Source organism: Variovorax durovernensis, assembly GCF_977011995.1.
In genome coordinates this window covers 2,524,663-2,582,333 of record NZ_CDRNCW010000001.1, presented here as the reverse complement: position 1 = coordinate 2,582,333, position 57,671 = coordinate 2,524,663, and the positions used below count along the sequence as shown (strand labels likewise).

The window sequence follows — 57,671 nt, the reverse complement described above, 5'->3', positions numbered from 1 at the left end:
AAGCGGCCGAACGCGTCCACGCGCTCGTCATGGCCACGCGCCATGACGCGGTGCCCGAGGGCCGCGACGCCGAACTGCTGATCGACATCGACCTCTCGATCCTGGGCGCCGGGCGCGAGCGCTTCGACGAATACGAGCGCCAGGTGCACGCCGAATACGCCTTCGTGCCCGAAGAGGTGCGCCTCCCGCGCCGGCGCGCCATCCTCCAGCGCTTTCTCGACCGCAAGGCCATCTACGCCACGCCGCGCATGCACGCACAGCTCGAGGCGCAGGCACGCATCAACCTGCAGCGTTCGATCGCAGGCTGACCCGCGGCCTCAGGCCGGCACCAGCCGCCACCATTCGGTACGCGGCGGCTCGCCGCCATGCGCCTCTTCGACGGTGCCGAACAGCAGGCCGCCCCTCGCCGCGCCCAGCTTCGACAACGCCAGCAAGCGCTGCGGATCGCGGCACAGCATGAAGCTCGCATCGCCTTGCCATTCGAGGCATCGGCCCACCTCGGCCAGCATCAGCGCGGGCTGGCTCTGCATGAAGGTGAAAGGCATCGGCAGGCCCGTGTCGAGCTGCGAAAGGCCCGCCTGCGTGGCCTCCCATGCGCCGCGCAGGCTGGCCACGCGCAGGCGGGCATCGGCTGGCAGTGCTGCTTCGCCGGCCGCGTCGAGGCATCGGCGCGCGCCATACATCGCAAGCTCCGTCCACAAGCCGACGCGGCGCGGGCGACGACCGATGCGACGCGCCAGCTCATCGCGCCAATCCGCCGGCGGCGGATGCGCGACGAAATGCGCCGCTGTGCGCCATGCCGTCATGCCGAGCAGTCCTTCAGCACGAGCGAGGCATGCCCGCCGCCGAAGCCCACCAGATTGAGCAGGATGTGGCGAAGCCTCTGCGGCGCCTGCGCGCACAGCGAGATGCCGAGCGTCTCGTCGAGCGGATAGTCCACCACCGGCCACGCGCCGCCTTCGATGCAACCCACCAGCAGCGCCAGTTCGGCCGCCCCTGCAGCGCCCAGCGTGTGGCCGAGCACCGACTTGAGCGACACCAGCGGCGGCAGCGGATCGAACACCTGCTTGAGTGCCTCCACCTCGATCGCGTCGTTAACCGGGCTGCCGGCGGCCTGCACCTTGATGAGGTCGATGTCGGCCGGCCGCAGCCCGCTCTGCGCCAGCGCGCCGTGGCACATCGCAAGCACCGCGCTGGCTTCGGTGCCCGAGGGATTGCGCCCGTCGACCACGTTGGCGCCGCCCATGACCTGCCAGCGCGCGGCCCCCGACTGCAGCCGCAGCGCAGCCACCGCCTCGCCGAGCACCAGCCCCTTGCGTCCGGCGCCGAAGGGCTTTGCGCGATCGGGCGCCAGCAGTTGCATCGCGCCGAAGCCTGCGACGGTGAATCGGTTGTCCAGTTCGGCGCCGATCACCAGCGCCTCTTGCGCCTCGCCGCCGCGGATCATGTCGCAGGCCGTCAGCACCGCGTTCAGCGACGAAGTGCAGGCTGTCGAGACCGTGAACACCGGCCCCTGCCAGTCCAGCGCACCAGCAACGATGTCGGCGAAGTCCTGCAGATCGCCGCCGAGCCGCTCGGACTGCGCCGCGTGCTCCATGAACCCGATGTCGAGCGACGACGAAGCCACGTACAGCGGCGCTGTGCGCGCACCCCAGTCGCCGGTCTGCGCGGCCACGTTGCGCACGGTGCGGCGCAGGCGCTCGGTCCAGTCGCCCTCCGCCTGCGGCAGGGCATGCACGGGCCAGCACACGTCATTGGCAACGGCCACGGGCACCGGTGGCACCCCGCCGCGCCGCAACGAAGCCAGTGCCCGTGGCATGTCTTCCCCCAGCGCGCAGGCCAGCCCGACGCCGGCCAGGAAGACCTGGCTCATGCCTTGCCCGCTTGCGCGAGATGCTGCGCCAGATGCGCGATGGACGTGAGCGCCCGGCGCGTCTCCTTGCTGTCGGGCATGCGCACGCCGAAGCGCTGCTGGATCGTCATCGACACCTGCAGCGCATCGAGCGAGTCGAGGTCGAGCCGCGCCTCGGGGCCGAACAGCGGCTCGTCGTCGCCAAGGCCGCCGGGGGGCGCCGTCTTCTCGACGGCTTCGAGCACCATGGCCTTGAGGCTGGCGATGAATTCAGGGGTGACAGTGCCAATGGTGCTCATGGTGCGCGCCTGCGAAACAGAAATACGGCAACGATGAACATCACCGCCGCGAACGCGGCCAGCCGGCCGATCTGCGGCAGCGCGTCGGCCACGCCGCCGCCGCGCAGCAGCACGGTGAGCAGGGCCTCGAGCCCCCAGTTCATCGGCGAGATCTCGACCAGCCGCTGCATGAAGCCCGGCATCACGAACTTGGGCACCATGATGCCGCCGGCAGCCGCCATCAGCACATTGACCATCGGCCCGATGGTGGCCGCCTGCGCATGGCTGCGCACCAGGCAGGCCAGCGCGAGCGACAGGCTCACCGCCGCCAGGCTCACCGCGCCGAGCGACAACAGCAGCGCGCCCCAGTGGATGCCCGCGAGCGACAGCGCGTCGCCGCCGATCAGCGGCATGAACCAGATGCCGGCCGCGAGCATGACCACCGCCTGCAGCGCATTCACGCCAAGGTAGGGCAACGCCTTGGACGCCAGCAGCGTGAAGCGCGACACGCCCAGACTCTGCAGCCTGCCGAGCGCGCCCGAACTGCGCTCCTGCACGAACAGGCTGGACAGCGAGGCGACCACGAAGAACATGCCGAAGACCAGCCATGCGGGCACGTTCTGCTGCACCGAGGTCGGGCGCGGCCCGGCGGTCGAGAAGCGCTCGGCGCGCACCATCGCCTGGATCGAAGCGTCGGGCGCCGGGCCGGCCGTGCCGGGCACCGCCAGCGCGAGCCGAGCCTTGAGCTCGCCCGACGCGCCGACCAACTCGGCACGCAGCGCATTGAAAAGGTTGGCGTCGATGCCGGGCTCGGTCAGCAGGTGGATGCGTGCCTGGGTCGACAACGCGGCCGACTCCAGCTCGTCCGACAGGCCCGGCTCCATCACGATCACGTACTTGAGCGAGCCATTGCGCAGCCGCGCCTGCCAGTCGTCGCCCAGCGGCTGCGGCGTGCCGTGGTTGCGCTGCCAGAGCTGCTTGAGCCACTGCGCGGGCGTGGCGGTGTCGCGCATGTCGACTGCATAAGTCAGCTCGGCGAGCGGCGGGCGGTAGATGTCTTTCAGCGTGAGCGACATCAGCACGATGAAGACCATCGGCATCACGAACAGCGCGGCCAGCCCGTGCATGTCGCGCACGAGGGCGAGCAGTTCTTTCCTGATGAGCGCGAAGAGCATGGGAACGTCGGTCAGTCGCGCAGCGAGCGATGGGTGAGCGCCATGAACAGCTGCTCCAGGTCATGGCGGCCGAACTCGGCATGGCGCACCTCTATGCCCTCTGCTTCAAGCGCGGCCAGCACGGGGCCGGGGCCGATGCCGGCGTCCAGGTGGATGCGCCAGTGCACGCCGCCATCTTCCACGGTGCCGAAGCGCGAGAGCATGCCGGCATCGAGCCCGTCGGCCGCAAGCGTGAGCAGCATCGCGCTCTTCGACAGCAGGTCGTCGAGTGCGCCTTCGCGCAGAACATGGCCCCGGTCGAGGATGACGACGCGATCGGCAATCGCCTCGATCTCTTCCATGTAGTGCGAGGCGTAGATCACCGCCGCGCCTTGCTGCGCGAGGCTCTTGATGGCGTCGAGGATGAAGGCGCGCGACTGCGGATCGACTCCGACGGTGGGCTCGTCGAAGAGCATCAGCTCGGGTTCGGGCAGCAAGGCGATGGCAAGGTTAAGGCGTCGCTTGAGACCGCCGGAGAGTCTTTCAGCACGCACGCCCGAGAACTGTTCGAGTTGCGCGAACTGCGTGCAGGCCGCGATGCGCTCTTTCTTCTTCGCGCCCGACAGGCCACCCGCAGCCGCAAAGCATGCGAGGTTCTCGGCAACGGTCAGCATGGGATAGAACGCGTGCTCCTGTGGCGCAACTGCAATCCGCGTGGGCGTCTTTGCACGCACCTGCTGCAGCGGTTGACCGTCGATCCGGATCTCGCCCGACTGCACGGCCAGCGCGCCCGACAGGTGCGAGATCAGCGTGGTCTTGCCTGCGCCGTTCGGGCCCAGCAGACCGAGCACGCAACCACTCGGCACTGAGAGCGATACGTCTGCCAGTGCGGGTGCGTCGGCATGCGGATACCGGTAGCTGAGGTTCTTCAGCTCGAGCATCGGGTTGCCATCTGCGTGTTGTTCGGGGCGTGTGCACAGGCCATCGGGTACTCCCCTCCGCGAATGTCCCCCGGCCTTCGGCCTCCTCCTTTATTTCGCTGCGGGGAGCACCCGACGCCCTGTGCACGATGGACGCCGCGCTTATGCGAGCCGATCAACCAGTGCTCTGACCGATCACGACGATGGGGTGCCTTGCGCAGCGAAATAAAGGAGGAGGCCGCAGGCCGGGGGACATTCGCGGAGCAAGGTACCCCGTCGGCGTGATCGCGCCCCGAACGACTCGAAACCACGCAAGTACTCATCAAGCGACGGCAGCCTTGAGATCGCGGAAGAAGCTTTCTTCCTGCTGAGCCTGCTCACGCAGCTTCGCAGCCAGCGCGACAGGGTCTACAGCCTCGCGCCCCTTCACCATCCGCGCGGCCTTGAGTGCGAACGCGCGCCAGCCGTCGCCGATGGCGATCAGCCGCTCCGACATCTGCTGCAGCTGCGGCTTGTCGAGCAGGTGCGCGGCCTCCTGCAGGAAGCCCGCATAGATGAAGCGAAAGCCCGCCCCGCCCGTGCCGATTTCTTCCTGCATGCGCACCACGTGGCCGATGAAGTCGACGCTGCGCGGGTCGGTCGGCGACAGGGCCTGCATGCGCTTGGCCAGCGTGCGCATGCCGCGCACGCCGACGATCGGGATCGGGGCGAGCATGTTGCGCACCGTCTTGCGGATGGCCTTGACGACGCTGGCGGCGTCGACCGCCTTTCGGTCGATGGACTGCGGGTAATACATGAGCCCCTTGGGCGCGAGCACGCCCTTGGCAAAGCGCGCGCGGGCCAGATCGCCGCTGGCGCAGCGCACGGGCTCTTCGAACACGGGGTCGCTGATCAGGTAGTCGTCGCCGTCCTTGCCGTACACCAGCAGGTTGTGCGCGTTGAAGTGAAAGCGCATGTTCGGCGGGAAGTACGGCAGCCAGTAGACCGAGGTCTGCAGCCCCACCAGCTGGCCATCGGCCAGCAAGGCGTCGAGCCGCTGCTGGCCGGCCTCGGGGCTGCGGAAGGTCTCGAAGCGAAAGCGCGCGGCCATCGGCGCCAGCAGGCCCTTGATGATGGCCTTGGGCGGCATGCGGTACGAAATGAGCGGCAGCCCCGACAGCTTGATGAACGGCAGGTACGCGAACGACAGCGCGGACGACAGCCCCAGCGCCATGCTCTCGCTCATCGGCGCGCCGTGGTGGCGCATCAGGCTGGAGATGACGCCGCTCTCGCAGTGCGCCGCCTGTTGGTGTTGGAACTTCACGGCAGGCCTTGCAGGGTGGAAACGGGCAGCCCCAGCGCTTCGCTGTAGCGTGCGAGCTGCGCTGCGGACAGCGCGGCGAAATGGCGCGGCTGCAGGTGGCGCCGCACGCGCCATTGCCAGAAGCCGCTGGTCTGCGAAAGCAGCGCCACGTCCATGCGGCGCTCGTACATCCAGTATTCGAGCGGCGAGGCCTGGCCCGCCTTCACGCGCTCCCTTGCGGCCTGCGCCTGTTCCACGAGTACATCGACCGCATGGCTGGTGACGATTTCTTCCGCCTCCCAGCCGCGCGAGGGGGTGGTGACGACACGGCCCTGCGCGTCGCGCGCGTACATCAGCTTGGAATGGCCGTCGAGGGTCGCATTGCCCTCCTGCGGTACCGCGTCGAGGTCCATGGCTACACCGCCTCCATGTAGATGAAGCCGCTGGAGAAGCGGCCGCTTTCCGGCACGAACATCAAGAGCTTCTGGCCGGGCTTGATGCGGCCCGAGCGGAACAGCTCGTCGAGCATGATGTAAGGCGATGCAGAGCCAGTGTTGCCCTTGCTGGCAAGGTTGCTGAACCAGCGCCCGCGCGGAATGTGCAGGCCCAGCGATTCCAGGCACTGGCTTACCGGCTCGACGAAATAGTGCGATGACAGATGCGGCAGGAACCAGTCGATGTCCGCCGACTTGAGCCCGCGCCGCTCGATGATGGCCGCGAGCGGCTCGCCCAGCGTGGCGCGCACGATGTTGTCGTTGAGCAGGCGCACGTCCTGCTTGACCGCGAAGGTCGACTCGCGCTGCCAGTCTTCGGGCGACTTGCGGGCCCAGCCATCGAGGCCGCCTTCGGCGTTCTTCTCGGCGCCTGCGTACATGCACACCGGCAGTTCGTGCGCGGCCGACGACAGATCGATCCAGTCGACGCGCAGCGACAGCGGCCCGCGCGGCTCGCGCTCCAGCAGCACCGCGCCGGCGCCGTCGGAGAGCATCCAGCGCAGGAAGTCTTTCTCGAAAGCCAGCTCGGGCCGGGCCTCGAGCGCTTCGAGCTTGTGCTCCAGCTCCGCCTCGAAGCGCGAACCGCGCATCACGGCCGAGGCCAGCTCCGAGCCGGTGGCCACCGCGCGACGCGCATCGCCCGCGCGCACCGACAGCCACGCATGCTTCAGCGCCGTGGCGCCGGCAAGGCAAATGCCCGCGCAAGCCACCACTTCGAGGCGCGGCCAGCCGAGTTCGCCGTGCACCATCACCGCGTGGTTGGGCATGAGCTGGTCGGGCAGCGAAGTGCCGGTGGCAAGGCAGTCGACCGGCCCCACGTCGTCGCCCAGCGCGCGGATGGCCGAGGCGGTGAGCTGCGCGTTGGTCATTGCCAGTTCGCCGGTGGCGCGGTCGATGGCGTAGTGGCGCGACTGGATGCCGTTGCTGCGCAGAATGAGCCGCCGCGCGCGCGAGGCCTTGCCGCCGATGCGGCCGAGCACGTCTTCGATGTCTTCGTTGCCGACCGGCGAAAAAGGCAGGAAAGCGGCGGTACGGGTCAGGAAGACATCAGTTGTCATAGAGATGGGAGCGGTCCGTGGCGGAGCCCGACGGGCACTCGAATTGGGCCGTCATTCTAGTCAGCCACCCCCGGAACAATGGCCGCAGCAGCGCCTGGAGCGTGAGGCTCACGGGCACTACCGTAATGATCAGTACCAGCAGGAACAGCACGTACAGCAGCAGCAGCGGTTTGCGCTGCCATGCACCGGGGCCGCCGGCCGCCATGATGAGCTTGCCCCACAGGTAGAAACTGCGGGTGCCGGCCTTCTCGCTGACGAGCAGCCGGGCATCGGCGCGCACCGCGCCCAGGCCGGCCAGCAGCGGCTGCGTACCGCGTTCGAGGCCGGCGTGCAGCGCATCGCGCAGCGCGCGGCCGAAGCGGCCGCTTCCGCGGATCTGTTCGGCGCTCAGGCCCGCGTCGGGCATGCCCCAGAAGCCGCGCTTGCGGCCCCAGATCAGCCAGGCCGGCGTGGTGAAGAAGGTGGCGAGCGTGGGGCCGGGGTCGGTCAGCACAACGTTGTCGATCAGGCGCGCGCCCACGTCGTCCAGCATGCCCTTGAGCTTCTCGTGCGCCAGCAACCACATGTTGCGGCACGCAATGACCGTGACCACCGGCTTTCCCTTGAGCAGGCGCGCGGCCACAGGATGCTTCAGGAACGCCGCGACTGGCTGCGAAGGTGCCAGGAACCACACTTGGTAAGGCAGGACGATGAGGTCGAAGTCTTCATCGCCGCTCAGCGACAGCTGCGCCAGCGGCTGCGGCTTCATGTGGGCCGACTCCGGGAAGGCGTCGAAGAAGGTCAGGAAAGGCCAGGGAAAGGGATACGGCTGCAGTGGCCGCAACACTTCCTCGTGCACCTGGATCGACGGATCGGCGCGCAGCGGCGCCACGATCTGCTCCGCCACCTGGTCGAGCTGGCCGGACTGCGAGTAGCGGAGAACCAGGACCCGCTTGAGGTCGTTGTTGCGGGGCGCGGCGACGGGGTCTGGGAGGCTGGAAAGGCTGGAGATCACTGGCGGTGGCTTTCGGGGGCCGTCGAATGTACGCGAAGCAAGCGCCAAAAGCATCTGCCATCAGTCATGTCTACGACTCCCGATGGTTGGGGCGGCCAGCCCCGCCGCCGGACCTCAGCCGCGCCTGGGGTGGGCCTGCAGCCAGAGCGCGACCTGTTCGCGCTGCGCGGCCGTGTAGTGCAGCCCCAGCTTGGATCTGCGCCAGAGCACATCTTCAGCGCTCACGGCCCACTCGTTGTCCTGCAGGAAGCGCAGTTCGCGCTCGAACAGGCCCGGTGCCACTTCGGCGCCCAGGCCGGCGAAGGATTTCGCATCGCCCAGCACGTCGGCAATGCGCGCGCCGTAAGCCCGCGCCAGCCGCCGCGCGAGTTGGCCGTAGAGCCAGGGGTGCTTTGCCTGCACGGCCGACACGAAGCGCTCGAAGTCATCGTCGGGGCGCTTCGCGGCGCCGATCCAGCCCGACAGGTCGCCGCCCGCGAGGAAGGCACCGTCGGTCCAGGCCGGGCGCTGCGTGGTCGACTGGCCCAGCATCTTGCCGACCTCGTCGGCCGCGTCCTCGGCCAGCTTGCGGAAGGTGGTGATCTTGCCGCCCCACACCGACAGCAGCGGCGCGGCGGTGGTGTTCGACTCGAGCATGTAGTCGCGCGTGACGGCGGATGGATCGCCCGATGCGTCGTCCAGCAGCGGGCGCACGCCGGAATAGGTCCATACCACGTCGGCCGGCGCGATGGGCTTCTCGAAGTAGCGGCTGGCCTGGGTGCAGAGGTAGTCGATCTCTTCCTGCGCGATGCGCGCCGCGCCGGGGTCGTCGCCGGTCAGTTCGATGTCGGTGGTGCCGATCAGCGTGAACTCGTCCTGGTAGGGAATGGCGAAGATGATCCGCTTGTCGGGGTTCTGGAAGATGTAGGCATGGTCGTGCTCGAACAGACGCGGCACCACGATGTGGCTGCCCTTGACCAGCCGCAGGCTCTTGGTGGCCAGCACCTCGCCCTTGGCCGACTGCGCCACGCCGCGCAGGAAGGACTCGGCCCACGGCCCCGCCGCGTTGACCACGGCGCGCGCACGCAGCGTGCGCCTGTTGCCGTCGGTGCCTTCCAGGGTGGCGGTCCAGCCGTCGGCGTCGCGCTGGGCGTGCACGCAGCGCGTGCGGGTCAGCACTTCGGCGCCGCGCGCCCGCGCATCAAGTGCGTTGAGCACCACGAGGCGTGCGTCGTCGACCCAGCCGTCGGAATAGATGAAGCCGCGCTTGTACTGGTCCTTCAGCGGCTTGCCCGCCGCATGCCGGCGCAGGTCCACGCTGCGCGAGCCGGGCAGCACCTCGCGCCTGGCGAGGTGGTCGTACATGAACAGGCCGATGCGGATCATCCAGGCCGGGCGCATCGACGGGTCGTGCGGCATCACGAAGCGAAGCGGCCACATGATGTGGGGCGCGCTCTTGAGCAGCACTTCGCGCTCCTGCAGCGCCTTGCGCACCAGCGAGAATTCGTAGTACTCGAGGTAACGCAGGCCGCCGTGGATCAGCTTGGTCGAAGAAGAAGATGTGTGCGAGGCAAGATCGTCTTTTTCGCACAGCACCACGCGCCAGCCGCGGCCGGCCAGGTCGCGTGCGATGCCGCAGCCGTTGATGCCGCCGCCGACAATGAGCACGTCGCAATCGGTGGCGGGCGCAGGCGGATTCGAGGAAAAATCGCTCACAGCAGATGGATCCGTTGGTTCGTGGCTTGGTTCGCTGACGGCGCCATTGTATTTTCGAATTCTTTCAATTTCATTCCTTTGAGCGCGATTTTCCTCGAAATTTCCTTTATCAGGATTCGCTTCCTTTCGTTTTAAATCGACGCGCACTGTAACCTTGCCGCAGTCTTCCTGCCCTTCGCGACGCCCCTGTGAACTCCAATCCCCGACAGATCAATCTCCTGGAAACCGTGCGCACGCGCGGCTCCGTCACCGTCGAAGAACTGGCCGAAATGCTCGGCGTCACGCTGCAGACCGTCCGCCGAGACGTGCAGCGGCTGGCCGACGAAGGATTGCTGACGCGCTTTCACGGCGGCGTGCGGGTGCCGAGCTCCACCACCGAGAACATCGGCTACCAGCAGCGTGAAACCCTGCACGCCGAAGGCAAGGCGCGCATCGCCCGCCGCGTGGCGGAACTGGTGCCCAACGACTGCTCGCTGATCCTGAACATCGGCACCACCACCGAGGCCGTGGCCAAGGCACTGCTGCGCCACACCGGCCTGCGCGTGATCACCAACAACCTGAACGTGGCCACCATCCTGAGCGGCAACAGCTCCTGCGAGGTGATCGTGGCCGGCGGCTCGGTGCGCCCGCGCGACCGCGCCATCGTGGGCGAGGCCACCATCGACTTCATCCGCCAGTTCAAGGTCGACATCGCGCTGATCGGCGTGTCGAGCATCGAGGCCGACGGCTCGCTGCGCGACTTCGACCTGCGCGAGGTGAAGGTGGCGCAGACCATCATCGCGCAGGCGCGCGAGGTGTGGCTGGCGGCCGACGCGAGCAAGTTCAACCGGCCCGCGATGATCCAGCTGGGCACGCTCTCGCAGATCGACCGGCTGTTCACCGACGCAGAACCGCCGCCGCCTTTCACAGACCTGCTGCTCGCGGCGCAGGTCCGGCTGGAAATCGCGGGCGACAACTGAAGAAAAACAAATACGGAGACGAAATGAAGACATACCTGCTGGCCCTGGACCAGGGTACTTCCAGCTCGCGCAGCATCGTGTTCGACCGTGAAGGCCGCATCGTGGCCATTGCACAGAAAGAACTCACGCAGATCTATCCGCAGCCCGGCTGGGTCGAGCACGACCCGATGGAAATCTGGCACAGCCAGCTCGCCACCGCGCGCGAGGTGCTTGCAAAGGCCGGGCTGCAGGCCAGCGACATCCACGCCATCGGCATCACCAACCAGCGCGAGACCACCGTCCTGTGGAACCGCAAGACAGGCCAGCCGGTGCACCATGCCATCGTCTGGCAGGACCGCCGCGCCGAGCCGCTGTGCGCGCAACTGCGCGACGAAGGCATGAGCGACACCATCCGCCAGAAGACCGGCCTGGTGATCGACGCGTATTTCTCCGGTACCAAGCTGCGCTGGCTGCTCGACAACGTGCCCGGCGCGCGCGCGCAGGCAGAGCGCGGCGAACTGGCCTTCGGCACGATCGACAGCTGGCTCATCTGGCAGCTCACCGGCGGCAAGGCGCACGTGACAGACGTGAGCAATGCCTCGCGCACCATGCTCTTCAATGTGCACGACAACGCTTGGGACGCCGAGCTGCTGAAGGCGCTGGACATTCCCCCCGCGCTGATGCCGAGGGTGCAGCCATCGAGCTCGCACTTCGCCGACACAGACACCACGCTGCTGGGCCATACGCTGCCCATCGGCGGCGTGGCCGGCGACCAGCAGAGCGCCCTCTTCGGCCAGGCCTGTTTCGAAGCGGGCATGGCCAAGAACACCTACGGCACCGGCTGCTTCCTGCTGATGCACACCGGCGGCGCGTTCCAGCCTTCGCAGAACGGCCTGCTCGTGACCAGCGCCGCGCAGACCGATGCGACGCCGCAGTACGCGATGGAAGGCAGCGTGTTCGTGGGCGGCGCCGTGGTGCAGTGGCTGCGCGACGGCCTCAAGGCCATCAAGGGCAGCGCCGAAGTGCAGTCGCTGGCCGAGAGCGTGCCCGACGCGGGCGGCGTGATGATGGTGCCGGCCTTCACCGGCCTGGGCGCGCCCTACTGGGACGCGGACGCGCGCGGCACGATCACCGGCCTCACGCGCGGGACCACGGTCGCGCACATCGCGCGCGCCGCGCTGGAAAGCATCGCCTACCAGAGCGCCGCGCTGCTGCAGGCCATGAGCCGCGACGCGGTGGCCGCCGGCGGCAAGCCGGTGGCCGAACTGCGCGTGGACGGCGGCGCCAGCGTGAACGACCTGCTGATGCAGTTCCAGGCCGACCTGTTGGGCATTCCGGTGGTGCGGCCCGAAGTGGTCGAGACCACCGCGCTGGGCGCCGCCTATCTCGCGGGCCTGTCGACCGGCTTCTACAGCGACGCGCGCGAGCTCTCCAAGCTGTGGAAGGTGGAGCGCCGCTTCCTGCCGACCATGGGCCGCGCGCAGGCGGAGGAATCGATGGCGCGCTGGGAACGCGCGGTGCGCCAGGCCACCGCGACCTGAACGGCGGCCCGGCGCACGTCGCCGCTTACCAGCCCCAGGTCAGGCGCTTCTGCACCCAGCCGGTGGCGCCGCCCTCGTGCCGCACCTTGATCCAGTCGCCCCTGCGCTCGATGGTGCGCAGCACGTCGCCGTAGCCGGCCTTCTTCAATACGGGGCTGCGGGTGCTCGGCGCGCGCCGCAGGTTGGCGACCTTCGCCTTCACGACGTGGTGCGGCGTCTTGCTGGTCATGGGCCGGTAGACCCAGGCCTTGTCGTTCTCGAAGTCGCTGACCCTCAGCCAGTCGCCCTTCCTGCCGATCACGCGGAACGGATAGCCCTTGCTCACTGTCCAGTGCGTTTCGTAGCGCTGTCCGGGGCCGGTGCGCATGTTGAGCGTGGGAACGGCGGCACTGACCATCTGCGAGGACGGCGCCGCCGCGAACACGGACGGCACGGCCGCCCATGAGAGGAAGAATGCGAGCATGAGCGCGGGCCATCGACTGAATCTATCCATGGAGCTGGGGTTCCTTTCTATCGAGCGTAGGGAGTGAATGTCCGGCGGTGCCGGGCGAGCCCGTCTGGGCGCCCTTGGCTCAATAAGTTCCGTGGGGATTTCCCCGACGGTCGTCTCCCGCGAACTCCGCGGCCTCATGCCCCCTGCGCAGCCGGGGAGACTGCGGTGCCCGGCGCTCCGGCCGGGGCAGAATCCGCCCCGCCCCACATCTCTGCTCGCGCTGCCAGCGCTGTCCGCTTGACTGCCCTCCCCGCTACCCCATCCCCGCCCCGCCACGGCGCATGGCTTGCCTGCGGCGTGGTCGGTGCCGCGCTGCTGGCGCTGATCGCGCTGGGCCACGACGGCCGGCGCATCGCGCAGCTCGCGGTGCTGGCATTGCCGATGGTGCTGTGGCTCGCATGGCCGCTGCGCAGCGCGCGCATGCGGCGGTTGCGCACGGTGCTGGTCTGGCTCTGGGCCATGGGCTTCGCGCTCGACGCCACGGTGCGGGCCTATCTGCTCGAAACCTACCAGGCCGCACCCGACGGCGCGATGGTGCTGGGCGCGGCGGCCAACACCAACGCCCGCGAGAGCACGGAGTACCTGTGGATGCACTGGCGCTCTGCCGCCGTATGGGGCGCCGTGCTGATCGCGGCAGGCCTGCTGGTGGGCATGTTCGCGCGGCGCGGCGCGGTGGCCTCGACATCAGGTCGCCCCGCACGCTGGATCACGGCGCTGCTGGTGCTGGCGCTGCTCGTGTCCTGCGTGGCCTATGCGAGCAAGCCGTGGCGCCGGCTGCATCCCGCGATCTTCTGGACACAGTGGGTCCAGTCCCTCCGCACGCTGCAGACCGCCTGGGCCGACCAGCAGCAGCAACGCGACCGCCTGATGGCGCAGGCCAAGGCCATCGCGCCCGTCATCACGCAGGCCGGGCCTTCCACCGTCGTGCTGGTCATCACCGACAGCATCAACCGCGACAACATGGGCCTCTACGGCTACGGCCGCCCGACCACGCCGCGCCTGCAGGCGCACAAGTCACAGACCGGCGAACAGATGGCGGTGCTGAAGAACGCATGGTCGGTCGACGCGAGCACCCTCCCCGCGCTGCGCAACATGTTCCGCTTCGGCCTGCCCGACAGCGAGAACCCGCCGCACGTGCTGGCGCTGGCGCGCGCCGCGGGCTACAAGGTCTGGTGGATCAGCAACCACGACGACCTGGCCATCGAGCAGCAGCATGCGCGCTTCGCCGACGTGGTCGACATGGTGAACCGCACGCCGGGCCGCGCCAGCGCCTCGCTGGACGGCGAGATCCTCGACTGCGTGCAGGAAGCACTGGCCGACACCAGCACCGAGCGCAAGCTGATCGTGGTCCACCTGATGGGCGCGCATCCGCACTACAGCCTGCGCTTTCCGGCGAATGCCAACCCCTTCGACGACGACATCGACGCGGTGGAAAACGGCCTGGTGAAAGACGGCCGCTCCTCATGGGTGCGGCGCTTCCGCCAGGAGTACGACGCGGCGCTGCTGTATCACGACTTCGTGGTGTCCGAACTGCTGCAGCAGACGCGCAGCGCGGGCAAGCCGCAGGACTACCGCGCATGGATGTACCTGTCGGACCACGGGCAGGAAGTGGGCCACGTCAGCGACCGCGCGGGCCACAGCCCATCGACCGCTTCGGGCTACCGCATCCCGGCCGTGGTGTGGCGCAACCGGCAGCCGCTGCCGGCTACCGATATGCAGCAGCCGTTCCGCGCGGACTGGACCGGCTGGACCCTGATGGACCTGCTCCACATCCAGTGGAACGGACAGAAGCCGGAACGCGACGTGCTGGCCGGCGCCTACCGCTGGCAGGCGCCGGAGATTCCGGTGGCGGTGGAGTCGTTCTCGCGTTAGCTCGTAAGCTGCACAAGCACTTGACGCATCAGAAGCTCGCGTTGAGATTGAAGCCCAGCGTGACCTTCGCGGTGCGGTAACCCTCCGGCTTGCTGATCGGCGCGCCGACGAAGAAGTCGTAGCTCAGCTTGGTCCACTGGCCGCGCACACCGATGACTGCGCCGGCCAGGCTGCGGCCGAGCAGGTCGACCGTCGAACGGCCGCCGACGTGGCCATAGTCGGCACCGACGTACAGCTCAGCCCCGCTTTGCCCCACGGCCCATCCGATGTCGTTGCGGATGAGCCAGCCGCGCTCGCCCATCAGGCTCGTCTCTCCATCGAAGCCGCGCACCGTGTAGCGCCCGCCGATGGCGAAGCGATCTTGCGGTGTCAACGGCGTGCGGTTCCACTGGGCGCGGATCAGGCCGGAGTAGCGCAGTTTCTGCTCGCCGACTTTGAACGGCGCGTTGAGCGTGACATCGGCCGTGTACAGCTTCAGCCGCGAGGTGCCCTCGCCGAACTCTTCTTCCGGCGCGGTGCGCGAACCGAAGCCGCCGGTGCCGCGCTTGTAGGCCAGCGTGCCTTCGAGCGTCGCCTCGCCGATGTACTCCTTGTGATTGAGGCTGAGTTCCCAGCCGCCGACCACGCGGTGCTGCACCTCGACCTCGGTATCGTCCACGAAGTTGCGCGACTCGCGGCGCCAGCCCTTGACCGCCACCGTTGTCTTGCGACTCTGATCGCGGTAGACGAGACGCGAGAGCTTGACCTCGGCGTTGTTGGACTTGCCGGCATAAACATAGTCCTGGTTCAGTCCGGCCACGCTCTGGCGGTACTGGCTGTTGGAGGCCGTGAGGCCCAGCAGCCAGTAGCCATACGGCAGCGAGTAGTGAACGGTCTGGCTTTCGGTGCCCTTGGCCGGGTCGCCGAAGAGGTGGTTGTTGATGTTGTGGTTGGCGCTGACGTAGAACAGGTCGCTCAGGCCGAAGGGGTTGTCCAGGGACAGGGTTGCACCGGCCTGATAGCGGCCGGTGGCTTCGGTGCCGCTGTCGTCGAGGCTGAGGGTGACGCGCCACTTCTTGGACTGGACATATCTGACGACGAAGTCGCTGTCGCCGGGCTTGGCGTTGGGGGCGGTCGAGGGTTCGATCTGGATGTCGGCTTCGGCGGTGGGGGCGCGCTTGAGGTTCTCCAGTCCTTGCTCAACGTCGCGCAAGTTCAGGAGATCGCCTGGGCGCGCAGGAATAGCTGTGGCCAGCAAGGCGGAACTGCCGAGCAGCGTGGACGAAGGGTCAGGCGTTGTCCGAATGGCGGCGATGCGGCCGGGCACGAGCGACAGGGTCAACGTGCCGGCAGACAGATCCTGCGGCGCAGCCAGCACACGAGTGGTGACCCAGCCCTTGGCGACGACGGCTTGCTGCGCGCGGGCGAGCACGACGTTGACGCCCGCCGTGCCAAGGCAACGGCCAACCGGCGAGTCGTTGCCATCAGGGCCGGACAGATTGGCGACAGCCCATTGGAAGGCTTCGGCCTGCTCACCGACCAGCAGCACGCGGTCGATGCGAAAGCACGGCGACTCGGATTCCGGGATGCGCTGTGCCGGAGCGGAAGGCGCAGCCTGCGGGCGCTGGTCGACGGTGCGCTCGTTCTGCTCGCGCAGGGCGCGCTCGCGCTCCTGCTGGCGTTGCTGTTCGACGAAGGGTTGTGGCGTTGTTGGAGACTGCTGAGCCAGTGCCACCAGCGGTGATACGACAAGGGCTGCGGCAACGGCCATGCGCGTGCGCCGATGCACGCCAACGGGATGGATCATGATCAGCGCTTGAACTCGACCGTGCGGACAGCGGACGGCTTGCCGGAGAAGCCGCTCACGGCGCCATCAGCGCCGAAGAGGATGTCCACCGGCTCATCTTCCTGGGTCGTCCAGTATCGCCAAGAGTTGCCGTTCAGGTCCTTGGTGTCGTCGCGCGAGGGATAGCTCAGCGACATCAGCACCTGAGGCCGCGTCATGCCGACGATGACCTTGGCAGAGTAAACGGCCCTCTGTACATCGGAACTCCAGGTGGCGAGCGTCACCTTGGGATCTGTCGGAACAACGATTTGGCGCATCCAGCGCTGCATGTCTTCCCTGCTGCGCGCAGTGTCATCGCGCAGCGAGACGTAGTCGCCGCCAATCGTGCCGTAGGCGTAGCGGTCGCGCTTCATGGAGTCAATCACCACTGGCTCGCCGGACGGCAAAATGGCACCGCCCAACATGTTGGTGCTGGAAACCCAACCGTACTCGGGGCGCAGGTTGCAGCAGGTGTAGCCGGTGATGGGTGGGGCAAGCTTGGTAGCGCAGCCCGTCAAGATCACGCAGGCGGCGCCTGCAAAGAAAGTTGCAACATGCGCAAGGGGGTGTGACAGCTTCATTCTCTTTTCTCAGCATTGTTTTTTCTTGCTTCTCAAAGCCTACCTCTGGCGGCGTATGCGTTCTCGATCAACGTACAGCACGATGAGGATGGAAACGGCTTTCTCAAGAAATTGCCCAATAGGGTGTTCTCTCATCTCTATATTGATAGAAGTTTGACTCAGGATGCAGCGCCGATTCTTCCCAGCTGTTCATTGGCGACCAATCGAGCGAAGTAAGTTTGTCGCAAAACACCCGCCACTCGGGTGACCAGCGGGCGCTACGGTCGACCCACAGGTCGTGCGGGATGCCGTCGCGATCAGGCCCAAGAAGTTCGGCTCGGCGCAGCAAAGACAAATCAAGCCAGGGATCCGAGGCCAAGCGCTGGACCGTTGCTGGCTCGAACAATTCGGGCAGATACGGACGAACGTAGGGGTAGCCTGTTGATTTCCATCCAGAAGTGACCCACTTGGCCCGGTGATTTCCATCTAAATCTGACCCACGTGATAACCCTAACCTGCTGCTTTTAGCAGCAGGAGCACAGGAGTGATTGACGTGGCGACACTGAGTGTCATCAGGCGTTGGGCACTGCGAGAGCAACTGTCCATCCGAGAGATAGCCCGGCGCACGGGCTTGTCTCGCAACACCATCCGCAAGTACCTTCGCGAGGGCGAGGCGGCGCCCAGCTACGCGAAGCGCATCAGCCCGAGCAAGCTCGACGCGTTCGCCGAGAAGCTCGGCGGCTGGCTCAAGAGCGAGGCGTCTAAGTCACGCAAGCAGCGGCGCACGCTCAAGCAGATGCACGCCGATCTGGTGGCGCTGGGCTACCAGGGCTCCTACAACCGCGTGGCGGCCTTTGCACGAGCGTGGCATGCGCATCTCCACGAGGTCCAGCAGACGACCGGGCGCGGCACCTTCGTGCCTCTGGCCTTCGGTCCCGGCGAGGCATTCCAGTTCGACTGGAGCGAGGACTGGGCCGTCATCGCTGGTGAACGCACCAAGCTGCAGGTGGCGCACTTCAAGCTCAGCCACAGCCGTGCGTTCATCGTGCGCGCCTACCTGTTGCAGACCCACGAGATGCTGTTCGATGCGCACAACCGGGCCTTCGAGGTACTCGGGGGCGTGCCTCGGCGCGGCATCTACGACAACATGAAGACCGCCGTGGACAAGGTACGCCGCGGCAAGGAGCGCGACATCAACGCGCGCTTCAGCGCCATGGTCAGTCACTACCTGTTCGAGGCCGAGTTCTGCAACCCGGCCTCGGGCTGGGAGAAGGGCCAGGTCGAGAAGAACGTGCGTGATGCGCGCCACCGGTTGTGGCAACCTGTGCCGGCGTTCGCCACGCTGGCGCTGCTCAACGACTGGCTGGAGGACCGCTGCAAGGCGCTGTGGGGCGAGATCGTCCACGGCAAGCTGCCAGGGACCGTAGCCGATGTCTGGGCGCAGGAACGGCCACTACTGTTGCAGATCCCCAGACCCTTCGATGGTTTCGTGGAACACACCAAGCGCGTCTCGCCCACCTGCCTGGTGCACTTCGAGCGCAACCGTTACAGCGTTCCGGCCTCCTACGCGAACCGGCCAGTGAGCCTGCGCGTGTACGCCGAACGCCTCGTCGTGGCGGCCGAGGGCCAGATCGTGTGCGAGCACACGCGCATCATTGACCGTCGCCACGACACCGCAGGTCAGACCGTCTACGACTGGAGGCACTACCTGGCAGTGCTGCAACGCAAGCCAGGAGCGCTCAGGAACGGAGCGCCCTTCAGCGAGCTGCCGCAGGGCTTCCGGCGGCTGCAGGCCGCGCTGCTGAAGCAGCCAGGCGGAGACCGCGAGATGGTGGAGATCCTGGCGCTGGTGCTGCACCACGACGAGCAGGCAGTGCTGACCGCGGTCGAACTGGCGCTGGAAGCCGGCGTGGCCAGCAAGACTCATGTGCTGAATGTGCTGCACCGACTGCTCGATGCCAAGCCCATTGCGCCGGCGCCTGTCACGGCACCGCAGGCACTGCGCCTGATGAACGAGCCGAAGGCCGATGTGCTGCGCTACGACACGCTCCGGGGGCGTGCCAGCGCTGCTGGCGGCCTGCGCGGGCCGCTGAACTCCAAGTCGAGTAGCCAGGAGGTGCGCCATGCGACATGACCCTGCCAGCGGCGCCATCGTGATCATGCTGCGCGAACTCAAGATGCACGGCATGGCCCAGGCCGTCGCGGAGCTGGCCGAGCAGGGATCGCCGGCCTTCGAGGCGGCCCAACCGATGCTCTCGCAGTTGCTAAAGGCAGAGACAGCCGAGCGGGAGGTACGCTCGGTGGCCTACCAGTTGAAGCTCGCTCGCTTCCCAGCCTATCGCGATCTCGCTGGCTTCGACTTCGCCAACAGCGAGGTCAACGAGGCGCTGGTGCGTCAGCTACACCGATGCGAGTTCATGGACGATGCGCAGAACGTGGTGCTCGTGGGCGGTCCGGGCACCGGCAAGACCCACATCGCCACGGCGCTGGGCGTGCAGGCCATCGAGCACCAACACCGCCGGGTGCGCTTCTTCTCGACGGTAGAACTGGTCAACGCACTCGAGCAAGAGAAGGCCAGTGGCAATCCCGGCCACATCGCGCACCGACTGATGTACGCGGACATGGTGGTGCTCGATGAACTGGGCTACCTGCCGTTCAGCGCATCAGGTGGCGCGCTGTTGTTCCATCTGCTGTCCAAACTCTACGAACGCACGAGCGTGGTGATCACAACCAACTTGAGCTTCAGCGAGTGGGCCAGCGTCTTCGGCGACGCGAAGATGACGACGGCGTTGCTGGACCGGCTCACGCATCACTGCCATATTCTGGAGACCGGAAACGACAGCTTCCGCTTCAAGCACAGCTCGGCTCAACCCGTTCAAGCAGTCCAACCTAAAAAGGAGAAAGCCAAGAACTTATCCACACCGTGAGCCGGCTGGCTCGCAAAGAGGGTGGGTCAATATTCGATGGAAATCGCGGGTCAGGATTCCATGGAACTCAACAGTGACGCTCAAATTCCCCTTGACCGCCGCGGCAGTCCCACCGCTGTTGTCTAGCGTTCCCTCTACACGCACGGTCGCGGTGCCATTGGCAGCCAATGTTCCGCCCACGTTCGTTGCAGCTCCACCGGCAGTGGCACTCAAGTCGCCCACCGCCGTCACGCTGCCGGCAGCGTTGTTGAGACCGCCCGCCGTGACGGTGGTGTTGCCACCCGCGCCAATCGATCCTTTGTTGCTGTTGTCGAGCAGGCCGCCGACGTTCAGGTCGAGGCTGGAAGCCTCCGCGGCTCGAATGGAGCCGCCTCGATTCAGCAAGCTGCCAGCGGCAATGGCTAGGTTGCCGTTGCTGGCGATTAAACCCGTATTGCTGTTGTCAAGCGCACCGACGACGGCGACGCGCGTGGCATCGCTGCCAGTCTGGATCATCTGGCCGCCACGATTGCTCAGCGAGCCTGCCTCGATGGCGATCTGTTTGGCGCTGGTTTTACCGCCGTCCTGGTTGAAGGCGCTCGACAGCGCGACTGCCAGCGCGCTGTTCGTCGTGATATGGCCGTTTGCCCCATTGAAGCCGCCACCCGAGATGGTCAAGGTGCCAGTGCCCGCATGCTCGATCCTGCCGGCGTTGTTCGTCGCCGCTCCGACCTGCAGAGTCAGGTCCTGGCCGTTGCTGGCGATGCGGCTGCCATCGTTGTTCAGGGTGCCGCTCACGGCGATGGTGGTCGCGCCGGTGCCGGTCTGCACGATCTCGCCTTCGTTGGTGTTGGCAAGATTGGAAGCATTGATCTGCAGTTGACCCGCGTTGATCTGGCCGGCGCCATTGATAAGGCTTTGCGCAGAGTTTCCAGTGGCGGTGATCGCCATCGTGCCGGTTGTGACCACCTTGGCCTTGCTGGTGATGACATTTCCCTGCGTGGCTGTGATGGCGATGTTCGCTGCGCTGGTCTGGCTGGTCGAAAGATCGACGCTCCCGCCTTGCAAGGTGGTGTTGCCCGCCGCGAGACTCGTTCCCACCGCCACGAGCGCGCCACTGGCGGTCACGCGGAGGTCTCCCGTTGCGCCGAGCTTGCCATCGCTCTCGATGCCGGCCCCCATCACACCCGAACTGCCGCCTTGCACACTGCCGGCTGCGACGCTGGTGTTGCGTCTCGCGGTGATGCTGCCATCGTTGGCCAGTTGCCCGTCCACCAACAAGCTGGCGTCATTGCCACCGCGCAGGCTCCCTGCATTGGAGAGGCTGCCTGCCTTGACCGTCAGATCGGTTGCTGCTGCGACATAACCAGAGGCATTGGCCAGCGCGCCGCTCACGTTCAATTGCGCCGCAGCCTGGGTCGACTGGATCGAGCCCTTGTCATTGCTCAGAGAGCCAGCACCGAGCACAAGCGCTTGGTTGGCGACCAGCGTACCCGTCGTATTCTTCACGGCGCCTTGAACTTGGGCCGTGAGCGTGTTCAGCGCGGAAACAGTGCCGCCCGTGTTGTCCAGGCTTGCGGCAGTCAGCGTGGTGTTGCGGTTCGCGGCAACGGTGCCGCCTTGGTTGCTGGTCGCTCCGCTCGTGGTGCTCGACACATTCCCCGCAGCCGTGAGGCGGCCCGCATCGTTGTCGAGGCTGCCCGCCTTAAGCGCGGCGTTGCCGCCGGCGCTCATCTCGCCTTGGCGGTTGTCCACCAGGCCTGATACCGTGACCGTCAGGTCCGACGTCTGGGCCGCGCGAAGAGTGCCGCCCTTGTTGGTCAGGCTGGCAGCGGCGAGGTCGAGGCCGCCATTGCTCGCCAGCGTTGCACCGCTGTTGTCGATGGCCCCTGATGTCACGATGCGGGTGATGCCGGCGCCTGTCTGCACGATCTCGCCGCCGCCGGTGTTGGCGATGTTCGAGACGCTCAGGTTGAGCTGGCCGGCGTTGAGTTGGCCGCCCTCGTTGACCAGCGTCTGGCCGGGCTGGGCATTGGCGGTGATGCTCAAGGTACCTGGCGTGACGACGGAGGCCTTGCTCGTCACGACATTGCCCTGCGTCGCAGTGACCACGACATTGGCGACGCTGGTCTGGCTCCTCGATAGATCGACGCTTGCGCCCTGCAGCGTGGCGGTGCCCGCCGCGAGGTTGGTGCCGTTGGCAGCCAATGCGCCGCTGACGGTCATGCGCAGGTCGCCAGTACCGCCGAGCTTCCCATCGTTCTGCACGCCCGCGCCGAACACGCTGGCCGAGCCCCCTTGCACGCTCCCCGCGGTGATTGTTGTGTTGCGGCCCGCTGTGACATTGCCGTCGTTGGTCAGCGCCGTACCGACCGCGATGTTCGCGTCGTTAGCACCGCGCATGCTGCCGCTGTTGGCGAGCGAACCGGCCTGGACGTTCACGTCGGTGGCCGCATCGATGCTGCCCCCGCTACCGTTGCTCAGCAAGCTGGTCACGCCGAGTTGAACGCTGGACTGCGCCGACTGAATGCTGCCCTGGGTGTTTTGCAGCGAGCCGGCGTTCAGCGTCAGCGCCTGATTGGACGTCAGAGTGCCGCTGTTGTTGATGCTGGCCCCCACGACCTTCGCGCTCATCGCACCCGCGGCCGATAGCGAGCCGCGTGTGTTCTCGAGCATGCCGCCGACCGTGAGGCCGGTATCGGTTGCACTGCTCAACACGCCGTCGGTATTGAGCAGATCACCGGAGGTGGCGATGTTCAAACTGCCCGCATTGAGCTTGCCACCCTTGTTGTCGAACGTACCGACGTTCGCTCCGAAGCTTTGGCTGACATTGAGCGTACCGCCCGCATTGCTGAAGCTCGGCCCCGCGACAGCCATCGTCGCCACATTGAGCGAGCCCCCCGCGTTGTTCACCTGCGGCGTGTTGAGCGTGATCGGACCGCCCGCGTAGATCTTGCCGCCGTCGTTGGAGATGGTGCCGCCTGCAGCGATGAGGCCTGGTGCGGGTGGTGTGTAGGTCGCCGGGGTGGAACTACCCCCGGTGCTGGTGCCGCCTGCGTCCGTTGTCGATGGTGTGGCCGTGCCCCCACCGCTGCTCGGCATCGAGGTGCCTGGAGTTGCTGTTACCCCGCCGTTTGCACCGCTACTCACAGGCTCGGCACCGATCGCGCCGCCATTGGCATTGCTCAGGACCGGCGAAGCAATCGTCAGACCCACCGAACTACCCTGCCGGATCGTGCCTCCACGGTTGGAGATGTCACCAGGCGTGGTCAGTTCAACGCGCTGCCCTTCCAGCGTGCCGATGTTTTCGAGGCGGCCTGCCGCCGTAACGACAAGTCCCCCAGCACCAGCGCCGATGCTGCCAGCGTTACGCACGCCCAGGCCGGCTTCGCTACCGATCAGGACGATCTTGTTGGCGTACATGCCGCCCAAGGCAGCGACGTCGAGCGCAAAGGTCGGCGCAGTGCCAGTACCTGTCGTGGGCGTGGTCTGGCTATGGTCCGCGCTGATCTGATTCGCACCGGTCACCACCTTGAGCTCGCTCGCCCAGATGCTCGCGTTGGCCTGCACAGCGCGCGCAAGAATGGCCGCGTAGTCGGTCTTGCTGGCATCGAGGCCCGCACCGTCGATGGTGACGGTGCCGCCACGAACCAGGAAACTGTCGAGACCGCCGACGGCGTTGAACTGGGGCGTGCCGGTGGTGAGCGTGGCGCGGCTGGCATTGATGAAGCCGCCGCCGTCGACGCTGATGCCCGCCGGGTTCGCGATGATCACTTCCGCGCGCTGGCCGCCCACTTCGATGTAGCCGCGAAGCTGGCTGGGTGTTCCGCCGTTGACCTCGTTGAGGATGATGCGCGCCGGGCCCGTGGCCAGATTGGGATTGCCCTGAACGAACCCACCCAGTTGGGTCTGTACGTTCACCCGGCTGTTGTTCAGGATGGCGCCGTTCGAACCGACGCTGAACTGGTTGTAGACGTTGCGCGAGACGCCCGCGGAGGAAGGGGTCTGGATGTTGACCAGCGGCACGCCATTGGGCGCAGTCAGAACGGTCGGGCGAAGGTTGCCGGGGACGTTCGGGGCTCCGGCGATCTGGCCCTGTGCGGCACCTGCGATCAGTACACCAGCGAGCGCTGCAACACCTGCGGCGGTCGTCGCCCTGCTAGCGCCCTTCCCAGTACTGGTGGCCGTTTCCTGGACCACCATGCGCATCCCTCTGGCCGCGTTGAAGACCACGCGGTGCAAGTGCCGATTCATCGCTCACGCTCCCTCACAGTTGTCATAACTCAGCATCATTTGTGACCAAATGAAAGCTGAGGACCGCGATTATGGGAGAGCAGCGCTCATCTACAAGGTATTAATGCACGCTTTTAAACGCCTGAAAACATCCAATCCAGGCGAGTTAGTCCATATTGTTTACTTTTGACGTTGCTGACTTCGTTGCGTCAACAATTGTCAAAAGCCTGTTCCGAGCGGAGCGGGCGTCATCTCCCTCAAGAGAGATGACGCTTTCACGATTTCAATGCGCCGGAACCAGGAAGTCCTGGCTGATCCGCCCGCCCAGCTCGTTCACGCGGTCGAGGAACTGCGTGAGATACGCGTGCAACCCCGTCGCAAGAATCTCGTCGACCCGCGCGTACTGCAGGTCGGCCAGCAGCTTGCCGGCGCGGCGCTGGGTTTCGGCGCTCTGCTCGTTCTGCACCTTCGCGAGGTTGTTGACCACCTCGACCAGGCTCGCATGCAGCGAGCGCGGCATGTCGGCGCGAAGAATCAGCAACTCGGCCACGCGCTCGGGCTTGATGACATCGCGGTACACCTTGCGGTAGACCTCGAAGGCCGAGACGCTGCGAAGAATCGCGCTCCAGTGATAGAAGTCGTACTCCTGGTCTTCCTCGGTGGCGGCGCCGAAGAACTCGCTGTTGAGCGCGTGGAACTTCACGTCGACCAGTCGCGCGGTGTTGTCGGCGCGTTCGAGGAAGGTGCCCAGGCGCGAGAAGTAGAAGGCCTCGTCCTGCAGCATGGTGCCCAGCGTGACGCCGCGCGACAGGTGCGAGCGGAACTTCACCCACTCGAAGAACTGGCCCGGGTCGCGCTCGAAGTCGCCCGCGCGCAGCATGCGGTTGACTTCGAGCCAGGTGGTGTTCTGGGTTTCCCAGGCTTCGGTGGTGAGCGCGCCGCGCACGGCACGCGCGTTCTCGCGCGCGGCCTTGAGGCAGGACACGATGGACGAGGCATTGCTCTCGTCCTTGACCATGAACTCCATCACTTCCTTGGGCGCGATCTGGTCGTACTTCTGGTTGTACCAGGGCAGCAGCTCGCTGATGGAGAGCACGCCCTGCCAGCCGTACTTGGCGACTTCGGCGGATTGAGGCAGCAGCGAGGTCTGGTAATTGACGTCGAGCATGCGCGCCGTGTTCTCGGCGCGCTCGGTGTAGCGGGACATCCAGTAGAGATGGTCGGCGGTACGTGACAGCATCTTCGTCGTGCTCCTACAGCGATTGGCTTTGCGACTGCGCGGGCGCCGCCTTGGGCTTGGGCGCGCGGTCGGCTTCGAGAATCCAGGTGTCCTTGGTGCCGCCGCCCTGCGACGAGTTGACCACCAGCGAGCCTTCTTTCAGCGCCACGCGCGTGAGGCCGCCGGGCACCATCTGCACCTCGCTGCCCGACAGCACGAAGGGCCGCAGGTCGATGTGGCGCGGCGCGATGCCGGCGTCCACGAAGGTGGGCGAGGTCGACAGGCTCAGCGTGGGCTGGGCGATGTAGCCGTCGGGCTTGGCGAGCACGGCCTTCTTGAAGTCCTCGATCTCGGCCTGCGTGGCGGCCGGGCCGATCAGCATGCCGTAGCCGCCGGCGCCGTGCACCTCCTTGACGACCAGGTCCTTCATGTTGTCGAGCGTGTATTGCAGCTCGTCCTTGTTGCGGCACATGTAGGTGGGCACGTTCTTCAGGATCGGCTTCTCGCCGAGGTAGAACTCCACCATCTTCGGCACGTAGGGGTAGATCGACTTGTCGTCGGCCACGCCCGTACCCACCGCATTGCAGATGACGACGTTGCCTTCGCGGTAGGCGCGCATCAGGCCCGCGCAGCCCAGCGTGGACGTGGGGCGGAACACCTCGGGGTCGAGGAAGTCGTCGTCCACGCGGCGGTAGATGACGTCCACGCGCTTCGGTCCGCGCGTGGTGCGCATGTAGACGAAGTTGTCCTTGACGAACAGGTCCTGCCCCTCGACCAGTTCCACGCCCATCTGCTGCGCGAGGAAGGCGTGCTCGAAGTAGGCGCTGTTGTACATGCCGGGCGTGAGCACCACCACCGTGGGCTCGGCAGTGGCCGGCGGCGCGCTGGCACGAAGCGTTTCGAGCAGCAGGTCGGGGTAGTGCGCGACCGGCGCGATGCGGTTCTGGTTGAACAGCTCCGGGAACAGCCGCATCATCATCTTGCGGTTCTCGAGCATGTAGCTCACGCCGCTGGGCACGCGCAGGTTGTCTTCGAGCACGTAGTACTCGCCGTTGCCGTCGGCATCGGGGGCGCGCACGATGTCGATGCCCGAGATGTTCGAGTAGACGTTGTGCGGCACGTTGACGCCCATCATCTCGGGGCGGAACTGCGCGTTGTTCAGGATCTGCTCGGCCGGGATGATGCCGGCCTTGATGATCTCCTGGTCGTGATAGACGTCATGCAGGAAGCGGTTGAGCGCCGTGACGCGCTGCACCAGTCCCTTTTCCATGCTGTCCCACTCGTTGGCCGGGATGATTCGCGGCAGCAGGTCGAACGGGATGAGCCGCTCGGTGCCGGAACCGTCTTCGTCCTTCGCGCCGTAGACGGCAAAGGTAATACCGACCCGGCGGAAAATCATTTCCGCCTCTTCGCGCCGCGAACGCATCACCTCACCGGGTTGCTTCGCGAGCCATTGGTCGTAGCGCTTGTAATGCTGTCGGATCGCAGCCCCCGCATAGGGCAACTGCTCATACATCTCGTCGAATTTGTGCATGGAACGACCAATCTCCTTGAGCCGTAGCTTAGCAAGTTCGAGGCCAGTAGAACCCCTTATGCGGCGGCCGGAGACGGGTCGAAGCTCTTTTTTCCTGGCTACCGCACCGTGCTTTCGGCCGGCGGCTGCTGCTTCTTGCGCGGCGAAAGGAATTCCTTGATGCGCTCCCCGCTCTCGTCGCTGTAGAGGCTGGCGACGGAAGATTCGCGCTCGGCGTCGAGCTGTTCCCGCCGGCTGCGGCCCCGGGCCGAATACACGAGCTGCTTGATGCGCGCCTGCACCTCGAACGGCCCGCGGGAAAGCTCCTGCGCCCATTCGAGCGCCGTGGAGCAGGCACTGCCGTGCGGCACCACCTTGTTGACCACGCCCCAGTCGTGCAGCCGCTTCGCGCTGCACGGCTTGCCGTCGAGCAGCAATTCCAGGGCGGCCTGCGGCGGCAGGGAACGCACCAGCGAATCGGAGCCGCCGCCGTCGGGCGTGAGTCCCAGGTTGACGTAAGACATGGCGAACCTGGCATCTTCCGCCGCCACGATGAGGTCGCAGGCCAGGCACAGCGAAAAACCGCCCGCCACGGCCGCCCCCTCGACCGCCGCGATGATGGGCTGGGGCGCTTCCTGGATCGCCATGATCCATTCATGAAGCGCCTCCAGGTGGCCGTGCTGCTCGGCCTCGGGCAACTTGCGCTGCCGCGCCAGCCGCCGCAGGTCGCCGCCGCCGCTGAAGTGCTCGCCCTCCCCGCACAGCACGATGGCGCGCACCGTGCGAAAGCCGGAGGTGGCCCGAAGCGCCTTGGCCGCCGCACGGTAGACCGACGGGTTGACCGCGTTGCGCGCGGCCGGGTTGCTGAGGGTCAGCACCAGCACCGGACCCTCGCGGTGCGTCTTGAGCCGCGGGCCGGACGTGGCCGTCGCGCTCGCGCTGGTGATGGTCGGGACGGCGGTCGTCATGGCGCAGGCCGGGAAAACCGGCCCCACCGGAAACTGCTGCGATCGTGCATGGCATCCCCTTTTCGTTGTGTCAGGACCATACAACGCATCGGGCGGCCGTTGGCGCGATCCGACAGAAGAGTGCTTTTTGTCTAATTTGACAATTAATTCACGATTTCGGCGCGCGCGGGCAGGCGATGCCGCCAGTAGTGCGCTTGGCGCTCGCGCTCGCAGGCGACATCGGCGGGCTGCGTGCTGCGCCAGTGGGCGGCGCCGCAGCGGGGGCTATCGACCAGCCGCACTCCGTGTGCCGCGTACCGCGCCGCCACCTCGGGCGCCGGGTGGCCGAAACGGTTGCGATAGCCCGCCTGGACCAATGCAATGCGCGGCTGCACGGCATCGAGGAATGTTTCGCTCGACGAGGTCTTGCTGCCGTGATGGGGCACGAGCAGCACGTCGGCACGCAAATCCGGCGTGCGCGCGATCAGCGCGGACTCCTGCATCCGCTCGACATCGCCCACCAGCAGCGCGGCGGCACGGCCGTTGCCGATGCGCAGCACACAGGACACGGAATTGGGCTTGATGGTGAAGGCCTGGTAGTCGTCCGCCACGGGGTGCAGCACCTCGAAGTCCACACCGTCCCAGCGCCAGCGCTGCCCGGCCTCGCAGCGCTGAGCCGGGTGCGAGGCCTGCAGCGGATGCGCGGCCTCTATCGAACTCCGCAACTCCGCTTGCGGCTGCATCGCGAGCACCGCCTGCGCCCCACCCGTGTGGTCGGTATCGCGATGGCTCAGCAGCAGCATGTCGAGGCGTTCGCCATGAGCGCGCAGCAGCGGCACGAGCACGCGGTGGCCGGCATCGCTTTCGAGGCTGTAGCGCGGGCCGGTGTCGTACAGCAGGCTGTGCGTGGCGGTGCGAACCAGTACCGCGTTGCCCTGCCCGATGTCGGCGGCCAGCAATTCGAACTCTCCCGCGGCGGGACGCGGCGCCTGCCACAGCAGCACCGGCAGCAGGAATGGCAGGCCGAGCGCGCGCAGCGACCACGGCAAGCGCATCGCGAGCAATGCGCCGCCAACCACGCCGCAGGCGGCCATCCACACGGGCGGCGCAGCCATCGACAGCGTGGCGAGCGGCAAGCCGGCGCACCATTGCAGCAGCACCGAAAGCGCATGCACCGCCCACGCAGCCGCGTCCCACAAAGGAGCGATGGCCACGCCCAGCATGGCCAGCGGCGTGACGACCAGCGTGACCCACGGGATCGCGACCGCGTTGGCCAGCAGCCCGACCAGCGACACCTGCTGGAACAGCAGCAGGCTCAGCGGCGCGAGCGCCAGCGTGATGACCCATTGCTCACGAAAGAAACCCAGCAGCCGCGCCGAAGCCCGCGCGCGCGGCTCGCCGGGCACCGACGCATCAGTGGCGAACAGCACGCCCACCGCCACGAAGCTGAGCCAGAAGCCGGCCTGCATCAGCGCCCATGGGTCAAGCGCCACCACCACCGCCGCGGTCAGCAGCCACACATGCGGCCACGGCCAGCGCCGCCCGGTGAGCCGCAGCAGCGCGACCGTCGCGAGCATCCACACCGTGCGCTGCGACGGCACGCCCCAACCGCTGAAAAGCGCGTAGAGCCCGGCCAGCAGCACGCCGCCGACCAGCGCGGCCTGCTGTGCGGGCAGGCCCAGCATCAAACGCGGGCAGCGCCGCCACAGCCAGCCAACGACATGCGCCGCCAGCCAGGCGAACATCGTGACGTGAAGACCGGAGATCGACATGAGGTGCGCCACGCCGGTGGCCCGGAACACATCCCAGTCCGCGCGGTCGATGGCCTGCTGGTCGCCCGTCACCAGCGCCGCGATCACCCCGGCTCGCGCGCGGTCGGGCACCCGCTCGAAAATCGCGTCGCGCACGGCTTCGCGCGCACGCTCGACCGGATGCAGCCAGGTGACGGCGATGCGCTTCGGCGCGGCATCCCGCGCGCCGGTCCGCACATAGCCGCTGGCCTGGATGCCCTGCTCCCACGCCCACAGCTCGCCATCGAAGCCGAAGGGGTTGACGTTGCCATGCGGCGCCTTGAGGCGCACGGCAAGCTGCCATCGCTCGCCGGCATGCAAGGGACCTATCGGGCTGGCGGATGCGGCCTTGCCTCCGGAAGAGCGGCCCCACAGGCCCGTGTTCTCCGCATACCAGCCGAGGGCGATGCGGTCTGGAACCACCAATGGCTCGTCGACAGACGCATCGGCCCAGCGCGCGGATTCCACGTCGAGGCGAAACCGCGTTCCGGCTTCGTTGCGTTGCGGCATCTCCGCGACGACTCCCGTGACCACGAGGTCGCGCCCTTCGAGCGCCGGTGCCAGCGCGCCGTCCGCATGGACCACGGCACGCCAACCCGCCAGCCCCGCCCCGGCCAGGGCTCCGCACAGCAGGGCAAGCACCATGGCCGGCATGCGCCGTTCGATGAAAAAAGGCCGGCGCCATCGCCAGAGACCCGCCACGGCCACCAGCAGCAAAACGGCATAGACCCATGCGGGCCAGAGCGACGGCTGCCTCAACTGCAGGGCCGCGCCCAGCAGCGATCCGCCCAATGCGGCGAAGCCTCGCGACCCGCCCACGGCATTGCCCGACGCGTGAAATCGCGTCATGAAAGAACGTCCGGACACATGATGCAAACCCTCCCCGACTCACGCTCAGTGGCGCGTTAATTGCTAAGCATCTCGGCTAGTATGCGTCTCACCAGAGACATCTTTCCGATGCAATCTGCCAGTACTGCACACAAAAACGCATGTCTATTCACGCCGCTCTCCACCACGTCACCCACTACAAATACGACCGCCTGGTGCAGTTGGGCCCTCAGGTCGTGCGCTTGCGTCCCGCGCCGCATTGCCGCAGCAACGTCATCTCGTATTCGCTGCGGGTCGAACCCGCGGAGCACTTCGTCAACTGGATGCAGGACCCGTTCGCCAACTACCAGGCGCGGCTCGTGTTCCCCGAGAAGACACGCGAGTTCAAGGTCACTGTCGACCTCGTGGTCGAAATGGCGGTCTACAACCCCTTCGACTTCTTCCTGGAGCCTCAGGCGGAGAACTTCCCCTTCAAGTACACGGCCTCGCAGGCCGAGGAACTCGCGCCCTACCTCGTGGCCGACCCGGTCACGCCGCTGCTGGAGGCCTACCTCGACAAGGTCGAGCGCAAGGAACAGCGCACCATCGACTTCCTGGTCGGCATCAACCAGCAGGTGCAGCAAGACGTCAACTACCTGATCCGCATGGAGCCCGGCGTGCAGACGCCGGAAGAAACGCTGGCCAACGGCAGCGGCTCCTGCCGCGACTCGGGCTGGCTGCTGGTGCAGCTGCTGCGCCACTGCGGGCTGGCCGCGCGTTTCGTCTCGGGCTACCTGATCCAGCTCACGCCCGACGTGAAGGCGCTCGACGGCCCGAGCGGCACCACGGTCGACTTCACCGACCTGCACGCCTGGTGCGAGGTGTTCCTGCCGGGCGCCGGATGGATCGGCCTCGACGCCACCTCGGGCCTGCTGGCCGGCGAGGGCCACATTCCGCTGGCCTGCACGCCCACGCCATCGAGCGCGGCGCCCATCGAGGGCGGCGTGGACGAATCGGAGGTCGAGTTCGGCCATGAGATGAAGGTCACGCGCATCTACGAATCGCCGCGCGTCACCAAGCCCTATACCGAAGAGCAATGGGCCGAGGTGCTGACCCTCGGCGACGCGGTCGATGCGCGCCTGAAGGCCGGTGACGTGCGCCTCACCATGGGCGGCGAGCCGACCTACGTGGCCACCAGCGACCGCGACGCGCCCGAGTGGAACACCGACGCCCTCGGCCCCACCAAGCGCGGCTACGCCACCGAGCTCGTGCACAAGCTGCGCGCCGAGTACGGCAAGGGCGGCTTCCTGCATTTCGGCCAGGGCAAGTGGTATCCGGGCGAGCAGCTGCCGCGCTGGGCGCTGTCGATCTTCTGGCGCGCCGACGGCCAGACGCTGTGGCACGACCCCGAGCTGTTCGCCGACGAGCGCTTTCCCACCCACTACACCAGCGAAGACGCACGCCGCTTCACCACCGTGCTGGCGCACAAGCTCGGCCTGACCGAGCGCTACATACAGCCCGGCTACGAAGACATCTACTACTACCTCTGGCGCGAACGCCGCCTGCCGGTGAACGTCGATCCCTTCGACTCGAAGCTCGACGACGAACTCGAACGCGTGCGCCTGCGCCGCGTGTTCACGCAGAAGCTCGACGCGGTGATCGGCTACATGCTGCCCATCGAGCCCGGCAATGCGAACGGCGACGCCCCTGCGCTGGCCGGCCCGGCCTGGAAGACCGGCCCCTGGTTCCTGCGCGACGACCGCCTCTACCTGATTCCCGGCGATTCGCCCATGGGCTACCGCCTGCCGCTCGACTCGCAGCCGTGGGCCAGCAAGGGCGACTACCCCTACCTGATCGAGCGCGACCCGACCGCGCCGCGCGGCGCACTGCCGAGCGCGGCCGATTACCGTGCGCGCTACAGCACAGGCGCAGCCGCTGGTGCCGGGGCCGGTGCCGCCGGCCTCGGTGACGTGCCCTACACCTTCGGCACGCCGCCCGTGGTGCCCGCATCGCTGCGCATGCAAAGCCCCGGCGATGCGGCCAACGGCGATGCAGCGAGCGGCGATACCGCAGCAGCCGAGGACTCCATCAGCGAATCCACCACCACCCGCCAGCCGCTGCGCGGCGAATCCGCCCATTGGGTCACGCGCACCGCGCTGTGCGTCGAAGTGCGCGACCCGCGCCGCGCCAACGGCCCCACGGCCGAGAAGAAGGGCAGCGCCTCGGGCGTGCTCTACGTCTTCATGCCCCCGCTCGCGCGCCTGGAGGACTACCTCGACCTCGTCGCCGCGGTGGAAGCCACCGCGCGCGACCTGGGCATGCGCATCGTGATGGAAGGCTATCCGCCGCCACGCGACCCGCGCCTGAAGATGCTGGCCGTCACGCCCGACCCGGGCGTGATCGAAGTCAACATCCATCCGGCCCACAACTGGAAGGAACTGGTCGCCCACACCGAGTTCCTCTACAACGCCGCGTTCGAAACCCGCCTGTCGGCCGAGAAGTTCATGACCGACGGCCGCCACACCGGCACCGGCGGCGGCAACCACTTCGTGATGGGCGGCGCCACGCCGGCCGACAGCCCCTTCCTGCGCCGGCCCGAGCTGCTGGCCAGCCTGCTGCTGTATTGGCACAACCATCCGTCGCTGAGCTATCTGTTCTCGGGCATGTTCATCGGCCCGACCAGCCAGGCTCCGCGCGTGGACGAAGCCCGCAACGACCAGGTCTACGAACTCGAAATTGCCCTGAAGGAAATCGCCAGGAACCGCGAGATCTACGGCCAGAACATGCCCGCATGGCTGGTCGACCGCACGCTGCGCAACATCCTGATCGACGTGTCGGGCAACACGCACCGCAGCGAGTTCTGCATCGACAAGCTGTATTCGCCCGACTCCAGCACCGGCCGCCTCGGCCTGCTGGAGCTGCGCGCGTTCGAGATGCCGCCGCACGCGCGCATGAGCATCGCGCAGCAGCTGCTCATTCGCGCGCTGGTGGCCCGCTTCTGGGACGAGCCCTACAAGGCCCCCGTCACCCGCTGGGGCACCGAACTGCACGACCGCTTCCTGCTGCCGACCTTCGTCAAGATGGACTTCGACGACGTCATCAGCGAAATGCGCCAGGCCGGCTTCGCCTTCGACCCCGACTGGTTCGCGCCGCATTTCGAGTTCCGCTTCCCGCTGGTGGGCCAGATGCAGGCCATGGGCGTGGAGCTGTCGCTGCGCAACGCGCTGGAGCCCTGGCACGTGATGGGCGAGGAAGGCTCGGCCGGCGGCACGGTGCGCTATGTCGATTCTTCGCTGGAGCGCATCGAGGTGCGCGTGACCGGGCTGAACGAAAGCCGCCACGTCGTCACCGTCAACGGCAAGGTGCTGCCGCTGCAGCCCACGGGCGTGACGGGCGAATTCGTGGCCGGCGTGCGCTACAAGGCATGGAATCCGCCTTCGGCGCTGCACCCCAGCATCAAGGCCCATGCCCCGCTCACCTTCGACCTGGTCGACACCTGGATGAAGCGTTCGCTGGGCGGCTGCCAGTATTTCGTCGCCCATCCGGGTGGCCGCAACTACGACACCTTCCCCGTCAACGCCTACGAGGCCGAGAGCCGCCGCCATTCGCGCTTCACGCGCACCGGCCATACGCCCGGCCTCATGCGCACGCCGCCGGCCACCATCGAGCTGCCGGGCAGCCGCGAGTTCCCGTTCACGCTCGACCTGCGGCGCTGAAGGGGATGCCTACCACACTGCCGAAGCGGCCAGGCCGTGACGGCGGTGTGACAATCCCCCTCCTGTGGAACCCTTGAACGAATCCCTGTTCGGCGCCCAGGCACTGGAATTTCCAGCGGCCCTGGCGTCGGCGCTCGCCCCGGCCGCCCAGCCCGGACACTTCGACGAGCTGCGCGGGCAGGCCACTCCGGTCGCGACCCCGCGCCCGGGGGCGGGCACGAGCACCCCTGCCGCGGCTCCGCAAGCCCCGCTGCTGTACGACGCCACGGCGGAGCAGCGGCTGGCGCCTTCGCAGTCGCAGTCGCAGTCGCAGTCCCAAACGCAGTCCCTGCCCCCGGAGCCTTCCGGCGAGCAACCGCCGCTCACGCCCGCCTGGCACGACTTCTTCGAACAGCTCGGCCCGGGCGGCTTCAACGACCTGCCCCGGCGCGCCGTCAGCCTGGAGCGGCAGATCCGCGACAACGGCGTCACCTACAACGTGTACGCCGACGCCAACGGCCCGCAGCGCCCCTGGTCGCTCGACCTGTTCCCGCTGATCGTCTCGCCCGAGAGCTGGAGCCAGATCGAGGCCGGCGTGCTGCAGCGCGTGCGGGTGCTCGACCGGGTGATGGCCGACGTCTACGGCCCGCAGCAGCTGCTGGCCGAGGGGCTCATTCCCCCGGCGCTGGTGCGCGGCCACCCCGGCTACCTGCGCGCCCTGCACGGCGTGAAGCCGCCGGGCGACACCTGGCTGCACATCGCGGCCTTCGACCTCGCGCGCGGCCCCGACGGCAACTGGTGGGTGGTGTCGCAGCGTACCCAGGCGCCCTCGGGCCTGGGATACCTGCTGGAAAACCGGCTGGCCATCACGCGGCAGTTTCCGCAGGCCTTCGAGGCGCTGCAGGTGCAGCGCCTGGCCGCCACCTACAGCGCCATGATGGAAGGCCTGCAGCGCATGTGCCCGGCCGGTGTGCCGCCGCACATCGCGCTGCTCACGCCCGGCCCGTACAACGAGACCTACTTCGAGCACGCCTACCTCGCGCGCTACCTGGGCATCACGCTGGTCGAGGGCAGCGACCTCACCGTGCGCGACCAGCGGCTCTACCTCAAGACGCTGCAGGGCCTGCGCCCTGTGCACGGCCTCATCAAGCGGCTGGACGACCAGTTCCTCGACCCGCTGGAGCTGCGGCCCGACTCCACGCTCGGCGTGCCCGGCCTGCTGCAGGCCATTCGCGCGGGCAACGTGCTGGTGGCCAACATGCCGGGCTCGGCCTTCCTGGAATCGCCGGCGCTGCTCGGCTTCCTGCCGGGGCTGGCGCGCCGCCTGATCGGCGAGAAGCTCAAGCTGCCCGCGCTGCCCACCTGGTGGTGCGGCGAGCGCGCCGCGCTCGAAGCCGTGCTGCCGCAACTGGCCGACTGCGCCATCAAGCCCACCTACCCCGGTTTCGACGGCCGCGCCAGCTTCGACGCGGTGCTCGGCAGCCAGCTCGGCCGGCGTGAGCTCGACGAATGGGCCGGCCGCATCGTGCGCGAGGGCGACGTCCACACCGTGCAGGGCTACCAGCCGCTGTCGCAGATGCCGACCTGGGCCAACGACATGGGTCCGGGCCACATCGCGCCGCGCGCGGTGATGCTGCGCGTGTTCGCGGTGAGCGACGGCGCGCAGTCGTGGCGCGTGCTGCCCGGCGGCCTGGCCCGGCTCGCGGGGCCCGACGCGCAGATCGCCTCCATGCAGCGCGGCGGCAGCAGCGCCGACGTGTGGGTGCAAACGCATGGCGAAGTCGACCGCACCACGCTGCTGCAGCCGCATGCCACGCCGGCATCGCTGGCACGGCACCGCGCGCCCGTCACCAGCCGCGCCGCCGAGAACATGTTCTGGCTCGGCCGCTACACAGAGCGCGCCGAGAACGCGGTGCGCCTGGCGCGCCTCACGCTCAACCTGCTGGGCGGCGAAGACCAGTCGTCGCGCCCGCTGCTCGATTGGCTGCACCGCGTGGCGCTGCGCAATGCGCTGGTGCCGGCCGAGGCGCCCAGCGCGCCGAAGTCGCGCCGCGTGTTCGAGCGCGCGCTGATCGCCGAGCTGGGCGACGTCGACCGCGGCGGCAGCGTGGGCTTCAGCCTGCGATGCATCCGGCAGGCCGCGGCCGCCGTGCGCGAGCGGCTGTCGCAGGACAACTGGAACCAGATCGTTCGCGCCGAGACCGAATTCCTGCGCCGCGCCGCCGAGCAGGCCGGCGAAGGCAGCTTTGCCTCCAGCGCCGCGCTGCGCGCGCTCGAATCCGCCAGCACCGCGCTGGCCGCCATGACCGGCGCGCAGACCGACCGCATGACCCGCGACGACGCCTGGCGGCTGCTGTCGATCGGCCGCCACATCGAGCGCCTGGGCTTTTTGTCGAACGCGCTGCAGGCCGGCTTCGAGAACGGCGCGGTGCACGAGGTGAGCGGCTTCGAGGCAATGGTGGCGCTGTTCGACAGCACCATCACCTTCCATGCGCGCTACCAGCAGCGCCGCGACGTCGCCACCATGGTCGACCTTCTGGTGCTCGACGCCGAGAACCCGCGCTCGCTCGCCTGGGTCACGCAGACGCTGCGCGGACGCATCGCGCGGCTGGCCGGCAGCGCGCCGGGCAAGCTCACGGCGCTGTCGTACGAGCTGCCCGACCCGGCCGCCTGGACGCTCGAACACCTCTGCGCCGCCGGCCCGGACGCCAACTACCCGGCCCTGGCCGAACTGCTCGCCAACTGCGAGTCGGCCGCGTACCACGTGTCCGACGCGATCGGCACACGCTACTTCACGCTTACATCCGAATCCCTGCGCTCCGTTGGCGCGTGAACTGGCTCTCCCCCATGCTTCGCGCACTTCGTGTCGCTTCGCACTCCCTCTCACCGAGGGCAACGCCTGCGGCCCGGCAAAGCCGGTTCCGCGGCGTTTCCCGATAAATCCCAGGAGACCTCCATGCCCAGCAACATCATCAACCGCCGCTTCGCACTCACCACCGCCGCGCTGCTCGCAGCCCTGGCCATTGCGGGCTGCGGCAAGCAAGAAGCCGCCGCGCCCGCCGCTTCGGCCAGCGCGCCGCCTCCGCCGGCCGCCGCCCGCGTGCTCGTGGTCGGCACCGACGCCGCCTACACGCCCTTCGAATCGCAGAACGACAAGGGCGACATCGTGGGCTTCGACATCGACGTGGTGAAGGCCGTCGCGCAGAAGGCCGGCATCGAAGTCAAGTTCGTCAACACGCCGTGGGAAGGCATCTTCAATGCGCTCGACCAGGGCGACCGCGACCTGCTGGTGTCGGCCATCACCATCACCGACGAGCGCCGCCAGACGATGGACTTCTCGCAGCCGTACTTCGACGCCAAGCAGCTGATCGCCGTCAAGAGCGATTCGCCCGTGGCCAGGTTCGAGGACATCAAGAGCCTGAAGGTCGGCGTGCAGAACGGCACCACCGGCGACGAAGTCGTCGGCAAGCTGCTCGGCAAGTCGAGCACCGCCATCAAGCGCTTCGAGTCGACCCCGCTCGCGCTGAAGGAGCTGGAAGCCGGCGGCGTGCAAGCCGTGGTGGCCGACAACGGCGTGGTCGTGCACTACCTCGCGAACAACACGGCGGGCGGCTTCAAGACGGTGAGCGACGCAAGCTTTCCGGTCGAGAAGTACGGCATTGCCGTGAAGAAGGGCAACGCCGAGTTGCTCGCCAGGATCAACCAGGGCCTCGAGGCAATTCGCACCGACGGCACCTACGCCAAGATCTACGCCTCGCACTTCGGCGCCGAGTCGAAGTAAGCGGGCAAGTAGCCAACGAGCCGGGGCCAACGCCATGCTGCTGCACGTCACGCACGAAACCCGCTACGAATACTCACCGCCTGTCGAGACGGCACAGCACCTGGCCCACCTGAAGCCGGTGGCCACCGATTCGCAGCGCCTGGTGAGCCACAAGCTCTCCATCGATCCGCCGCCCGCGCAGCGCAGCGAAATGCCCGACCTCTACGGCAACACCCGCGCTTTCTTCGCGCTAGAGGCCACGCACGACAAGCTGGTCGTCACCGCCGAGAGCGTGGTCGAGACCTCGATGCCCATGCTCTCGCCGGCCATTGCGCGCGAGCTGCCCTGGGAGGCGGTGCGCGAGCGTTTCCGCTTCCGCAAGGACGCCACCTTCGACGCCGCCTCGGAGTTCGTTTTTCCGTCGCCCTACGTGCCGCGGCACGACGACTTCACCGCCTACGCGCGCGCCAGCTTCGCGCCCGGCCGTCCCGCCTTCGACGTGGCGATGGACCTCACCGTGCGCATGTACGAAGACTTCGCCTACGACGCCGACAGCACCGAGATCAACACACCCGCCGTCGAGGCCCTCGCGCAGCGCAAGGGCGTGTGCCAGGACTTCGCCCACATCATGATCGCGTGCTTCCGCACCATGGGCCTGCCGGCGCGCTACGTGAGCGGCTACCTGCTCACGCAGCCGCCACCCGGCCAGCCCCGGCTGGTGGGCGCCGATGCGTCGCATGCGTGGGTGTCGGTGTACCTGCCCGGCAAGAGCGAAGACGGCGGCAACAGCCCCGGCGGCTGGGCCGACTTCGACCCCACCAACGGCCGCCAGCCCGGCGAGGACTACGTCACGCTGGCCATCGGCCGCGACTACTCCGACGTGTCGCCGATGCGCGGCGTACTCCATGGCGGCGCAAGGCACACGCTGCGGGTCGGCGTGACCGTGCAGCCGGTGGGGGAAGTGCTCGAGGCGGTTCCGCAAACACAGACACAATCGCAATCCCAAGACAAGGAGTCTCCATGAGCGTTTACGACAAACTTTCCAGCCTCGGTATCACCCTGCCCCCGGTCGCCGCCCCCGCCGCCGCCTACGTGCCCTTCGTGCAGACCGGCAACCTCGTGTTCCTCTCGGGCCACATCGCCAAGAAGGACGGCAAGGTCTGGGCCGGGCAGCTGGGCGCCAACATCAGCACCGAAGAAGGCAAGCAGGCCGCACGCGCCATCGCCATCGACCTGCTGGGCACGCTGCACGCCGCCGTGGGCGACCTGAACAAGGTCAAGCGCATCGTCAAGGTGATGAGCCTCGTGAACTCGGTCGGCACCTTCACCGAACAGCATCTCGTGACCAACGGCGCGAGCGAGTTCTTCGCCGAAGTCTTCGGCCCCGAAAAGGGCGCGCATGCACGCAGCGCCTTCGGCGTGGCGCAAGTGCCGATGGGCGCCTGCGTGGAAATCGAGCTGATCGCCGAAGTCGGCTGATCGCCTTGGCGCTGACGCCCGACGACCTCATCGCGCAGGCGATGCAGGACCCCGTCAACGCGGCGCTGGCAAAACGCCTCCCAGACCTCGGTCTCACGCAAGGCTTCCTCACCGCCGGCTGCCTGTTCCAGGCCACTTGGAACCACACGGCCGGCCGGCCGCCGGGCTGGGGCGTGAAGGACTACGACGTCTTCTACTTCGACGACAGCGACCTGTCGTGGGAGGCTGAAGACGCCGTCATCCGCCGCGTGCACGAAGCGGTCGCCGACCTGGGCGCGACCGTCGAGGTCAAGAACCAGGCGCGTGTGCACCTCTGGTACGAACAACGCTTCAAGGCGCCCTATCCGCGCCTGGCCTCGACGCGCGACGGCATCGACCGCTACCTCATCGCCTGCACCCGCGTGGGCATCGACCTGGCCGACGGCTCGCTCTACGCGCCCGACGGGCTCGATGACCTGGCCGCCGGAATCCTGCGCATGAATCCGCTGCTGCCGATGCCGGAGATGTTCGGCGTGAAGGCGCGCGACTACCAGTCGCGCTGGCCCTGGCTGCGCATCGCTACTTGCGCTTCCAGCTCGACACCGTGATGAACACGCCGGTTTCCTTCGCATCGCGCAGCCGCACGGTGTAGCGGCCGGCGCCGTCGGTGCCGCTGAACACGGCCTCGCGCTCGCTGTTGCCGGCTTCCAGGCTCGCGCCCTTGGCCAGTTCGCGGTAGGTGGCGACCAGGTCGTCGAATGCCGCGTAGCTGCGCAGCGTCACTTCGGCATCGGGCCAGCGGGCGCCCTTGAGCTCGGCGTTCTCGCGATCGGTGTACATCGGCATGCCGGCCAGCCCCTTGGGTATCACGATCTTGCCGGCGCTGGCGGTGCTGTTCACTTCCCCTGTCTGCACGAGCAGCGGCTTCAGCGAGGCCGGAAAGCCCGCCGGCAGCTGCGCATCGCGCCAGCCCGGCGCCGTCGGCTGGCCCGCGATGTATTCGACGGTCGCGATCTTCTGCGCAGCCGCTGCTTCAGCGGGGTCATCGCTCTCGGCCATCAGCGCGTGGTACGAAGGCAGCGTTTTGGCCCATGCAATCAGCGGTTCGGCATCCGAGGGCTTGGCGTCGGCGGGATGGAAGATCGTCAGCACGGCCTGCGGGTCGGGGTTGCACACCTTGGGCTCGTCGCGCTTGGTGGAGTCGCGGCAGTGGCCATTGACCAGCCCGATCGCCAGCAAGCGCCCTTCGCCGTCGAGCAGCAGCGCGGAGCGTTCCTCGCCGTGGCCTTCGCCGCTCACCGAAGCGATCACCGTGCGCCCGTCGGGCCACACGGTGCGCGTGACGTCGAAGCGCGAGCGCATGCCGTCCAGCACCTGCGCCGCGATGAGCCTGTCGCCATCGGTATAGCTGCCGCGCGCATAGCCGACCATGGCAATCACGGCGCTGCGGATCTTCGGTTGTTCGCTGAGCTTCAGCCGGGGCGGAGGCAACTCGGTCGTGACGGGCGCCGCGTGCACCGCCCGGGCGCCGAGCGCACAGGCGAGCAGCAGCGACGCCAGGGTCTTCTTTGGAAACAATGCGCTCATTCGGCGATCTCGATTTCGATGTTGGTGATCGCCGGCATGTCGCGCGGCACCTTGGCGTTGACGGAGAAGGCAGTGCCCTTGAGGCTGCCGAGCACGTAGCCCCAGCGCTCGTCCGCTTCCGACTGCATGCCCTCGAGCGGCGGCGACAGCTTCTTGTAGAAGGCGAGCACCTGCTCCACGGTGTCGACGGTCTGCAGGCGCAGCACGCGCCTGGCCTTCGCGTCGCTCAGGGCGTCCTGGCCGGTGTAGTGCAGCACAGCCCTCGGGTACAGCGGCACGATCGCCGAAAAGCCCTTCGGTCGCGCGACCGGCGGGGCCTTGGTGTGCGCGGCGTCCATGGTCGTGTACTCGGTCTTCTCGAACTTCTCTTCCTTGCCGGAGTCCAGGTCTTCCTTGGGCACCGTGCGGCTCCATTCGACCAGCGGCTGCGCCTGTGCGCGATCGATGCCGGGGCGCAGGAAGATCGACAGCACCGCATGCTGGTCGTCGCGGCAACCGGTGGACGACGACTTCACACCGCATTCGCGGTGCGCGAGCGCGGCGGCGAGCACTTCGCCGCTGCTGTCGTCCACCAGCAGGGCCGAGCGCTCGCTGCCGCCGTTGGGCAAGCGGTACGACGACAGCAGACGCTTGCCGCCCGGCAACGCCTGCTGCTGCCGATGGCGCCGCGATGCCAGTCCGGCGATCAGCTGTTCTGCCAGCAGGCCTTCAGGCCAGTAGTACGAGCCGGAAGCAAGGCCGGCGAAATCGGTCACGGCGCGGTCGAGCGCGGGAACCTGGGACGTTTGCGGCGCCCGCTCGGATTCGGGGGCGAGCACGAGCTGAGGCGTGGATGCGGCGCAGACGGTGGCAGCGGACAGGGTAAGAAAAAAGGAGGAAAGAGCGAGTCGGAATCTGAAAGGCATCAAGGAAAAAAGAAAAGAAGGAGCGTTGCGCTCCGGGCGGGCTGCGAGCAGCCGCAAGAGGAAAAGCGTCGACGATTCTAGAAGGCGTTCGAGGGGCCGCACGGTGTTCGGCATACTGCAACCCGGTCCTTCATTCCTCGCCATGAATCGACACACTCCGCCCCCACCCGCCCCCGAAAGCGCATTGCGCGCGCTCGAAGAAAAGCTGGGCGCCGCCCTGCCCCCGATCCTGCGAAGCCGCTATGCGGCATCCAACGGCGGCAGCTTCGGCGATCCCCGCAAACGCGATGCCGAGTGGCAGCTGCATCCGGTCTTCGACAGCAGCGACCGCAAGCAGATGAAGCGCACCGCCGAAGATGTTCTTCACTACACACGGCTCGCGCTGCAGGACGCGCGCTTTCCGCGCGACGGCATCAGCATTGCGCACGACTACTCGATGTACCGCCAGCTCTTCGTGCGCCGCGACCCGGCGAGCGGCACCATCGCCGAAGACGTCCTGCTGTTCGACGTGCACACCGGCGAATGGTCCGCGCCGTATGCCAGCGACCTGCAGGCGGCCATCGACCAGGCCCGCGTGCCTGAGGCCGTGCAGCCCGACCCCGCGCGTGCGCTACCCGTCTTCCGCTACTACGCCGATCCGTTCGAATCGGGCGTGATGCGCACGTCCGGCGAAACCTGCCAGTGCTGCGGCCAGGCCACCGGCTACATCTACGGCGGCAGCTTCTACGCCATCGGCGACGAATCTCACTTCTGCCCTTGGTGCATCGCCGACGGCTCGGCCGCCGCGAAGTTCGACGGCGAATTCAACGACGCTGCCGGCGTGGGCATGGGCGAGGTCGAACTGCCCATGCGCATCATCGAAGAAGTGTCGCAACGCACGCCCAGCTTCTTCGGCTGGCAGCAGGAGCGATGGTGGGCGCACTGCAACGACGCCGGCCGCTTCCTCGGCGAGATCGAGCATGTCAACCGCGCGCTGCTCGCGTCGGAGCCGGCCGGCGACTTCATGCGCGAGACCTGCGACGACGCGCACCTCGATGCCGGCGAAGGCTGGCAATGGCTGCTCGACACGCCCTCGCGCGAGCGCAGCTTCGCGGTGTTCGTCTTCGGCTGCCTGCACTGCGGCAAGGTCGGCGGCTACGTCGACCTGAGCTGAGCGGCGCGCACGGCCATCAGGGCATCACCTGCCCGCCGTTGACCTCGATGACCTGCCCGGTCACGTAGCTGCTGGCCGCCTCGCTCGCAAGAAACAGGAAGGCGCCGACGCACTCTTGAGCCGTGCCCAGCCGCCCCATGGGAATGGCATTGGCAAAGTTCTTCAGCACCTCGGGGCTCGAATGCCCGTCGTGAAAAGGCGTCTCGATCACGCCCGGCGCCACCGCGTTGACGCGGATCTTCTCCTTCACCAGTTCCTTGGCCATGGTGCGCGTGATGGTCGACACGAAGCCCTTGCACGCCGCGTAGAGCCCCGCGCCCGGCCCGCCGCCGGTGCGCGCGGCCTGCGTGGTCACGTTGATGATCGCGCCGCCGCCACCGGCGGCCATCAGCGGAATCACGCGGCGGCTCACCGCCACCACGGAGCGCGCGTTGAGGCGGAACACCGCGTCGATGTAGTCGTCGTCCGCATCGACGATGGGCGAGCGCTTCACGAAGCCGCCCGCGTTGTTGACCAGCACGTCGATGCGGCCGAACTCGGCATGCACCGTCTTCGCCATGCGGTCGACGGCGGCGGTGTCGGTCACGTCGGCCTGCACCAGCAGCGCGCGGCCGCCGCCGGCCTCGATGTCGCGCGCCACATTGCGGGCCTCGTCGGCGCTGCCCCGGTAGTGAACCGCCACCCGCGCGCCGGCCTGCCCCAGCGCGCGCGCCACCGCCGCGCCTATGCCCGTGCTCGCGCCCGTGACCAGTACCGCCTTGTCCTTCAGATCGTTCATGTCGTCGTGTCTCCTTGGGTTGAAAAGTGGGCGCGCCCACCACCCGCGTTCACACGGCGGCGGCTGCGATCTCCAGCTGGGTCAGCCGGCGCGCCATGCGGCCGACGAAGTTCTGCGTCACGTGCGGCAGCACCCGCTGCGACGGCACCACGATGCCGACCTGCAGCTGGTCGAGCGCCGGCAGCTCGAAGGGCCGCCAGATCAGATCGCCGCGCTTCAGGTCTTCGATGAATGCGATCTTCGAGAAGCACGAGATGCCCTTGCCGGCCATGATCAGCCGCTTGAGCATGGGCGTGGAATTGCAGGTGGCGGCCGGCTCCATGTCGTCCCAGAACGCGGCGAACTCGGGCGACAGCGCGGCGCTGATGACCGGGTGCGAACTCGAGCGCAGGAACGGATAGCGCGCGCATTCCTTCAGCGACACGCGCGCATGGTTGGCCAGCGGATGGCCGGGCGGCATCACCACCCCGATGGGCAGGTTGGCCAGCGCCACCGCGGCCACACCGCCCGGCAGCCGGCTCACGAAGGTCATGCCCACGTCGACCTGGCCCGACATCACCATCTGCGCCACGTCCATCGGCTGCACCGCGGTGATGGTGTACGTGACGGCCGGGAACACCTGCAGGAAGTCTTCCACCGCCGAAGGCAGCAGCTCCTCGAAGAACGAATCCATGGCCGCCACCTTCACGTGGCCGGTGCGCTCGCCCTTGAGCGCGTCGAGTTCGGTGCGCATCACCTGGTACTGGTGCAGCGTTTCCTGCGCGTGCTTGAGCAGGCGCTCGCCGGCCGCATTCAGGCGCAGGCCGTTGGGCATGCGGTCGAACAGCTCGACGCCCAGTTCGTCCTCCAGCTTGTGGATCTGCCGGTTGACCGCGCTGGCCGCAACGAACAGCCGCTCCGAGGCCTTGCGCACCGAGCCGCAGCTCGCCACTTCGATGAAGTATTTGAGAATGCTGGCGTGCATCAGCCGGCCCTCCCTTGCGCACAGGCCTCATCCGGCCAGCCTCGCGCGCTCCAGGGCGATGCCGGGGTGGTCGCAGGCCACGGGGCCGGTGTCGGCAGCGCCGCCGGGCGAGCCCAGCCCGCTGACGCCGGCCGCGAAGAAGTCGCGGTTGATGGCCGTGAAATGTGCCATTTCGGGCGGCAGCCGAAGGTCTTCGTAGATGGCCTGCGTGGGGCAGGCGGACACGCAAACGCCGCAGTCGATGCATTCATCCGGGTGAATGTACAGAGTGCGCTCGCCTTCGTAGATGCAATCGACCGGACAGCACTTGACGCAGGCGCCGTCCTTGATGTCGATGCAGGCGCCGGTGATGACGTGGGGCATGGCACGTACCTTCGCTGACGCGGCCGGCCTACCGGCCCAGCCACTGCGGCTTGCGCTTCTGCTGGAAGGCCAGCACGCCCTCGTCGGCATCCTGCGACTGCAATGCCGCCACCAGCGCCGGCAGCCGCATGCGATGCGCATCGGCCGGTGCCAGCGTGCCGGTACGGCGCACCACCTGCTTGATGGCCTTGAGCGACAGCGGCGCGCAGGCCAGCATCTGCTGCACCCAGCGGTTGACGGCCGTGTCGAGCTCGGCGCGCGGCACCACCTCGTTGACCAGGCCCATCTCCAGCGCGCGCTGTGCCTTCACCCGCTGGCCGGTGAGCATCATGCCCATGGCCTGGCGGTAGGGAATCTGGCGCTGCAGCAGCAGCATGCCGCCGTCCAGCGGCAGCCGGCCGACCAATGGCTCGGGCAGGCCGAAGCTGGCCTCCTCGCATGCCACGACGATGTCGCAGCCCAGCACCATCTCGAAGCCGCCGCCCAGCGCCAGGCCGTTGACGCGCGCGATCACCGGCACGTCGAGCGTCTCGCGCAGCGCGATGCCGCCAAAGCCGCCCGGCCGCGCCGCCGCCCAGTACTCCACGCCCTTGAGGTTGGAGGTGTTCTTCAGATCGGCGCCGGCGCAGAACGAGCGCTCGCCCGCACCGGTCAGCACCACGGCGCGGATGTCGCTGCGCGATTCGATGTCGCTCCAGATGCGCTGCAGCTCGGCCTCGGTGGGCAGGTCGACCGCGTTGAGCACCTCGGGCCGGTCGATGGTGACCGTGGCGACGTGGTCGATGACTTCATAGAGCACGCTCATGCATCGGCCTCCTCGATCAGCGCGCGGGCCTCGGCCAGCACTTCGGCCGTGTGCTGCCCGAGCCTGGGTGGCGCGCGGCGCAGGCCGGCCCTGGCGCCCGACATGTGAATGGGGCTGGCAATGAACTTCAGCGGTCGGCCCGACGGCGTACCGCCCTCGAGGATCATCGCGTTGTGCAGCGTCTGCGGATCGACCAGCGCCTCGCGCATGTCGCGCACCGGGGCGGAGAGCAAGTCCTGCTCCTCGAGCTTCGCAAGCCAGTGCTCGCGTGTGTTGCTCGCAAAGCGTTCGTGGAAGATTGCATGCAGCGCCGCCTTGTTGGCGAACTGCGCCGACAGCGTGGCGTAGCGCGCGTCGAGCGACAGGTCTTCGATGCCCAGCGCGGTGCAGATGTCGCGCAGCGGGTTGGCCTTGAAAGCGCCCACCAGCACCAGCGGCCCGGTCTGCGTGTCGAACACGCCCGACAGCGGCATGGCGGCCCAGTTCACCTCGGAGTCTTCCATCATCACCATGGCTGCCTCCTGCATCTGCATGGCCAGCATCGAGTTGTAGAGCGACACCGAGATCTTCTGCCCCTCGCCCGTGCGCTCGCGCTGCAGCAGCGCCAGCAGGATGCCCTGCACCATGTGCATGCCGGCCGTGTAGTCGGCCAGCGCCGTGGGGTAGATCGACACCGGCACCGAGGCGTCTGCGCGTCGCGCCATCACACCGGTGAGCGCCTGGGCCAGCACGTCCTGGCCGCCCTTGTGGGCGTAGGGGCCGGTCTCGCCGAAGCCGGTGCCCACCGCGTAGATGATGCGCGGGTTCAGCCGCTTGCAGTCTTCGTAGCCCAGGCCCAGCCGCTCCATCACGCCGGCGCGGAAGTTGTTGGTGACCACGTCGGCTCCGGCGATGAGCGCCTTCACCAGTTCCATCTGCGCCGCGTCGCGCAGGTCGATTTCCACGCTGCGCTTGTTGCGGTTGAGGCTGCAGAAGATCGGGTTGTCTTCACCCGCCACCGGCGCGAAGGTCGAGCGGCTCAGGTCGCCCGCGCCCTTGCGCTCGACCTTGATCACGTCGGCGCCGTGGTCTGCCAGCATCTGCGTGCAGACCGGGCCCATCATGACCTGCGTGAAGTCGATCACGCGGATGCCGTCCAGCGGCAGTGCATTGGCCGTCGTCGTCATGCGGCCTCCTTCGCGAAGGAGCGGGCGATGGCGGGCACGTCGGCGTTCGGCCCTTTCTGGTCGCCGGGGTCGGCGCCCTGGGCGCGCAGCGTTTTCTGCAGCTTCGCGATGTCGACCTCGCGCACCGTGACGCCGGCATTCAGCGCCAGTGCCGCGGCGGTGCCGGTGGCCTCGCCCATTGCCATGCAGGGCGGAATTTCGCGCGAGATCTTCTGCGCCGCCGAGGTGGCCGAGTAGTGGCGACCGGCCACCAGCAGGTTCTCCACGCTGCGCGGCAGCAGCGTGCGGTAGGGGTAGTAGTAGTCGCGTCCGCGCGCCACGCTGTCCTCGAAGCGCGTGCGCTGGGCCACGTCTTCCTTGGTCATCACATAGGCGCCTTCGAGCAGGCGGGTCTGGCGAATGCCTGTCTGCGGCGCCATGTCGATCAGCACGCACTTCGAGAAGCCCGGCAGATGGGCACGAACGAACTCGATCACCTTGTGGATGGTGGCGCGGCCCTGCACTTCGGCGCGGGTCAGATCGCTCACCTTCAGGCCGTCGAGCCCCGGCATGTGCGGACAGTTGCACCACACCACGCCCGGCAGCGGTGTCTTGAGCCACCATGCTTCCCAGGCGCCGCCGAGCATGTGCTTGATCTCGCGGTCCAGCGCCTGCCAGGCCACGGGCTCCTCGCGCTCGAAGCGCTCGGCTTCTTCCGTGTCGACACCGCCGAGGCGGAACACGGTCGTCACGATGTAGCTGCCGCTGATGTGCGGCGCGCCGGCCGAGGCGGCCACGTCGAGGTCGCCGGTGGTGTCGATCACCACCTTGCCCAGGATGGCTTCGCGCCCGCCCTTGGTTTCGCAGACCACGCCCTTGACCTTGCCGTCTTCCACCAGCGTGCGCGAGAACCAGGAGTGCAGCCGCAGTTCGATGCCGGCCTGCAGCACCATCTCCAGCGATGTGCGCTTCCATGCGTCGGGGTCGAAGGCGGCGGCGAAGCAGATGGGGTGCGGCTTCTCCTTGCTGTGGAAGTCGTAGGTGCCCCAGCGCTTCCAGCGGCGCACCGACTCTGGCAGCGTGCCCCAGTCTTGTTGGCGCGGGTACTCGGCCAGGCCGAGCGCGGACATGCGCTCGATCATTTCCAGGCAGATGCCGCGCACAGAAATTTCCCGCTGGTGGCTGTCCCACATGTCGTCCAGCACCAGCACCATGCCGCCCGAGGCCAGGCCGCCCAGGTGGTTGTAGCGCTCCAGCAGCGTCACGCTCGCACCGTTGCGCGCGGCGGCCAATGCCGCGGCCTGCCCGGCGGGGCCGCCGCCGACCACCACCACGTCCGATTCGGCTGCCACGCGCACGTCGTGCGCGGGCTCCTGCATCCAGTCGCCAATACGGCTCATAGAAATCTCCTGTTGAAATGTCTGGTTGTGTTTTTGAACTGCGCCCGAACGATCACGGCGCGGCCTCCGGCTGCCAGCGGATGACCCAGCGTTCGGCCAGCGTCACGAGCAGGAAGAACAGGCCCGACAGCGTTGCGCTCATTACGATCGCGGCGTAGAGCAGCGGCGAATCGAAGTTGAAGGTGGCCTGCAGAATCATGGCGCCGATGCCCACCGTGGCACCCACCCATTCGCCCACCACCGCGCCGATCACGCACATCGACGCCGCGATGCGCAAGGCCGAGAACAGGTAGGGCAACGCGTTGAGCAAACGCAGGCGGAAGAAGATCTCGGTCTTGCTGGCCGACAGCACCCGCATCAGTTCCATCGCCTGCGGGTTGACCGACTCCAGCCCGCGCACCATGTTCACCAGCGTGGGGAAGAAGCACACCAGCGCGGCGATGGTGATCTTCGGCTCCATGCCGTTGCCCATGATGAGCACCAGCACCGGCGCCTTTGCCACCAGCGGCACAGCGTTGAACATCAGAACCACCGGAAAGAAGATGTCCTGCAGCGTCTTGTTGTGCACGAAGACCGTCGCAACGGCGATGGCCGCAAGGTTGCCCAGCACGAAGCCGCCTGCCGCCTCGAAGGCCGTGGGCAGCAGGTTGTCGAGCAGCACGTCGCGCTTGGCGTAGAGCGTCTCCAGCACGGCCCACGGCGTGGGCGCGATGAAGGGCTTGACGCCGAAAGCCACGATCACCAGCCACCACAGGGCGATGAGCCCGACGATGCCCAGCGCCGGCAGGATGCGGCGGCGCCAGATGCGCTTCTGCCGCGCGGCGGCCCAGGCGAGGTATTCGGGATCGGCCGAGGGCGGCGCGCCGATGGCGCCCGGTGCGCCCGGCACTGCCGTATCGATGGAACGGGTATTCATGGCTTCGGCCTCAGCAGGTTTCCAGCACGCGCCGCAGATGGCTCGTGAGTCGGACGAACTCGGGGGTCTCGCGCACTTCGAGCGTGCGTTCGGCGGGCAGCTCCACCGGCACGATCTCGCGCACGCGGCCTGGGTTGGCGGCCAGCATCAGCACGCGCTGGCCGAGAAAGGCCGCCTCGTGGATGCTGTGGGTGACGAAAAGAATCGTCACGCCGGTCTCGCGCCACACGCGCAGGATTTCTTCGTTGAGCCTGTCGCGCGTGATTTCGTCGAGCGCGCCGAAGGGCTCGTCCATCAGCAGGATCTTGGGGTCGCTGGCCAGTGCGCGCGCAATCGACACGCGCTGGCGCTGGCCGCCCGACATCTCGTGCGGGAAGGCGTTCAGGCGGTCCTTCAGGCCCACCAGCTCGAGCAGTTCCCGCGGCGAGCGGCGGCCCTTGCGGCTCGCGCCGCCGCCCACCTGCAGCGGCAGCTCCACGTTCTGCAGCGCCGTGCGCCAGGGCAGCAGCGCCGCATCCTGGAACACGAAGCCGATATCGCGGTTCTTGCGCGCGGCCTGGGGCGTGGAAGACAGCACCTCGATGTGGCCCTTGCTGGGCTGCAGCAGGTCGGCCACCACGCGCAGGAAGGTCGACTTGCCGCAGCCCGAGGGGCCCAGCAGCGTGAGGAACTCGCCCTGCGCCACATCGAGGTCCAGGCTCTTGATGGCGGTGACGTCGCGGCGCTCGGTGAAAAAGCGCACGCCGATGTCGCGGCAGGCGATGGCGGGCGGTGCGTTGAGAACGGCGGCCATGGCATCAGCCCTTCATGGCGCGCGCGGCAGCGGTGGCCTTGAGCGCGTCGAGCGAGATCACGTCTTCCACCTTCGGCGTGCGCGCGGTGAACTGGCCCAGCTCAGCGTAGGTGTTGATCTGCTCCTGCCACACGGCTGGGTCCATCGCGCCCCAGCCCTGGGTCTGCGCGAGACCGCCGAAGGCGTATTCGAGCATCGCGTCGACCGCCACGCGCTCGTCCTCGCGCTTGAGGTTCGGGTATTCCTTCACCAGCATGTCGACCGACGCATCGCGGTTGGCGCGCACGTAGTGCCAGCCCTTTGCAGTGGCGCGCAGGAAGGCCTCGATGACCTTGGGCTGTGTCTCCAGCGTCTTGGTCGATGCGTAGTAAGGCAGCGCGTACAGGCGCACGCCCGCGTCCCACTGCGTGAGCGAGGCGATGTCGGGGCCCAGGACCTTGATGGCGGTGGTGTTGGTGAGCCAGCCCGTCACCACGTCGACCTGCCCTGTGAGCAGCGGCGACATGTCGGCGCCGATGGAGACCACCTTGACGTCTTTCTCGGCGATCTTGTTCTTGGCCAGTAGCGCGCGCAGCAGGATGGCCGCCGTCGAAGGAATGCCCACGCGCTTGCCGATCAGGTCGGCCGGCTTGCGCACCGGGTTCTTGGCGAGCGAGAAGTAGGTGTAGGGGTGCTTCTGCGCGCCCACCGCGAAGCACTTGATCGGCAGGCCCTGCGACACCGCCAGCATGATCGAAGGGCTCGACGAAACCTGCCCCACCTCGTAGCGGCCCGAGGCGATGATGGCCACGCCGTCGATGTTCGGGCCGCCGGGCTGGATCGCGAAGTCGATGCCTTCCTGCTCGTAGAAGCCCATGCGCTTGGCGACCACTTCGCCGATCTGGTTGCCGCCGACGATCCAGCCCAGCTGCATGTTGATGCGCGCCTTGCCCTGCGCGAAGGCGTCGACCGAGAGCAGCCCACCGGCGGAGAGCCCGCCCGCGATGAGCGACGTCTTGAGAAGGCTGCGGCGACCCGGGTCGCGGAGGTTGGCCATGTCGGATTCCTTTTCTTCGATGCGATGAGGTGAAGTCGTTCGGCTCTTGTGCGCCGCCTTGCGATGCAAAGGCATGTGAGGCAGCGAGGCGAATGCTAGGAGTGCGATGCGTGCGCACCAAGCACCGTTTTTCGCAACGGGCGAACTAAAAAATAGTTCTCCTCGCGCGCGCCCAGCGACATTGCGGTGCATGCGGCATGAGCGCATGCACCAGCTTCGGGAAAACGATAGGCACGCGACGAGCCCCGCGAGTCCGCGCACATTCGATTCACACAGATTGCCAATGCTTGCAGGCGCACACAGGCACGTGTACTCATTCACGAATCCGCGGCGTATCTCGCAGCGGGCATCGGGGAAACCCTGAGCGCTTTCATACTCCGCAAAAAACCAATGGCCGATTGCGATTGAAGCGGCCGCGATATCAGGGAGGAACCACCATGTCTATCTTCGATGGCTCGGCTTTGCAATGACACGCCGAGTCACCATTCAAACGCCGATGGGAGAGGCGCTTCAATTTCACCGGCTGGCGGGGCGCGAAGCATTGAGCCGGCTCTACGACTTCGAAATCGACCTGCTGGGCAACAGCAACGGCATCGACGCGAAGATGCTGCTCGGGAAGCCCTCCACCGTGGCAGTGAAGACTGAGAGCGGCGGCACGCGCTACCTGGGCGGCATCACCGCATTCTTCGGCCTGACCGAAGAAGACGCCCGCCAGAGCTTCTACAGAATGAGGCTGCGTCCATGGCTGTGGCTCGCGACGCTTCGAAGCGACTTCCGCATCTTCCAGGGCAAGACCGTTCCCGACATCCTCACTGAAGTGCTCGACGGCTACGGCTATCCGGTGGAGCAAAGACTCAGCCGCGAGTACCGCGTGTGGGACTACTGCGTTCAGTACCACGAGAGCGACTACTCGTTTGTCTCGCGCCTGTGCGAACTGGAAGGCATCTGCTACTACTTCAGGCACGAGGCACAGCGCCATGTGCTGGTGTTCGCCGACGACATCGCAGCCTCGCACGATCCGCTGCCGGGCGGCGACACGGTGCGCTTCCATCCCTCGGAGAAGGCGGGCATGACCGGCGGCAACCGCGCCAACCCGAGCGAGCGCATCTTCGAATGGAAGTCCGGTGAAGAAGTGCGCTCCGGCCTTCACTTCACCGACGACTACGACTTTCTCAAGCCCGCCGCAGACCTCTCGAGCCAGCGGCAAGCGCCCGCTGGCCACACGCACGACGACTTCGAATGCTACGAATGGCCCGGCGGCTATACGCAGCACGACGACGGCGAGCTCTACACGCGCGTTCGCACCGAAGAGCAACATAGCGAACGCTGCATCGCAAGCGGACGCTCGAACAGGCGCGAACTGGCGCCGGGCCATGTCTTCGAACTCGCCAATCACCCGAGGGAAGACCAGAACCGTAAATACCTGCTGACCAGCGTCGAGTACGAACTGCAGGAAAACATCCAGGCCAGCGAAGGTGCCGGTGCCGGCGAAGGCTCCATCCAGCGCTTTGCCTTCGAAGCGCAACCTGCCGACCATGCATGGCGGCCCCGGCGCGTCACGCCAAAGCCTCGCACGCGCGGGCCGCAAACGGCCATCGTGGTCGGCCCGAAGAACGAAGAGACGTGGACCGATCGACATGGCCGCGTCAAGGTCCAGTTCCACTGGGATCGTCTTGGCGTGCGCAACGAGAACTCCAGTTGCTGGGTGCGCGTGTCGATGTCCTGGGCAGGCGACACCTTCGGCACGGCGGCGTTGCCACGCGTCGGACATGAGGTGGTCGTCGATTTTCTGAGCGGCGACCCCGACTGCCCAATCATCACCGGGCGCGTGTTCAACGCCGCCAACATGCCCGCATGGCGCCTGCCCGATCAGGCGAATCTTTCAGGCATCCGCAGCCGCGAATTGAGTGCGAACGACGGCTCGGGCAATGCAGGCGGCTCGCGTGGCAACCACCTGGCACTGGACGACCGCCCCGCAAAGATCCAGGCGCAACTCAAGAGCGATCACCTCTGCAGCAGCCTGAGCCTTGGCCACATCGGTCGCATCGACGGCACGGAAGGCCGCACGGACGACCGGGGTGAAGGTGCCGAACTGCGCACGGATGGCCATGCCTCAGTGCGTGCCGCCAAGGGCCTGCTGCTCACCACCGAGGCGCGGCCTGATGCACAGGCGCATATCACCGACCTCGGAGAGACCGTCGCTCGCCTGACGGCGGCGCGCGACCTGCACGAACGCCAGAGCCAGACCGCGCAGGAGGCCAAGGCGCACGAAGCGGGCGACCAGGATGCGGTGACGGACGCGCTCAAGGCGCAGAACGACGCCATCAAGGGCAACCCGGATCAGCGCACGTTTCCCGAACTCTGCGAGCCGCATCTCGTGCTCGCCAGCGCGGCAGGCATCCAGAGCACCGCGGCGGGCGCCACCCACATCGCCAGCATCACGCACAACGCGCTGAGCAGCGGCGGCCATACCAGCATCAGCGCGGGCAAGAGCTTGCTGGTCAGCGTCAGGGAGGCCGCGCGCCTCTTCGCCTACAAGGCCATCCGACTCACCGCCGCCACCGCCGGCATCGACATCGTCGCACTGCAGAACAGCATCAAGCTGCTGGCCAAGCTCGACATCAAGCTGGAGGCCGAAAGGATCAGCATCACCGCCAAGGAAGAGATCGTGGTCAGCGGCGGCGGCAGCTTCAGCAAGTGGAACGCCGCGGGCATCGTGCATGGAACCCAGGGCATCTGGCGCGAGCATGCGCGCACCCACAGCTACGCCGGGCCTATGGACATGCCCAAGCTCCTGCGCATGGAAGGCGTGAGCCACGACGACAAGTACAGCGTCCGCTTCGCGCCGCTGGGCAGCGACGAAGTGTTCAGGCACATGGACATGACGGGCCTGCCCTACCGGATCCTCGACGAGCGGCAACAGACCAGGGCCGAAGGCGTCATTCCCGAGGACGGCCGGCTGCCCCGGATCGACTTCGACACGCCCGACGAGGCCGTGCTGATCGTGGGCGAGGAAGCTTGGGATTGGAGCGAGGTTCCGACGATCCGCACGCGGGACGACGACTTCGATGCATCAGAGCCTGAGGCCGGCGACAGCCTGGAGGACGACCTGGCCGATTCAGGGGATTCGAGGTACGCACAGCCGGGCGGAAGCACTGGCCCCAATCACTTTCTCTCCGAGTCCGCCGTGCAGGCGTACCTGAACGGACTGGCCTGAACAGCAAATGACCATGCCCAAGCTGATATCCGCCACCTACCACCCCAACATCGAAGTCGCCGAGTTCATCTGCGAAGACGGCCGGCACCTGCTGCGCTCGGGAGGAACGCTGCCCTGGCGGATCAACAACCCCGGCGATCTGACAGCCCGGATGGTGGACGGCGTACCCGCTCCGAAAAAAGCGCGGGGCTACGTCGGATTCGCCACCACCCGATCGGGCAGGACATTCCTGATATTCCCCGACGAAGACTCAGGACGAACCGAGTTGAAGGCGAACCTGAAGCGCATGCACGGCGAACGGACCATTCCGGAGGCAATTCCCGACTACGCGCCCAAGCACGAGAACAACACCGGGAAATACATCGACGACCTGCTCCGGACGAGCGGCATTCCGGCCAGCAGGAAGATCAACGACTGCACTGAAGCCGAGATTGAAAAGATCGTCGACAGCATCTCGACGATCGAAGGCTTTCACGCACGGCCGGAAACCCGCAAGGAGATATGGGTGGCCGTGAGCAGGATCAATGCAACCGACGGCAGTCAGCCGATGCCTGATGCGGAAATCATTCTGCAAAGGGAAGGTGTCGAGGAGAGGTTGAAGTCGGATGCTACCGGGCGCTTTCCGCCGGTGATTCATCCGGCGGATAAATCAGCAATCCCCGTCAAGGTGATAAGCCCCAAAGCCAAAGAAGCCGTGCAGGTCGGATCAATCGGAGGCGAGACTGGCAAGGACTTCAACCTGCTGGCGAAGTTCAAAAGTTGGAAGGGGGTCGCTGGGTCGGAGAAAATTAATAGCTCGGCGATGGCGAACGGAAAATCGATGAGCTATGTGGTGCAGCCCGGAGACAATCTTTCCAAGGTCGCGAAGCTCTATCGAACCAGCATTGCCGCGATCAAGGATAAAAACAATTTGGAAGGTGACAGAATTTATCCCGGCGAAGTGCTTGCAATCAGCGGGGCCGGCAAGACAAAAATCCAATCGACAGTAGCGCCCTCAACTACGAAAAAAGCGCCGACAAACGTTCCAACTCCCTTAGCAAAAACCTCAGAGCGATCCAATCCTTCTCTGCCACCGACGCCATCGATTGGCACAGGGGCGTCGGATTCGGCGCGTTCCAAAGAGGGCGTGGGCAAAATGTTGGCACTGATCAATCCAATACCGGGACGGGCACCCTGGATGGCTATAGCGATTGCTGAAGCCAAGCTTAGATATGGACAGAGGGAGGAAGTGATTGAGAAAGAAATTGACTATCACCTTGAAATTAGAGATGGATCCAGATCTCTCTCCAATAGGGCCTGGTGCGCCGCCTTTGCCAACTGGTGCCTATCAAAATCCGGCTATCCGATAAGTAACGCCAGCTTTCGAGATCACCGAGCCACTCTTGGCCGCGCTCACGGATTCTACGAGATAGACGAAAAAGGAAAAATCAGGAATCCTTTATTTGCTGAATTGGAAAAACCAATATACGGAGCCATTGCGGTTGCTACGCATAGAAGTGGGCACGGGTATCACGTAGGCTTCGCGTATGGCAAAGAGGGGCCAGGAAATCTCATCCTGCTCGGAGGAAATCAGGACGACAGAATCAAATTCTCTCCATTCAATATGTCCCTATTACAAACCATAGAAGTATCTGGAAAGGATGGAAGAAAGAAAAAGACAGTCAAACATTCGAAATTCTTGCGGTACTTCGTACCAGTTTCCTACTTCGGCCAGGCCCAAAAAGACATGGCGGATCCCGGGCTCGATCAACTGAATGTTGACGATCTAAATAAAGTTATTGGCGTTCCTCCCCGCAAGGAAGGCAAGAATCAAAAAACAAAAACCAATTGAAAACATGAATTCAAGATCGAAATCAATTCGCCGCACTGCGGGGGCATGGTTCATTTCAACCACACTATTCTTTTCCACCATCTCTTTTGCAGGATACAGAAGCGATCACTTCGTAGCCTGGATCAACCTCGGAAAAAACGCAGATGGACGAACTCTTTCAAAAGTAATTGACAATTTTTCGAACAGCGATCGCATCGATTCCACTTGCAAAATAAAATGGGAAAACAATGACTCCCTGTTATATCTGAACAGTCGTCAATTGAAAATTCCGCCCGAATTGATAAGGAGAGTTTTTCTCGAAAAAGACACTTCCTCATTCGATGAAATGACCCGCATATTGCGTTCTTTTAGAGACCCCGATGCCAATGTTCGCGAGGGTTTGGATGGCTTGTTTTTCTATGATGAAGAAAATTCCTCGCGCATGATGAGCTTTACCACGGGTCGAAGAAAGATAAACGTTTATCCTTCCACACTGAAGGCGAGCACAGATCCTAAAAAAATTGAGCGCGCTTTCTGCATTCTTCTTCCTCCGATTGTTCGAGCTCCGTAATTTTCAACCGAGGAATGATCTTTTAGATTCGAAATTTCTTGAAATGGTCGACGCGTGCGGCATGCCGCCAAGACAAAAATCTTCAAAGTCAGATCCCTACGTCGACCGCGCATGAGCTTCGCGACGCTGGGCAGCGACGAAGTGTTCAGGCACATGAACATGACGGGCCTGCCCTACCGGATCCTCGACGAGCGGCAACAGACCAGGGCCGAAGGCGTCATCCCCGAGGACGGCCGGCTGCCCCGGATCGACTTCGACACGCCCGACGAGGCCGTGCTGATCGTGGGCGAGGAGGCTTGGGATTGGAGCGAGGTTCCGACGATCCGCACGCGGGACGACGACTTCGATGCATCAGAGCCTGAGGCCAGCGACGACCCGGAGGACGACCTGGCCGATTCAGGGGATTCGAGGTACGCACAGCCGGGCGGAAGCACTGGCCCCAATCACTTTCTCTCCGAGTCCGCCGTGCAGGCGTACCTGAACGAACTGGCCTGAACAGGACAGCAAATGACCATGCCCAAGCTGATATCCGCCACCTACCACCCCAACATCGAGGTCGCCGAGTTCATCTGCGAAGACGGCCGGCACCTGCTGCGCTCGGGAGGAACCCTGCCATGGCGGATCAACAACCCCGGCGATCTGACAGCCCGGATGGTGGACGGCGTACCTGCTCCGAAAAAGGCGAAGGGCTACGTCGGATTTGCCACGACCAGATCGGGCAGGACGTTCCTGATATTCCCCGACGAAGGCTCTGGTCGAGCCGAGTTGAAGGCGAACCTGAAGCGCATGCACGGCGAACGGACCATTCCGGAGGCCATTCCCGACTACGCGCCCAAGCACGAGAACAACACCGGGAAATACATCGACGACCTGCTCCGGACGAGCGGCATTCCGACCGGCAGGAAGATCAACGACTGCACTGAAGCCGAGATTGAAAAGATCGTCGACAGCATCTCGACGATCGA

At 66.6% G+C, this 57,671-nt stretch carries 46 protein-coding genes and 1 pseudogene (2 of these 47 only partly in view); 18 read left to right on the top strand and 29 right to left on the bottom strand.

What is annotated here, in order from left to right; all coding sequences use genetic code 11:
- Window positions 1-308: the 3' end of an HD domain-containing protein gene (locus ACWV14_RS12360; RefSeq protein WP_454908884.1), read on the top strand. 313 nt of this gene lie to the left of the window's left edge; the window shows 308 of its 621 coding nt (coding positions 314-621); its start codon lies off the left edge, out of view; its stop codon occupies window positions 306-308.
- A 9-nt stretch (window positions 309-317) separates the two neighbouring features.
- Here ACWV14_RS12360 and ACWV14_RS12355 read toward each other — a convergent pair whose 3' ends face one another.
- The 10 genes from ACWV14_RS12355 to glpD all read right to left on the bottom strand — a co-directional run bounded on the left by ACWV14_RS12355 (window position 318) and on the right by glpD (window position 9,727).
- Window positions 318-806: a hypothetical protein gene (locus tag ACWV14_RS12355; protein ID WP_422085952.1), complete on the bottom strand. Its 489-nt coding sequence runs from the start codon at window positions 804-806 to the stop codon at window positions 318-320.
- Window positions 803-1,873, bottom strand: coding sequence for a beta-ketoacyl synthase N-terminal-like domain-containing protein (locus ACWV14_RS12350; protein ID WP_454908883.1), 1,071 nt, complete (start codon window positions 1,871-1,873; stop codon window positions 803-805). Before ACWV14_RS12350 ends, ACWV14_RS12355 begins: the two co-directional genes overlap by 4 nt.
- Window positions 1,870-2,151 (bottom strand): acyl carrier protein, encoded by a 282-nt coding sequence (locus ACWV14_RS12345; RefSeq protein ID WP_422085950.1) that lies wholly within the window; start codon window positions 2,149-2,151, stop codon window positions 1,870-1,872. The genes ACWV14_RS12350 and ACWV14_RS12345 overlap by 4 nt, the downstream gene beginning before the upstream one ends.
- Window positions 2,148-3,305, bottom strand: a complete 1,158-nt coding sequence (locus ACWV14_RS12340) for an ABC transporter permease (protein WP_454908882.1) — start codon at window positions 3,303-3,305, stop codon at window positions 2,148-2,150. The genes ACWV14_RS12345 and ACWV14_RS12340 overlap by 4 nt, the downstream gene beginning before the upstream one ends.
- Before the next feature lie 11 nt (window positions 3,306-3,316).
- Complete coding sequence (locus ACWV14_RS12335; protein ID WP_454908881.1) at window positions 3,317-4,225, bottom strand: ABC transporter ATP-binding protein; 909 nt, start codon at window positions 4,223-4,225, stop codon at window positions 3,317-3,319.
- A 301-nt stretch (window positions 4,226-4,526) separates the two neighbouring features.
- The gene (locus ACWV14_RS12330) at window positions 4,527-5,507 is read right to left on the bottom strand and encodes a BtrH N-terminal domain-containing protein (RefSeq protein WP_454908880.1); all 981 of its coding nucleotides are present in this window, start codon (window positions 5,505-5,507) and stop codon (window positions 4,527-4,529) included.
- Window positions 5,504-5,899 carry a hypothetical protein gene (locus ACWV14_RS12325; protein ID WP_454908879.1) on the bottom strand — a complete coding sequence of 132 codons (396 nt, stop codon included), beginning with the start codon at window positions 5,897-5,899 and terminating at the stop codon, window positions 5,504-5,506. Before ACWV14_RS12325 ends, ACWV14_RS12330 begins: the two co-directional genes overlap by 4 nt.
- 2 nt (window positions 5,900-5,901) lie before the next feature.
- Window positions 5,902-7,038 carry a beta-ketoacyl-ACP synthase III gene (locus tag ACWV14_RS12320; protein WP_454908878.1) on the bottom strand — a complete coding sequence of 379 codons (1,137 nt, stop codon included), beginning with the start codon at window positions 7,036-7,038 and terminating at the stop codon, window positions 5,902-5,904.
- Window positions 7,028-8,032, bottom strand: a complete 1,005-nt coding sequence (locus ACWV14_RS12315) for a dialkylrecorsinol condensing enzyme (RefSeq protein ID WP_454908877.1) — start codon at window positions 8,030-8,032, stop codon at window positions 7,028-7,030. Before ACWV14_RS12315 ends, ACWV14_RS12320 begins: the two co-directional genes overlap by 11 nt.
- A gap of 114 nt (window positions 8,033-8,146) precedes the next feature.
- The gene (gene glpD / locus ACWV14_RS12310; protein ID WP_454908876.1) at window positions 8,147-9,727 is read right to left on the bottom strand and encodes a glycerol-3-phosphate dehydrogenase; all 1,581 of its coding nucleotides are present in this window, start codon (window positions 9,725-9,727) and stop codon (window positions 8,147-8,149) included.
- Window positions 9,728-9,915: 188 nt separating this feature from the next.
- On the opposite strand from glpD, the gene ACWV14_RS12305 reads away from it, so the two are divergent.
- Window positions 9,916-10,686, top strand: coding sequence for a DeoR/GlpR family DNA-binding transcription regulator (locus tag ACWV14_RS12305; protein WP_454908875.1), 771 nt, complete (start codon window positions 9,916-9,918; stop codon window positions 10,684-10,686).
- A 23-nt stretch (window positions 10,687-10,709) separates the two neighbouring features.
- Entirely contained in the window at window positions 10,710-12,206 is a 1,497-nt protein-coding gene (glpK, locus tag ACWV14_RS12300) for a glycerol kinase GlpK (protein WP_454908874.1), read from the top strand.
- Window positions 12,207-12,231: 25 nt separating this feature from the next.
- On the opposite strand, the gene ACWV14_RS12295 is transcribed toward glpK, so the two are convergent.
- Window positions 12,232-12,699, bottom strand: a complete 468-nt coding sequence (locus tag ACWV14_RS12295; RefSeq protein WP_454908873.1) for an SH3 domain-containing protein — start codon at window positions 12,697-12,699, stop codon at window positions 12,232-12,234.
- A gap of 237 nt (window positions 12,700-12,936) precedes the next feature.
- Between ACWV14_RS12295 and ACWV14_RS12290 the strand changes: the two genes are divergently transcribed.
- Window positions 12,937-14,571, top strand: coding sequence for a sulfatase-like hydrolase/transferase (locus ACWV14_RS12290; protein ID WP_454908872.1), 1,635 nt, complete (start codon window positions 12,937-12,939; stop codon window positions 14,569-14,571).
- Between the two features lie 28 nt (window positions 14,572-14,599).
- On the opposite strand, the gene ACWV14_RS12285 is transcribed toward ACWV14_RS12290, so the two are convergent.
- Both ACWV14_RS12285 and ACWV14_RS12280 read right to left on the bottom strand, forming a co-directional pair.
- Window positions 14,600-16,321: a ShlB/FhaC/HecB family hemolysin secretion/activation protein gene (locus ACWV14_RS12285; protein WP_454909625.1), complete on the bottom strand. Its 1,722-nt coding sequence runs from the start codon at window positions 16,319-16,321 to the stop codon at window positions 14,600-14,602.
- Window positions 16,322-16,359: 38 nt separating this feature from the next.
- The gene (locus ACWV14_RS12280) at window positions 16,360-16,956 is read right to left on the bottom strand and encodes a hypothetical protein (RefSeq protein WP_454908871.1); all 597 of its coding nucleotides are present in this window, start codon (window positions 16,954-16,956) and stop codon (window positions 16,360-16,362) included.
- 523 nt (window positions 16,957-17,479) lie between these two features.
- On the opposite strand from ACWV14_RS12280, the gene istA reads away from it, so the two are divergent.
- Together istA and istB are read left to right on the top strand one after the other, a co-directional pair.
- A complete protein-coding gene (istA, locus tag ACWV14_RS12275; RefSeq protein WP_454901620.1) occupies window positions 17,480-19,069 on the top strand; it encodes an IS21 family transposase in 1,590 nt (529 codons plus the stop codon).
- Window positions 19,059-19,862, top strand: a complete 804-nt coding sequence (gene istB / locus ACWV14_RS12270) for an IS21-like element helper ATPase IstB (protein ID WP_454901618.1) — start codon at window positions 19,059-19,061, stop codon at window positions 19,860-19,862. Before istA ends, istB begins: the two co-directional genes overlap by 11 nt.
- A gap of 72 nt (window positions 19,863-19,934) precedes the next feature.
- Here the strand turns inward: istB and ACWV14_RS12265 are convergent.
- From ACWV14_RS12265 to ACWV14_RS12245, 5 genes and pseudogenes are all read right to left on the bottom strand, one after another.
- A pseudogene (locus ACWV14_RS12265) lies at window positions 19,935-24,095 on the bottom strand (beta strand repeat-containing protein); the annotation flags it as partial.
- Window positions 24,096-24,357: 262 nt separating this feature from the next.
- Entirely contained in the window at window positions 24,358-25,314 is a 957-nt protein-coding gene (locus tag ACWV14_RS12260; protein ID WP_081267164.1) for an alpha-E domain-containing protein, read from the bottom strand.
- A 13-nt stretch (window positions 25,315-25,327) separates the two neighbouring features.
- Window positions 25,328-26,827, bottom strand: a complete 1,500-nt coding sequence (locus ACWV14_RS12255) for a circularly permuted type 2 ATP-grasp protein (RefSeq protein ID WP_454908868.1) — start codon at window positions 26,825-26,827, stop codon at window positions 25,328-25,330.
- Window positions 26,828-26,925: 98 nt separating this feature from the next.
- On the bottom strand, window positions 26,926-27,774 hold the full coding sequence (locus tag ACWV14_RS12250; RefSeq protein WP_454908867.1) for an oxepin-CoA hydrolase, alternative type: 849 nt from the start codon (window positions 27,772-27,774) through the stop codon (window positions 26,926-26,928).
- A gap of 143 nt (window positions 27,775-27,917) precedes the next feature.
- Complete coding sequence (locus ACWV14_RS12245; protein ID WP_454908866.1) at window positions 27,918-30,392, bottom strand: DNA internalization-related competence protein ComEC/Rec2; 2,475 nt, start codon at window positions 30,390-30,392, stop codon at window positions 27,918-27,920.
- Window positions 30,393-30,532: 140 nt separating this feature from the next.
- Here ACWV14_RS12245 and ACWV14_RS12240 point away from each other — a divergent pair, with 140 nt between their 5' ends.
- The 6 genes from ACWV14_RS12240 to ACWV14_RS12215 all read left to right on the top strand — a co-directional run bounded on the left by ACWV14_RS12240 (window position 30,533) and on the right by ACWV14_RS12215 (window position 39,871).
- Entirely contained in the window at window positions 30,533-34,066 is a 3,534-nt protein-coding gene (locus tag ACWV14_RS12240) for a transglutaminase family protein (RefSeq protein ID WP_454908865.1), read from the top strand.
- A gap of 64 nt (window positions 34,067-34,130) precedes the next feature.
- On the top strand, window positions 34,131-36,878 hold the full coding sequence (locus tag ACWV14_RS12235) for a circularly permuted type 2 ATP-grasp protein (RefSeq protein WP_454908864.1): 2,748 nt from the start codon (window positions 34,131-34,133) through the stop codon (window positions 36,876-36,878).
- Between the two features lie 123 nt (window positions 36,879-37,001).
- Complete coding sequence (locus ACWV14_RS12230; protein ID WP_454908863.1) at window positions 37,002-37,826, top strand: basic amino acid ABC transporter substrate-binding protein; 825 nt, start codon at window positions 37,002-37,004, stop codon at window positions 37,824-37,826.
- Window positions 37,827-37,860: 34 nt separating this feature from the next.
- Entirely contained in the window at window positions 37,861-38,829 is a 969-nt protein-coding gene (locus ACWV14_RS12225) for a transglutaminase family protein (RefSeq protein WP_454908862.1), read from the top strand.
- Window positions 38,826-39,284 carry a RidA family protein gene (locus ACWV14_RS12220; protein WP_056591047.1) on the top strand — a complete coding sequence of 153 codons (459 nt, stop codon included), beginning with the start codon at window positions 38,826-38,828 and terminating at the stop codon, window positions 39,282-39,284. Before ACWV14_RS12225 ends, ACWV14_RS12220 begins: the two co-directional genes overlap by 4 nt.
- A 5-nt stretch (window positions 39,285-39,289) precedes the next feature.
- Entirely contained in the window at window positions 39,290-39,871 is a 582-nt protein-coding gene (locus ACWV14_RS12215) for a nucleotidyltransferase family protein (RefSeq protein ID WP_454908861.1), read from the top strand.
- Here ACWV14_RS12215 and ACWV14_RS12210 read toward each other — a convergent pair.
- Window positions 39,843-40,850 (bottom strand): hypothetical protein, encoded by a 1,008-nt coding sequence (locus ACWV14_RS12210; protein WP_454908860.1) that lies wholly within the window; start codon window positions 40,848-40,850, stop codon window positions 39,843-39,845. The two genes, ACWV14_RS12215 and ACWV14_RS12210, sit on opposite strands and share 29 nt — an antisense overlap.
- Window positions 40,847-41,668 carry a hypothetical protein gene (locus ACWV14_RS12205; RefSeq protein ID WP_454908859.1) on the bottom strand — a complete coding sequence of 274 codons (822 nt, stop codon included), beginning with the start codon at window positions 41,666-41,668 and terminating at the stop codon, window positions 40,847-40,849. Before ACWV14_RS12205 ends, ACWV14_RS12210 begins: the two co-directional genes overlap by 4 nt.
- A 229-nt stretch (window positions 41,669-41,897) precedes the next feature.
- Here ACWV14_RS12205 and ACWV14_RS12200 point away from each other — a divergent pair, with 229 nt between their 5' ends.
- Window positions 41,898-42,908, top strand: a complete 1,011-nt coding sequence (locus ACWV14_RS12200) for a CbrC family protein (protein ID WP_454908858.1) — start codon at window positions 41,898-41,900, stop codon at window positions 42,906-42,908.
- Window positions 42,909-42,924: 16 nt separating this feature from the next.
- On the opposite strand, the gene ACWV14_RS12195 is transcribed toward ACWV14_RS12200, so the two are convergent.
- From ACWV14_RS12195 to ACWV14_RS12155, 9 genes are read right to left on the bottom strand one after another with little or no spacing between them, the layout of a single operon-like run.
- Window positions 42,925-43,686: an SDR family NAD(P)-dependent oxidoreductase gene (locus ACWV14_RS12195; RefSeq protein WP_454908857.1), complete on the bottom strand. Its 762-nt coding sequence runs from the start codon at window positions 43,684-43,686 to the stop codon at window positions 42,925-42,927.
- Window positions 43,687-43,735: 49 nt separating this feature from the next.
- Entirely contained in the window at window positions 43,736-44,650 is a 915-nt protein-coding gene (locus ACWV14_RS12190) for a LysR family transcriptional regulator (RefSeq protein ID WP_422085921.1), read from the bottom strand.
- 27 nt (window positions 44,651-44,677) lie between these two features.
- Window positions 44,678-45,013 carry a ferredoxin gene (fdxA, locus tag ACWV14_RS12185; protein ID WP_454908856.1) on the bottom strand — a complete coding sequence of 112 codons (336 nt, stop codon included), beginning with the start codon at window positions 45,011-45,013 and terminating at the stop codon, window positions 44,678-44,680.
- 28 nt (window positions 45,014-45,041) lie between these two features.
- The gene (locus tag ACWV14_RS12180) at window positions 45,042-45,818 is read right to left on the bottom strand and encodes an enoyl-CoA hydratase-related protein (RefSeq protein WP_454908855.1); all 777 of its coding nucleotides are present in this window, start codon (window positions 45,816-45,818) and stop codon (window positions 45,042-45,044) included.
- Window positions 45,815-46,984: a CaiB/BaiF CoA transferase family protein gene (locus tag ACWV14_RS12175; RefSeq protein ID WP_422085916.1), complete on the bottom strand. Its 1,170-nt coding sequence runs from the start codon at window positions 46,982-46,984 to the stop codon at window positions 45,815-45,817. The genes ACWV14_RS12180 and ACWV14_RS12175 overlap by 4 nt, the downstream gene beginning before the upstream one ends.
- The gene (locus ACWV14_RS12170) at window positions 46,981-48,363 is read right to left on the bottom strand and encodes an FAD-dependent oxidoreductase (RefSeq protein WP_454908854.1); all 1,383 of its coding nucleotides are present in this window, start codon (window positions 48,361-48,363) and stop codon (window positions 46,981-46,983) included. The genes ACWV14_RS12175 and ACWV14_RS12170 overlap by 4 nt, the downstream gene beginning before the upstream one ends.
- A gap of 52 nt (window positions 48,364-48,415) precedes the next feature.
- The gene (locus tag ACWV14_RS12165) at window positions 48,416-49,279 is read right to left on the bottom strand and encodes an ABC transporter permease (protein ID WP_454908853.1); all 864 of its coding nucleotides are present in this window, start codon (window positions 49,277-49,279) and stop codon (window positions 48,416-48,418) included.
- A gap of 10 nt (window positions 49,280-49,289) precedes the next feature.
- Entirely contained in the window at window positions 49,290-50,072 is a 783-nt protein-coding gene (locus ACWV14_RS12160) for an ABC transporter ATP-binding protein (RefSeq protein ID WP_454908852.1), read from the bottom strand.
- Window positions 50,073-50,076: 4 nt separating this feature from the next.
- Window positions 50,077-51,108 (bottom strand): ABC transporter substrate-binding protein, encoded by a 1,032-nt coding sequence (locus tag ACWV14_RS12155; RefSeq protein ID WP_454908851.1) that lies wholly within the window; start codon window positions 51,106-51,108, stop codon window positions 50,077-50,079.
- A 466-nt stretch (window positions 51,109-51,574) separates the two neighbouring features.
- Here ACWV14_RS12155 and ACWV14_RS12150 point away from each other — a divergent pair, with 466 nt between their 5' ends.
- The 5 genes from ACWV14_RS12150 to ACWV14_RS12130 all read left to right on the top strand — a co-directional run.
- Window positions 51,575-54,325, top strand: coding sequence for a type VI secretion system Vgr family protein (locus ACWV14_RS12150; RefSeq protein ID WP_454908850.1), 2,751 nt, complete (start codon window positions 51,575-51,577; stop codon window positions 54,323-54,325).
- Between the two features lie 7 nt (window positions 54,326-54,332).
- Complete coding sequence (locus tag ACWV14_RS12145; protein ID WP_454908849.1) at window positions 54,333-56,156, top strand: LysM peptidoglycan-binding domain-containing protein; 1,824 nt, start codon at window positions 54,333-54,335, stop codon at window positions 56,154-56,156.
- A 4-nt stretch (window positions 56,157-56,160) separates the two neighbouring features.
- Window positions 56,161-56,706 (top strand): hypothetical protein, encoded by a 546-nt coding sequence (locus ACWV14_RS12140; protein WP_454908848.1) that lies wholly within the window; start codon window positions 56,161-56,163, stop codon window positions 56,704-56,706.
- Window positions 56,707-56,817: 111 nt separating this feature from the next.
- Window positions 56,818-57,201 (top strand): hypothetical protein, encoded by a 384-nt coding sequence (locus ACWV14_RS12135; protein WP_454908847.1) that lies wholly within the window; start codon window positions 56,818-56,820, stop codon window positions 57,199-57,201.
- A gap of 12 nt (window positions 57,202-57,213) precedes the next feature.
- On the top strand, window positions 57,214-57,671 hold the 5' end (the start) of the coding sequence (locus ACWV14_RS12130; RefSeq protein WP_454908846.1) for a LysM peptidoglycan-binding domain-containing protein. The gene runs 1,318 nt beyond the window's last position; 458 of the gene's 1,776 nt are visible here — the first part of the coding sequence; its start codon is at window positions 57,214-57,216; its stop codon lies beyond the right edge, outside the window.

Coding starts and splice junctions, on each gene's coding strand:
- ACWV14_RS12355 (WP_422085952.1), bottom strand. CDS start 806: ATGACGGCATGGCGCACAGCGGCGCATTTCGTCGCGCATCCGCCGCCG.
- ACWV14_RS12350 (WP_454908883.1), bottom strand. CDS start 1,873: ATGAGCCAGGTCTTCCTGGCCGGCGTCGGGCTGGCCTGCGCGCTGGGG.
- ACWV14_RS12345 (WP_422085950.1), bottom strand. CDS start 2,151: ATGAGCACCATTGGCACTGTCACCCCTGAATTCATCGCCAGCCTCAAG.
- ACWV14_RS12340 (WP_454908882.1), bottom strand. CDS start 3,305: ATGCTCTTCGCGCTCATCAGGAAAGAACTGCTCGCCCTCGTGCGCGAC.
- ACWV14_RS12335 (WP_454908881.1), bottom strand. CDS start 4,225: ATGCTCGAGCTGAAGAACCTCAGCTACCGGTATCCGCATGCCGACGCA.
- ACWV14_RS12325 (WP_454908879.1), bottom strand. CDS start 5,899: ATGGACCTCGACGCGGTACCGCAGGAGGGCAATGCGACCCTCGACGGC.
- ACWV14_RS12320 (WP_454908878.1), bottom strand. CDS start 7,038: ATGACAACTGATGTCTTCCTGACCCGTACCGCCGCTTTCCTGCCTTTT.
- glpK (WP_454908874.1), top strand. CDS start 10,710: ATGAAGACATACCTGCTGGCCCTGGACCAGGGTACTTCCAGCTCGCGC.
- ACWV14_RS12295 (WP_454908873.1), bottom strand. CDS start 12,699: ATGGATAGATTCAGTCGATGGCCCGCGCTCATGCTCGCATTCTTCCTC.
- ACWV14_RS12285 (WP_454909625.1), bottom strand. CDS start 16,321: ATGGCCGTTGCCGCAGCCCTTGTCGTATCACCGCTGGTGGCACTGGCT.
- ACWV14_RS12280 (WP_454908871.1), bottom strand. CDS start 16,956: ATGAAGCTGTCACACCCCCTTGCGCATGTTGCAACTTTCTTTGCAGGC.
- istB (WP_454901618.1), top strand. CDS start 19,059: ATGCGACATGACCCTGCCAGCGGCGCCATCGTGATCATGCTGCGCGAA.
- ACWV14_RS12260 (WP_081267164.1), bottom strand. CDS start 25,314: ATGCTGTCACGTACCGCCGACCATCTCTACTGGATGTCCCGCTACACC.
- ACWV14_RS12255 (WP_454908868.1), bottom strand. CDS start 26,827: ATGCACAAATTCGACGAGATGTATGAGCAGTTGCCCTATGCGGGGGCT.
- ACWV14_RS12250 (WP_454908867.1), bottom strand. CDS start 27,774: ATGACGACCGCCGTCCCGACCATCACCAGCGCGAGCGCGACGGCCACG.
- ACWV14_RS12245 (WP_454908866.1), bottom strand. CDS start 30,392: ATGACGCGATTTCACGCGTCGGGCAATGCCGTGGGCGGGTCGCGAGGC.
- ACWV14_RS12240 (WP_454908865.1), top strand. CDS start 30,533: ATGTCTATTCACGCCGCTCTCCACCACGTCACCCACTACAAATACGAC.
- ACWV14_RS12230 (WP_454908863.1), top strand. CDS start 37,002: ATGCCCAGCAACATCATCAACCGCCGCTTCGCACTCACCACCGCCGCG.
- ACWV14_RS12225 (WP_454908862.1), top strand. CDS start 37,861: ATGCTGCTGCACGTCACGCACGAAACCCGCTACGAATACTCACCGCCT.
- ACWV14_RS12220 (WP_056591047.1), top strand. CDS start 38,826: ATGAGCGTTTACGACAAACTTTCCAGCCTCGGTATCACCCTGCCCCCG.
- ACWV14_RS12210 (WP_454908860.1), bottom strand. CDS start 40,850: ATGAGCGCATTGTTTCCAAAGAAGACCCTGGCGTCGCTGCTGCTCGCC.
- ACWV14_RS12200 (WP_454908858.1), top strand. CDS start 41,898: ATGAATCGACACACTCCGCCCCCACCCGCCCCCGAAAGCGCATTGCGC.
- ACWV14_RS12195 (WP_454908857.1), bottom strand. CDS start 43,686: ATGAACGATCTGAAGGACAAGGCGGTACTGGTCACGGGCGCGAGCACG.
- ACWV14_RS12190 (WP_422085921.1), bottom strand. CDS start 44,650: ATGCACGCCAGCATTCTCAAATACTTCATCGAAGTGGCGAGCTGCGGC.
- fdxA (WP_454908856.1), bottom strand. CDS start 45,013: ATGCCCCACGTCATCACCGGCGCCTGCATCGACATCAAGGACGGCGCC.
- ACWV14_RS12180 (WP_454908855.1), bottom strand. CDS start 45,818: ATGAGCGTGCTCTATGAAGTCATCGACCACGTCGCCACGGTCACCATC.
- ACWV14_RS12175 (WP_422085916.1), bottom strand. CDS start 46,984: ATGACGACGACGGCCAATGCACTGCCGCTGGACGGCATCCGCGTGATC.
- ACWV14_RS12170 (WP_454908854.1), bottom strand. CDS start 48,363: ATGAGCCGTATTGGCGACTGGATGCAGGAGCCCGCGCACGACGTGCGC.
- ACWV14_RS12165 (WP_454908853.1), bottom strand. CDS start 49,279: ATGAATACCCGTTCCATCGATACGGCAGTGCCGGGCGCACCGGGCGCC.
- ACWV14_RS12160 (WP_454908852.1), bottom strand. CDS start 50,072: ATGGCCGCCGTTCTCAACGCACCGCCCGCCATCGCCTGCCGCGACATC.
- ACWV14_RS12155 (WP_454908851.1), bottom strand. CDS start 51,108: ATGGCCAACCTCCGCGACCCGGGTCGCCGCAGCCTTCTCAAGACGTCG.
- ACWV14_RS12150 (WP_454908850.1), top strand. CDS start 51,575: ATGACACGCCGAGTCACCATTCAAACGCCGATGGGAGAGGCGCTTCAA.
- ACWV14_RS12145 (WP_454908849.1), top strand. CDS start 54,333: ATGACCATGCCCAAGCTGATATCCGCCACCTACCACCCCAACATCGAA.
- ACWV14_RS12140 (WP_454908848.1), top strand. CDS start 56,161: ATGAATTCAAGATCGAAATCAATTCGCCGCACTGCGGGGGCATGGTTC.
- ACWV14_RS12135 (WP_454908847.1), top strand. CDS start 56,818: ATGAGCTTCGCGACGCTGGGCAGCGACGAAGTGTTCAGGCACATGAAC.